The following is a 56,541-nucleotide window of genomic DNA, read 5'->3' as shown; positions in this document are numbered from 1 at the left end:
CCTGGGAAGAGTCCGAGCCAGACAGCCTGTTCGATGAAAGGCCGACCTGCAGCCAGCATGTTGCCCCATGTCGGTGCTGGTGGCGGAACACCGAGACCGAGGAAGCTCAAGGCACTTTCCGAAAGAATGGCCCAGCCGAACATCGAGGTTGCGAGAACGGTAATTGGGGCAAGGCAATTAGGCAGGATGTGTCTGAACATCGTGAAGATTTCCCCGTTGCCCATCACGCGGGACGCTTCAACGAATTCACGCTCCCGCAACGACAGGACTGCTCCCCGAACGACACGCGCCATAGATGGTGTGTAGGCGATGCCCAGAGCGAAGATGATGCCATATTGATTTGCGCCAAACACTGCGAGAAGTCCGAGTGCCAGCAGGATGCCGGGAAATGCCAGCAGTGCATTGTTTACAGCCATGATCAGGCCATCGATCCAGCCACGGGCATACCCACTGATCAGACCGATCAATGTACCAGCGACCACCGCAAAACCGACCGTAAGGCAGCCGATCCAGACACTTGCTCGTGCGCCTACCATAAGGCGGCTGAGTACATCTCGCCCGAATTCATCAGTGCCGAGGAGATGGAGTGAGCCGGGAGCAGCCAGTCTTGCCGTGAAGCTCAGCTTCATGGGATCGAAAGGCGTCCAGAAGAGGCTCAGGGCTGCGACGATGAGCAGAGCAGCGATGAGAACGCCGCCGATCAAGCCGTTAAGAGCAACGTGTTTCATTCGGCCACCACGCGCGGATCAAAGAGGGGATATAGGAGATCGACAATCAGGTTGACGACCACATAAGACATGGCGACGAAGAGAAGGCAGCCCTGAATGACAGGGTAATCGCGCTGGAAGATGCTATCGACCATCAGGCGACCGAGGCCCGGAATGGTGAACACCGTTTCGATAACGGCGATGCCGCCAAGCAGATTTCCAAGGATCAAGCCGATCATCGTCCATGTTGGACCGAAGGCATTCTTGAAAGCGTGCTTCCAGAGAACCGCCTGCTCCGAGAGTCCCTTGGCACGGGCATGGGTAATGTAGTCGAGCCGCAGCACTTCCAGCGTGGAGGCGCGGGCCATGCGGATCAGAACCCCGGCCTCATGGATGACGAGCGTCATGATGGGCAAGACCAGATACAACAGGCCGGACACGAAATTATCCGAGAGGGACACATATCCCAGCACCGGCAGCCAGCCGAGCTTCAGTCCGAAGAAAAGAAGCAAAAGCAATCCCAGCCAGAAAGTCGGGATCGAAAGCAACACTGTCGCCGTGCCGATCAGTACGAGGTCCGTGGCGCTGTTCTGCCGCCACGCCGCTATGACACCAGCTGGCACTGCGATGAGGCTTGCCAGGATAACCGCGACCACGACGATCTCGGCTGAAACCATGAAGCGCGAAACAACCAGCGGAAGCACCGGCTCCTTGTTCACGATAGACTGGCCGAAATCACCGCTCAGCACATTGCCCGCCCAGACGAGAAACTGCTGCGGCAGTGACGTATCGAGGCCAAGTTCAGTGCGCATCTCGGCAATCTGATCCGGTGTTGCCATGTCTCCCAGCATCAGAGCTGCCGGATCACCTGGGATGAAACGAATAAGAGCGAAGACTGTGATTGCGACGATCACCAATGTCGGGATCGCCATCAGCAATCGATGGAATATGAATCTTATCATCGGTTCCCCTGAACGCGATTGTCGGGACCGGATCTACAAAGTCACCGGCTGTTATGTTTGAAACTATGACGGATCAAAAAAATGAGCGCAATATTATGCATTATCTTCATAGGCTAATGCATATTTTGCAGACGCAGGTGCGCGTTGAGTTTGATCTGTGACGCGGTGCTTAATCGCTAGGGCAATGCTTTTGTGAGATTTTGATTTGGCGCTTGAGCGCGTCCATCAAGGCTTTTGCTGCCAGAGAGGCAGACGTCCCAGAGGGGGTTGCGAGCGCAAATTCCTGCGTGGTGACCGGAACGAATGGGCGCTGCACGATGGGAAGGTTTTGGTAGAGATTTGCAAAAAAGCTGCTCAATATGGCAACTCCCAAACCGTGAGCCACATAGGAGCAGGCCGAACTGTTGGTATGAGTCTCGATTTTCACGTTCTGCCTCACGGCTTCGCGCGCAAAGGTCTGATCGAGCAGCATACGTGTCGGCCTTTGCCGACCGATGAGAATGAGCGGCACCCCACGCAGGTCCCGTGCACTAATTTCCTTCATCGACGCCAGTTCGTGACCTTCGGGCAGAACGCAAACGCTGGTGCCTGATGCCACGATTTCCATATCGATCCCAGGTAATGCGGGATGTTCGTTGCGCAGAAAGCCGAAATCGATGACCTTCTGCTCAACCAGACGTGCGATGTTGGATGTCGTCTCGAAAAAAGTTTCGATCCGGACCGAAGGGTAATCACGCACGAATTCCTTCATCATCGCGGGCGCGAAATTTTCCCACATGCTGCTGGGAAGCCCTACCCGCACCAGTTCTGGCCCTTTTGCACCGCTGCGGAGATCTTCCGCCAGTCCTGAAAACCTGTTCAATCCAAGCAGGATCGTTTCGGCATCCCGCGCCAGAATACTGGCCTCAGGCGTTGGAATAAGTCTGCCCTTATCCCGATCAAAAAGCCTCAATTCCAGATCGGTCTCTAACTGCTGAAGAAGACGGCTGACGCCAGACTGGCTGAGCCCCATGCTCTTGGCGGTAGCGATGGTAGACCCTGTCGCGAGCAGGGTTTTCAGAACCTCAAGCTGTCTGAAATTGATCATGCTTTCGCCACTCCCTCTCCCGCCGATATGAAAACGCTTAAGCCCATTCCCGGATGTAGTTCAAGAACGGCAGAGCGATTTTCGGAAGCGGGGAGAGTTCGGAACTGACGATGGCGTAATCGACGGAGATGGTCGGTTCAAGCGGAACGAATGCTAGTGGCAAGGCCTGATATTCAAGCGCCAGCAATTCGCTGACGATTGCGATGCCCAGCCCTTCCGCCGCAAGAGCGCAGCCGCAACCGACGGAATGCACTTCGATTGCCGGGCGGCGGCGAAGTCCTGCGCGATAAAAGATCGCTTCCAGTTCATGACGGACGGCCCGCTCCCGATTGAGAAGTATCAGATCCTCGGTCTTCAATTGTTCAACGTTGATCTTCCCCTGACCGGCAAGCGGATGATCTTTATGGAGAATGCAAATATTGCGCGTCGGCATGACATGCTCTTCGCGAAGCCCCGGCGTTGGCGAGGGCAGGCGCGTGAAACCGAGATCGACTGCCCCTTCCGCCACCATTCGTTCTATCGCAAGATAATTTCCAGATGCTATTTCGATTCTGATAGGACCGGCTTCCGCCAGAAAGCTCTTGACTAGGCGCGGCACCAGCGTTGCGGAAAGGCTTGCAGGAAAAGCTATTCTCAGTGGGATCTCCGTTGAACGTCCCTCCTCCAGTTCCTGCGCCGTTATTTTCAGGGTCGTGAGCTTGTCCGCAATGGCGCGGATTTCCGGTCCTAGCTTCAACCCCTCACGCGTCATCGAAAGTCGGTTCTTATCCCTGTCGAACAACCGAACACCGAGGTAGATCTCCAACTGATGCAGAAGTCGGCTGGTGTTGGATTGAGAAATACCGAGATCAACGGCAGCGGCAATGGTTGAGCCTGTGGCCGCAATCGCGTCGAAGGCCTGAATATGCTTGATGCTGATCTGGACGTCGCCCGATTTTTTCATTCTCATTCTCCCGGATAACGTCACCCGTCTTTTGCATAAGATTGCGCCGATAGACCTGCCCATTCATCAATGCCGCTCCCTCTGAGATTTGCAAGGAAGCGCGTTAATGACAACCGTTCTCGAAAATATTGCCCGACAGGTCATTGCAAGAACATCCTTTTCGGCTATCGCAATAGAGCGGGCGGAAGACGCGATTGTGGATACTATCGGCTGCATGATTGCGGGCATGTATGACGCTGCACCACGGTCTGTGGCCGCAGCTTTTCGCGACGAGATCAATGAAATGGGCGCATCGCTGGTGTTTACGGGAGGCCGCGCATCGCGCTCCATCGCTGCCCTCATCAACGGCACTGCCGCCCACTGCCTCGATTTCGATGACAATTTTCATCCCGCACGCGCCCACGCATCAGCAGTCCTGGTGCCAGCGCTTCTCTCCGTCGCGACAAGCAGCGACGAGTTTTCGGGCCACATGATGGTCAGAGCATATCTTGCCGGGCTGGAAGCGCAGGCATCCATTGGCTTCGGCGTCATCCCCTCGCACTATAATCGGGGCTGGCACGGAACCTCGACAATCGGCTGCGTCGGAGCCGCCGCAGGTGTGGCCGTCCTTCTTGGACTTGACGAAGCTAAGATAGCAAACGCAATGAGCCTCGCCACAAGCATGGCTTCGGGTCCAAAAGGACAATTTGGCACCGGAGCAAAACCCTTGCACGCAGGCATCGCGGCGCGAAATGCGATCGAGGCCGCGTTACTTGCCCGATCGGGTTTGGGCGGCAGGCTCGATATCCTCGAACGATCGCAAGGCTTTCTCGATCTCTTCGGAGGCAACGAAGCGACGGGGTGGGCGGACCTCACATGGAACGAGGAGCACATCATCGAAACCCGCGGTCTGGTCACGAAACTTCATCCATGCTGCGCATCCACTCACAGAGCCATTGACGCGGCGTTGGACCTTCAAAAGAAATACGGATTTTCGCTTGATGACATCGAACGGATCGATACGAAAGTTGGAAGATCTGCATTTGACAACCTTCCCTATGACGATCCTATCGATGAAATGCAGGCGAGGTTTTCCATGCATTACTGCTTGGCTGTCGCGCTCTCGGGCGGAGGACTATCGCTCCGTGATTTCACTCCTCAAGCTGCTACGCGGCAAAGTTTCCGAGCCCACATGGCGAAGATCAGTATTACTTCTTACAGCGCAGAAGAAGAGCGCGGCGTTGAGCGCCTACCGCACCAAGTCCATATCTCGTTAATGGATGGCCGGAGGTTCTCCACCGAGCGCCTTCACGCCAACGGCTCTATAGTCGCACCTTTAAGTGGCGGGCAGAAGCTTGCAAAACTTGAAGATTGCTTGCGGTTGGCAGGACATTCCAGGGCGCTTATCACCCACTCCGAATTGAAAGCAATTTGCTCCGGAAAGAGCGTGAGGACCGTCTGCGATGATACGTTGCAACAATTTTTTAGTTTGTCTTGAAGTTAAATTATCCCCTATGTGCCAGCTTGAGGCATGAAGCGAAAATTATTCGTGCTCCCACGCCCGCTTGACTAAGCCCAAACCCAATGCGCAAGCTAGCAACCAATGTCGCTCGCGATGGAATAACAGATGGGATTTCAAGACTTTTCCAACAAGCAATTTCTGAAATTCAAGGTTTCCCAGCCAAGCCATTTTGAGCGAATTTTCAACCAAAATTCAATCAGCGCCGCAATCATGGCCCCTAGTCAAATGATCGCGCACCATAACTAGCGTATCGGTTTGCCGGTGGGCGGTTCGTGATACCTCCCGGTAGCCACATTGCTCGGCAAGGCGGAGGGATCGCTTGTTTTCAGGTGCAATGATGCACGCAGACGTACGTGGTGTAATGGATCTATCAAGCCATCGTAGCGCAGCGTTCAATGCCTCTCTGGCATAACCTTTTCCCTGCATTGCGGAGGTAAGAACCCATCCACCTTCAGGGACGCCCTTCAGTTGAGGAAGGCCGGCGCGGTGCCAATCCGCGAAACCCATCTCCCCTACGAAATCACCGGTCTTGGTCACACGAATAGTCCAATAGCCATAACCAACCAGCGCCCAGAGGCCTCTATAACGTAAAAGGCGCTGCCAAACCTCATCGTCAGTGGAAGTACGGCCTCCGATATAGCGGACGACATCGGGATCACTCCAGAGCTGAACCATGTCCTCAAAATCAGACACTTCAGGCAACCGCATCGTAAGACGATCGGTCAAAATGACATTCAGGGCTTCATTTTGCGTGGCAAGTGCGTCCATCGAACCTCAGCCGTCGTCATCTCTTACATTATCTGGTCGCGTCAAACTAAGTTGATACCGAACATATTGGAAGAGACGCTTGCACGGATCGGAACGTCAACGGCGCCTTGGTGGAATATGACCAGAGTTCCAGACAATCTGCGATCGACGGAGTGATCCGGCAGCCGCGAAGAGGAACCGAGCTGACGTCAGAGAAGTTGGCGAGCAGTTACAGTCTTTTGGCAGCTATCCGTTCGCCTGCGGAACGCATTCATGCGCTCCCCTCATCAGTGTCCCTCGTAGACGTCACATAGCGCTATCGTTGAACCACGATGCCTTATTAAGGTAGGTGTAAATTCCATAGATAGGAATACCGAGGCTTCTATGACCACCGAACGGGATAATCCTGATTTGCACGCAGCAATCAACGAATTGGTCGGCAGATTTTATGCCGCGTTCGACAACCGCAGCGGACGGGTCATGAACGTGCGAGGGCTGCGGGAAATGTTTCTTCCTGAGGCAGTCATCGTACGAGCCAATGCTGCTGAGGTTGAAACGATGAACGTGGATACGTTCATCGTACCGCGCGAGCGGATGCTCAGTGACGGCTCGCTTATCGACTTTCATGAGTGGGAGACTTCAGCGACCACTCAGGTATTGCGTGGCATAGCCTGCCGCCATTCGACCTACGCGAAGAGCGGAATCTTCTCGGGCGAACCCTACGATGGAAGCGGCGCAAAGCTCATTCAGTTGGTGCGGACTGAGAATGCTTGGCGCATTGCCGCCATTGCATGGCAAGATGACTAACATGTTCGTGCGGTGAAGCTGGTCTAAGAACGCTCGGACTGCTGAACAAACGGCTCATAATGGCTTGGTCATTCCCTCCATTAGAGATTGTCGCGTCTTCTCGTCTGCCGGGTAAAAGCATTCCAGCGTCAGTTCCGCGAGCGTAACGTCCACCGCAGTGCCGAACACGGTCGTTGTGGACAGAAACGACATCACGCCACGATTTGCTTCGCTGCGAATGGAAAGGGTCACGGCAATGCGCTCGGTAGAGCTTGGCGGGCGGCGACTAGCGGGAAAAGGAAAGCCGGAGAGTTCGGTGTGGAGCGCTTCTAGTACCGGGTCAGCAGATTGATCGATGTCTCTTCGAAGTCGTGACAAAACATGGTGACGCCATTCGGCGAGGTTCAAAATGCGAGGCGCCAGCCCCTGTGGGTGGAACGTCGCTCTCAACACATTTACGGGAGGCCTCAGCAGCCTCTCATCGATGCCGATCAGCATCTGCCGCGCGGTATCATTGGCAAGCACTAAGTTCCAGTGCCGATCGACGGCCAGCGCCGGAAAGGGCGCATGCGCTCGCAACACTGCTTCCACGGCAACCAAAGCGTTTTCCATGTCTGGAGAGGAGAATGCACGCTCTTCATAGATCGGGGCGAAGCCCGCGGTACGCAGTAGTTGATTTTGCTCTCTCAGCGGTAAGCGAAGTGCCTCCGCAAGACGCAATAGCACATGGCGGCTAGGAGACGCACGGCCGCTTTCAATGAAACTGAGATGGCGAGTAGAGACCTCCGCTTCGCCCGCGAGATCAAGCTGGCTAAGTCGGCGTCTTGCCCGCCACATTCTCAATGCCTCACCAAGGGTCGTCGATATTGCGCTCATTTGGCGGAGACTAACGGTCTGGCTCGTCGAAGTCATTACCTCGGAGGTAATCGTCTTCGTCCAGCGGCTGCGGCATTCTTGGTTCGTCATCTAATATGGAGGCGGACAATGACAAATCCCGAATTGCTGGCCAGTGAGTATCTCGCGCTCTGGAATGATCCTGACGCCACATCACGCGACCAGAGACTGGCCAACGCCTGGACACCGGGAGCTCGCTACGCCGACCCGATAATGGCAAGCGAAGGTTGGGAGGGCATCTCTACAATGATCGCAGGTGTCCGGGCCCAACTCCCTGGCCACACCTTTACACTTCGGGGCGAACCTGACGGGCATGGCTCATTTGCGCGGTTCTCCTGGACGCTCTCAGGCGAGGACGGAAGGCTGATCGCCACGGGGACCGACATCATCCGCACAACGCAGGACGGTCAAATCGAAGAGGTCATCGGGTTCCTCGACAAGGAGTTCGTATGATGCCGGCATTTGTTTCACGCGGCGACGGGCATTTTCTTCACGTCAGCGATTGGGGTGATGGTCCGCCCGTACTCTTCTTGGCTGGATGGGCTATGGACAGCCGAATTTGGGGTGAAACTAGGCTTCGTCTCAATGACGCAGGTCTCAGGACCATCGCTTACGACCGAAACGGACACGGTCGTTCTACCGATCGGGCGACCTACTCTTACGACGACTTGGCCGACGATCTCGCTGAGGTGATGAGGTCTCTCCACCTTTCGAATGTGACGCTTGTGGCGCACTCCGGCGCTGGCGGCGAAGCAATACGCTACCTTTCGCGGTACAATGGCAACCAGATCAAAAGGCTCATTCTAGTGGGTGCAACCGGGCCTAGAGTCGTTGGCGTCGGTGGAGTAACTCCGGAAATGGTGGAAAGGCTGTGCGGAGAACTCACCTCCAACCTGTCGGGCTGGATCGACGCCAACATCGACCCCTTCGCTCCCGGCGCCCATAGACGCGTCAAGGACTGGATGGGCTCAATGGCTATGGATTGCTCTCGCCGGGCTTTGGTCGCTTTCCAACAGACGATCGCGCTGAGTAACCTTTCGGCGGAAGCCCACGACTTGAAACTGCCAGTCACGATAATCCACGGCGACTGCGACGTTTCCGCGCCGCTGGAGTCCAGTGGGCGCGGGTACGCTGCCACGATACCCGGCGCGGAACTTGTCGTTTACGAAGGGGTGGCACATGGAATTATGGTCACGCACGCTTCAAGGCTTGCCAACGACATTAGCGGCCGGGTGTTGGCATGATCAAGTCGACCTTTGATCGAGCACCCGGGAGGTATCAACTATCAGCGCCCTCACGGATTCCGATCCGAAGAGTGTCACGCAGATATACTTTGCAAGGCGCCACAAAAATTACCGTCCTGTTTCCGGAGGCGCTAAGATGACCTCGCACACACAGCCTGAAACCTACGTCATCACCTTTCATGTTTTACCTGAGCAAGTTGGCCGGTTCCTCGCCCTTCTCGACCCGGTACTAGACGCAATGCGCCATGAGCAGACGTTTGTGCGATACACGCTGCACGTCGATCCGGAGCGGAGCAACGTCTTCCAGCTTCATGAAACATGGACAGATCGGGCGGACGTGCTCAAGGTTCAGCTAAATCGGCCCTATCGAGCGGCTTTCCATGAGAACATCGATGCTCTGTTGGTGGAGCCGCGACATATTGCAATATGGACCGTTGCGAGGTCTGCCTGACCATCTACTCTCGCAAGGCAGGCCTGTGGCCCCCCTCCCACGGGAGGCCTGCGCCGGGGCCCATCACTGGTGTCGCGAGATTAGAAAGCTGGGCCAGGATGTGCGTCTTAAGGCCCCTGAGCACATCAAGCCTGTAGTGAAGCGTCAGAAAAATGATGCCGTCGATGCTGAAGCGATCGCCAAGGCTGCTTCTCGACCCACCATGGAAGTATTTACCGTCCCACTACATCTTCCTTGTGGCTGATAATCCACTGATATCATCCGCAAGACGCACTTCAGGATTGAACCCAGCCTACACCCGCTCCAGCGCGACCGCGATGCCCTGCCCCACGCCGATACACATAGTGGAAAGCGAGTAACGCGCGCCGGACATGGAAAGCTCAAGCGCTGCCGTGCCGGTGATGCGGGCGCCGGACATGCCGAGTGGATGGCCGAGCGCGATGGCTCCACCATTGATGTTAACGCGCGGGTCGTCATCGGCAATGCCGAGATCCCGCAGCGTCGCTAGGCCTTGCGAGGCGAACGCTTCGTTGAGTTCGATGACGTCGATCTGCTCCTGAGCGAGGCCGAGGCGGGCAAGAAGCTTCTTGGTTGCCGGTGCGGGACCAAAGCCCATGATGCGCGGGGGAACGCCTGCCGTCGCGCCACCCAGAATGCGGGCGATGGGGGTCAGGCCGTGCTTTCTGGCAGCAGCTTCGGAAGCGATGATGAGCGCTGCCGCGCCGTCATTGACGCCGGACGCATTACCCGCTGTAACCGTGCCACCTTCGATTTTATTGACTGGCTTCAACTTGGCGAGCGCTTCCATCGATGTCGCACGCGGATGCTCGTCGCGATCAACGATTAGCGGTTCACCCTTTTTCTGCGGCACGCTCACCGGCGTGATTTCTTTAGCAAGGCGGCCATTGGCCTGGGCTTCAGCGGCCTTCGCTTGGCTTCCCAAGGCAAAGGCGTCCTGATCCTCACGGGCGATATTGAAGTCAATCGCGACATTATCGCCAGTTTCAGGCATCGAGTCGACGCCATATTGCTTCTTCATCATCGGGTTGATGAAGCGCCAGCCGATGGTGGTGTCATAGATTTCCACGTTGCGCGAAAATGCAGACTCCGCCTTTGGCAGAACGAAGGGCGCGCGGCTCATAGATTCCACGCCGCCCGCAATCATCAATTCAGCTTCGCCCGACTTGATCGACCGAGCGGCGGTAATGACAGCATCCATGCCGGAACCGCACAGGCGGTTGATCGTGGTGCCTGTAACCGAAACCGACAAACCAGCCAGCAGCAACGACATGCGCGCAACGTTGCGATTATCCTCCCCCGCCTGGTTGGCGCAGCCATAGACGACGTCATCGACGGCACCGAAATCGACGGTCGGATAACGTGCCATCAGCGCCTTGAGCGGCACTGCGCCGAGATCGTCAGCACGAATAGATGACAAGGATCCGCCGAAACGGCCGATGGGCGTGCGAATATAAGCGCAGATAAAGGCTTCGGTCATTGATTTACTCCTTACAGCGCCGGAACCACGAGGTCGTCGACATGGCCATCGATATGGAGCTTCGCGCCCGTCATGGCTTGAAGCTCATCCATAGTCATGGCTGCAAGCTTCTCTCGTAAGACGAATTTGCCATTCACAATGTCGATCACTGCATGGCTGGTATAGACGCGCGTGATGCAGCCGACGCCAGTGAGGGGAAAGGTGCAACGCTCGACCAGTTTCGGCTTGCCGTCCTTGGTGACATGCTCGGTGATGACCACCACCTGTTTTGCGCCATGGACAAGATCCATCGCGCCACCCACGGCAGGCACGCCCTTGGAGCCGACACGCCAATTGGCAAGATCACCATTTTCAGCGACCTGATAGGCCCCAAGGATCGCCACATCCAGATGCCCGCCCCGCACCATGGCGAAGCTGTCGGCGTGGTGGAAGAAGGCCGCACCGGGCTTCAGCGTGATGGCCTTTTTCCCGGCATTGATGAGATCCCAATCCTCTTCACCAGGGGGCGGCGCTTCACCGAAATTCAGGACGCCGTTCTCCGTATGGAAGATCGCCTCGCGGCCCTTGGGCTGGAACTTTGCGACCATTTCCGGGAAGCCGATGCCGAGGTTTACATAGGCGCCGTCGGCAATATCCTGAGCGGCCCGCCAGGCAATCTGGGCGTTGGAAAGCTTGATGTCGTCGCGAGTATCAATCATGGGTGCGTCACTCATGCGTATGCCACTCCTGCTCGGATCAGCGCTTCTTCCTGTTGCGGATCAGCCACTTCAACGACCCCATCGACAAAAATGCCTGGCGTGATCACCTGCTCCGGATCGATCTCTCCTGGCGTCACGATTTTCGACACCTGCGCGACGGTCCTTTTGGCCGCCATGCACATCAGCGGATTGAAATTGCGCCCGGCCAGACGGTAGGTGAGATTGCCGTGGGTGTCGCCGAGATGCCCCTTGACCAGCGCTATATCGGCCTTCAACCAGCGCTCCTGCACATATTTGCGACCGTCGAATTCGGCGATCACCTTGCCGTCAGCAAGTTCGGTACCGAAACCGGTCGGCGTGTAGAAGGCGGGAATGCCGGCACCGCCGGCGCGAATGCGCTCGGCAAGCGTACCCTGCGGCACCAGTTCCAACTCGATTTCGCCTGCGAGGTAGCGATCTTTGAAGGCCCGCGGATCGGATGAACGCGGAAAGGAGCAGATCATCTTCTTGACCATGCCAGCATCGATCATCGCCGCGATGCCGATACGGCCATTGCCGGCATTGTTGTTGATAACCGTGAGCCCCGAGGGCTTACCCGTTTCCTTGAAGCGATCGATAAGAGCGTGAATGAGCTCGATGGGCGCGCCCGAGCCACCAAAGCCGCCGATCATTAACGTTGCGCCATCTTCGATATCAGCCACAGCATCCGCCAGGCTGTGTATCCTCTTGTCCATACCGTTGTCCTCCAGCGACCTGTCATTTGGCCCGCTCAAGATTCAGGTAAATCCCAACTCGGATCGACATCAAGCCTATTTGTGCGATATAGTATATTTGTTCGATTATCGCACAATATTGAAGGAGGCGGCACATGGCTGTGAGTGGACGCGACATGATGGGTGGCCTCGCCAAAGGGCTGAGCATTATCGAAGCCTTCAGCGCCGAACGGCCGAAACTGTCTATTTCCGAGGCGGCGGAGATCGCCCAACTGGATCGTGCGACAGCAAGACGCTGTCTTTTGACGCTGGCCGAGCTCGGCTACGCCGCCTATGATGGAAAATTCTTCACGGTCACACCAAAGGTACTTCGACTTGGAACGGGGTGCCTTGCTTCAATGCCACTGCCACGCATCGTGCAGCCCTTTCTCGATCAACTGTCGGAAGACATCGGACAAAGCACATCCGTTTCAATCCTCGATGATACCGAAATCGTCTATGTCGCACGTGCCGCCCAGCGTCGCGTCATGTCGATTGCGCTGATGCCAGGGTCGCGGCTGCCCGCCTATTGCACTTCCATGGGGCGGGTCCTTCTGGCTTCCCTGTCCCTAGAAGACCGCCGCGCCTCTCTGGAGCGCTCCGACATCGTTGCACGCACGCCGATGACGCTTACCGATATCGATGCTCTCATGGCTGAAATCGAAGCGACCGCCGCTCGTGGTCATGCGATGATCGATCAGGAAGTCGAGATCGGCCTGCGCTCGCTGGCCGTGCCGCTGAAGAGCGCCCGGGGCAAGACGATCGCCGCCCTCAATGTCGGTGTCGCCGCCTCCGCAGCTTCCATGCAGGATTTGGTCGAGCGCTATCTGCCTGCGCTGGGTGCAGTACAGGCGGAGTTGAAAGGGCTTCTGGTTTAAGCGCGCCGTCACCCGTTATAAGGGCAAGCCGACGTAGTTTTCGGCAAAACTTGCCTGCGCAAGTGGTGAGCTTCGTAGATAGCTGAGTTCTGCCACCTGCATTCGTCGCTCAAAAGCCCCCGTTTCGGGGAAACGATGCGTAAGGGTGGTGAACCACCAGGAAAAGCGCTCAGCCTTCCAGACGCGCCCCAGCGCTCGCGCCGAATAGGTGTCGATCCCCGCGCCCGAGCGCTCACTGTAGAATTCCGCCAGCGCTTGACCCAACATGGCCACGTCGGAGACTGCGAGATTGAGGCCCTTCGCTCCAGTCGGCGGCACGATATGGGCAGAATCTCCGGCAAGGAACAGTCGGCCATAGCGCATCGGCTCGGCAACAAAGCTGCGCAGCGGCGCAATGCTTTTTTCGAAGGACGGCCCGCGCTGGAGCCGCGCTCCGAGATTGGGTCCAAGCCGCACGGCCAGTTCATCCCAGATACGTCCGTCCGGCCAGTCTTCCAGCCGCTCGCCCATGTCGCACTGGATATAATAGCGGCTGCGCGTCATGGAACGCATCGAGGCAAGCGCGAAGCCGCGCTCGTGACTGGCATAGACGAGTTCCTCGCTGACAGGCGGACGCTCGGTGAGAATGCCGAGCCAGCCGAACGAATAGACACGCTCGAAGATGCGCAAAACATGGCTGGGGATCGCCTGGCGGCTGACGCCATGGAACCCGTCGCAGCCGACCACGAAATCGCAGTCGACCCGGACCTCCCCGGACGGCGTGCGCAAGGTAACGAAGGGTTTTTCCGTCTCTATATCGTGGAGACCGACGTCGCTCGCTTCGAAGAGGATCGTCAGACCCCGCGCCTCGGCGGCTTCGAAAAGGTCGCGCGTCACCTCCTGCTGGCCATAGACCGTAACGCAAGCACCACCCGACGCCTGTTCGAGATCGATGCGAAAATCATCGCCGTCGGCGGACAGATGCGTGCCGGAATGGCGCAGCCCTTCCTCGCGCAAGCGCCGGTCCAACCCAAGGCGGGACAGGCAGTCCACCGTTCCCATCTCCAGCACCCCTGCCCGCACCCGTCCCTCCACATAGGCGCGTGTCTGCCGCTCGATCACCACTGTCTCGATGCCAGAGGCATGGAGGAGATGAGCAAGGATAAGTCCGGCGGGACCGGCTCCGACGATAGCGACTTGCGTGCGCATGATTTCTCCTAACTGGCTTTGCGTCGTTTGGCGGCGCTGCTGGATGCGGGGTACGGGACGGTCAGGCGGAAAGACTCTCCCGGAGCTTGTTCTTGCGGATTTTGCCGGTGCTGGTACGGGGCAGTTCCGTGACGATCCGGAAATGTTTCGGCACCTTGAAGCGGGCAAGCCGCGCCTCGCAATGGGCACGAAGTTCTCCCTCCGCGTCTTCCCATCCTGGTGACAGGATAACGAAGGCATGCCCCGCCTCGCCCCAGCGCGGGTCCGGCACACCAATAACCGCCACCTGGAGGACCGCTGGATGTTCGGCAAGGACGCTTTCGATTTCTACCGGATAGACGTTCTCACCGCCCGAAATGAACATGTCCTTTCGGCGATCGACAACGGTCACGAACCCATCGGCATCCCGAAGTCCAATGTCGCCGGTGCGCAGCCAGCCATCCGGCGTGAAGGCGGCATCGCGCTCTTCGGGTCGGTTCCAGTAACCGGGCGTGACATGCGGCCCTTTGACGATGATCTCGCCAGCGGTCCCGTCCTGCACCTCCCGGCCCTCGGCATCTACGATGCGAATGGCCGTGGCCGGTCCCGCCTGGCCAACGGCGCCCGCATGATTGGAGATCAGCGCTGGATCAAGCGGCATGCCAAGGATCGTTCCAGCCTCGGTCATTCCGTAGCCATCCACCATGGCAACGCCACGCTCCAGCCACCAACGGATATTGGCAGGCGGGTTCGGAGCGCCGCCGGTGAAAAGCGCAGCGAGCGACCAGTTCTCCGGCTGGAAACCATCGGCGTCCTTCAACGCCGTCGCCATCTGCGGGACGCAGAAGTAATGGGTGATGCCGAGCGCACGGTCCGCAAGCCGGGAATTGGTAACGACCGGATCGAAGCCGGATGAGACCAGCACCGTACCGCCCTGAACCAATGGCGGCCAGACTGAGGTTACCAGGCCGATAACATGGAAGAACGGCGATTCCGCGAGAAAGACAGACTGAGATGTCACCTGCCCCAGCACGCCGAAATTGACGCCGGTGAAGAACAGTGTCTGGGGAGTTAGAATGACGCCCTTCGGCACGCCGGACGTTCCGGAAGTGTAGAGAAGGACGCAAGGCCGGTTGGCATCATGCGGAGAGCCTCGTTCGCCTGCCGCCGCACTTTCGCAACGCGCAGTAAACGCTGCGATATCAAGCAGTCTTGCGCCGTCCGGCACCGCGAAACCTGCCGACGATCCGTCGACGAGGATCAGTGCGGGGGTACAGTCGATGAGAATAGCACCGATCTCGGCAGCCGCGAGCCGCCAGTTCAGTGGCGTGAAGATAAGGCCGGACCGCAGACAGGCCTGCTGCGCAATCACAAGATCGGCGGAGTTGCGTGCAATCGACGCGAGCCTGTCACCCGGCCCAAGGCCGAGCGTGTCGATTGCCGCTCTTGCCTGCTCGATCGCCCGGTCGAGGCCCCGATAGGTCCAGCGCCTCCCGGACGCCAGATCGACAAGGGCGAGTTTTTCCGGGCGCGCTTGCGCATGCAGGCCCACCGGATCGGGGGCTAGCCAGTTATGCATGATGTTGGTCCTCCTCCCAGTAAAACCTCTATCAGCTGTGGATTTTACTTTTGTCGTAAGAGCCGAGACCCGGTTTGTAGGTCTTCTCGTCGATAAACTGGCGAATGCCCTCCTTGCGACCTTCACTGTCGTAGGAATTGGCGGCTTCCTGAGCGCGCACAAGATAATCCTCAGCCTCGTCATAGGTCATGACGCCGACGCGGCGCACCGCATCCTTGGTCGCCTTAAGGGCTACGGGGTTCTTGGCCAGCAGAACCTTGGCAACCTCGGTCACCCGGCCCTTTAGCGAGGCAAGCGGCAGGCTTTCGTTGACGAGGCCCCAGGCAGCGGCCTTTTGACCGTCGATCGGCTCACCAAGCATGGCGTGATACATGGCCTGACGGAAGGGCATCAGCTCTACTGCTACCTTCGTTGCGCCACCACCTGGCAGAATACCCCAGTTGATCTCGGAGAGACCAAACTTAGCCTCATCCGCTGCAAAGGCCAGATCGCAGGCGAAGAGCGGACCGTAACCGCCACCGAAGCACCATCCATTGACCATCGCAATAGTCGGCTTCTGGTACCAGCGCAGACGACGCCACCAGCCATAGCTCTCGCGCTGGCTCTGGCGCACGCCAGCCAGACCCTTGGCCTCGGTTTCACGGAAATATTCCTTGAGATCCATGCCAGCCGTCCAGGCCGTGCCTTCGCCGCTAAGGACAAGAACGCCGACATCCTCGCGGAACTCCAGCTCGTCCAGCACGTCCATCATCCGGCGGTTCAGCTCGGGGCTCATCGCATTGCGCTTTTCCGGCCGGTTGAAACGGACCCAGGCGATGCCTTCGGCAATATCGACGGCGACGACGTCCGCCTTGCTGCTATTCTCGGTCATGAAATTGGTTTCCTTTTAAATGATTTGAAGGCGAGCACAGGCTCGACGTAAGATCAGATCGGGAAGCGTCCGGCTTCGGTCTCGACCGTGATCCAGCGAAGCTCGGTGAATTCCGCAATACCGGCCTTACCGCCAAAGCGCCCGTACCCCGAAGCCCCGACGCCGCCGAAAGGCATCTGCGCTTCGTCATGCACCGTGGGGCCATTAACATGGCAAATCCCAGAGCGAATCTGTCGAGCGACCTTCAGGCCGCGGGCCGCATCTCCTGTGAAGACGGCAGCCGAAAGACCGTATTCGCTGTCATTGGCAATGCGGATGGCGTCGGCCTCGTCCTTCGCCCGGATCACCGCGACGACAGGCCCGAAGCTCTCCTCGGAATAGAGGCGCATTCCAGCGCTGACATCCGCGACGACATGGGCAGGAACGAGCACGCCGTTCGGCTCGCCCGCCGCAATCACCTTTGCACCCTTGGCGACGGCGTCGTCGATCAGGCCCTTAAGCTTATCGGCGGTTTTGATATCCACAACAGCGCCAAGCGGTGCCGCACCCTGGCGCGGATCTCCAGCGGTGAGCATCCGCACTTTGGCGGCAAATTTTTCAAGGAAGGCATCCGCCACAGCATCGACGACGATAATCCGTTCCGTCGACATGCAGATCTGGCCCTGGTTGAAAAAAGCGCCAAAGGCAGCTGCCTTCACTGTCTCGTCGAGATCCGCATCGTCCAACACTACAAGCGGCGCTTTGCCGCCAAGTTCCAGAACACAGGGCTTGAGGTTTTGTGCCGCACGCATCGCGACAATTCGCCCGACGGCCGTAGAGCCGGTAAAATTGACACGTCGGATAGCCGGATGATCGATCAAGGCACCGACGACGTCTGCCGCATCCTTCGGCGCATTGGTGACAAGCTGGACGAGACCCTCGGGCAATCCGGCCTCCGCCAGGGCCTCGACGATAAGGCCATGGGTTTTAGGGCACAGTTCACTTGCTTTGAACACCACTGCATTGCCGCAAGCCAGAGGAGTGGCCAACGCCCGCACACCTAGGATGACCGGCGCATTCCAGGGCGCGATGCCAAGCACGACGCCCGCTGGTTCGCGAATGGCCATGGCAAGACAGCCCGGCTTGTCGGAAGGGATAACTTCGCCAGCAACTTGAGTGGTGAGTGACGCGGCCTCGCGCAGCATCGACGCTGCAAGCATGACGTTGAAGCGCGCCCAGGCTTCGGTCGCACCGATCTCGGCCATCATCGCAGTCACAAAGGCGTCGCCCTTTGAACTGACGGCATCAGCCGCTTTCAGAAGCGCGGCGCGGCGCGCATTCGGCCCTTGTGCGGCCCAGGCCGGCATGGCGCGAGCGGCCGCATCGACTGCAGCTATCGCCTCATCAGGCGTTTGCGCCGGCGCTTCGCTCGCCACCTCGCCGCTAATCGGATTCACGCGTCGAAACAGGTTCGATGTCGATGTCATGGTTTCTCCTCCCTAGAGCGTCCGAGGCTCCCGACCTCAAACATTGCTATGTGAAATAGCGATTGACTGCTATATCACATAGCGATACAAAACTGACAAGGGTCAATTTTACTATTTTTGAAAAGGGCGACGCGTGAAGGCGAGAATGCGGGACATTGAAGGGTTAAGAGCGCCTGTAATGGACGATCTCCTCGGTTACCATCTGCGTCGGGCCTCGATCCTCGATCTGGCGGGTTTTGCCGAGGCGCTCGGCGACGAGATCAAGCCCATTCCTTTCACGGTTCTCTGCCTGATCGATGAGACGCCTGGCATCACGGCCGCCGAGATCGGCCGGCAGGCGCGGCTGCAGCGGGCCAATCTCGCACCAATCCTCGCGCACTTCGACACTCAGGGATGGATTGAACGTCTCGCCGATGATGAGGACCAGCGCATTCAGCATCTGCACTTGAGTGAGACGGGTGCTGAGGCCGTGGCCGAATGGCGCGCGCGTGTCATGGCGCAGGAGGAACGTACATTTAGTGCGCTGACGCCAAGAGAACGCGAGGTGCTGCGCCAATTGTTGTCGCGCATCTGGAAGGGCGCGTGACGTCATCTGAACGGGCAGAAAGCACGGTTACAGTTTTAGCCATCGCCTTCGAGCGGCGGCGTTGAAGAGAGGGAGCCCTTACTCGCAGAGGATAGGCTCGGGAGGACTGCGGGAGACATCGCTGAGGCTCCGTCAGACGTAGGCCAAATGAAAGCATGATTGCCGCTGAGGCGGCCTTTGGGAGGAGAATATCATGACTAAAGCCACGCATATTCATGCGGGGACGGGAACGCGCGCACTCGTGCTTGTGTTTCTCGCCGCGATTATCGAAGGCTTCGACCTTCAGGCAGCGGGTGTTGCTGTGCCGAAACTTGTTTCCGCCTTTGGGCTCTCACCGTCACAGCTGGGCGTTTTCCTCTCATCGGCGACCTTCGGACTGGTGCTCGGCGCGCTGTGCGGCGGCGTTATCGCTGATCGCTTTGGACGGCGCAACGGGCTTGCCCTTTCGCTGATCGTCTTCGGCCTGTTTTCGATCGGCACGGCTTTCTCCGACACGTTCGAGCATTTGGTTGCGATGCGGTTTCTGACCGGCGTCGGCCTTGGGGGCGCGCTGCCTAATCTCATCGCAATTGCCGCTGAATCCGTTGCGCCTGAGCGGCGCGGCAGGGCAGTTGCGATCATGTATGCCGGCGTGCCGCTTGGTGGCGCACTCGCCAGCCTCATCGCCCTGCTTGGCCTGCATGACGACTGGGGCTCGATATTCCTGGTAGGCGGCATCTTGCCATTGCTGCTGGCCCTGCCGCTCCAACTCATGATGGGACCGTTCCGCGTGACACGCGATGCAAGGGCACCTGCCCGTCGCCGCGACGTGCTGATGGCGCCGGGTGCACTGCCACAGACGCTGCTGCTCTGGGCCGCCTTCTTCTTCGGCCTCATCGTCGTATATCTGCTTCTCAACTGGCTGCCGCAGATTCTCGTGTCACTGGGCTTTGCGCGTGAAACGGCGTCGACCGTGCAGATCGTTTTCAATATCGGCGGCGCAGCTGGCGCCATCCTTGGCGGGCGGCTGCTGGACGGCAACAGGCCTGCCTTTTCCGCAGCGCTCTGCTTTATCGGGCTGATGCTGGCGATCACGTCCCTTGCCATGTTGCCCGCGGGCAATGTCGCGGCGGCGCTGGCGGCGGGCACCTTTGTAGGCGCGACAGTCATCGGCGTGCAGGCGCTGCTCTATGGTATTGCCCCACAATGCTATCCAACCGAAGTGCGCGGCACAGGCGTCGGCCTCGCAGTTTCGGTCGGTCGGCTTGGCTCAATCGTCGGACCTCTCGTCGCTGGCTGGCTCCTGGCAAGCGGCATGGGACCGCAGCAACTTCTATACACGCTGCTGCCCATCGCGGCGATCTGCGGCACTACCACCGTGATCCTCATCCTGCACCGTAACGGGAAAACACGACAGGCAGTGTCAAGAAGCCTGGGCTAGGCTTGAACGGATCGCCGACCTTGCCGCGTAGAGGTTGGCGTGCTTAGGCAAACAGAAAAGTCTTGCCTTGATGAGGAGCGTGGTCTTGCGAGAGATTTGCTCCTCATTGGATTTGCCGCGCAACACCCTCGATAGCACTCCCACGTCCAAGCACTGTTCCATGCCGCGATACCGTTCTTTGCCACCTCCGGTGCCATACACCACCGTGTAGACCACCGCTGACAAACTGGTGCCTGTGTGTTTCCGACACAGAACGACTATAACTTCGGCAGGCCCTCCGGTCGCAACAACCGACGCTGGGCGGCAATCCGGAAAGGCGCGTTCATGGCACCATATCCGTTATAGACGCCGCGTCGCTCGATGATTTCGAAGAAGAATCCTTCACCGAAAGTGCGGCTATAAATTTGGAAGTACTCGCCGTGTTCGTCGCGGTCGTAGAGGATACTGGCCGCACGCAGTGCATCGGAGAAATCCGGTTCAAGACCGAAGCGTGCCTCGAGGTCATCGTAATAGTTTCGCGAGATCGGCAGCGCCTGAAAGCCGGTGGCCTTCAGCGCCTCGGCAGTCGCAAAGATGTCGTCGCTCGCAAATGCGATGTGCTGGATGCTGGTGCCGAAGCCTTCTGCCAGGAATTTGCCGGCAAAGGTCTTGCGATTTTCAGCACCGTTCATGGTGAGGCGGAAAAGCGGTTCCGGCTCGCTTTCGATGGCTTGGCTCCTGACCAGTCCGCCGGGATCAACGACATCGACCATCGGTGTGCGCCGGGTCGAGAAGATCGATGTGTAGAATAGAAGCCACGTCAGCATCTCGTCATAATGGGTTGTCTGGGCAAGATGGTCGATACGGGTAAGACGCGCTGTGGGCGACCCGCCCTCGTCGACCAAAGCCTCGAATTCGCTCTCCCAGATACTGCCAAGCGGCGCATTATCGTCGAGGAAGTAGATGACACCGTTGCCGACGCCCTGAATGCCGGGCACCGCGACTTCGCCGGGCTGCCGGGGCTCGGAAAAGACAGGCGCACCGAGTGCGCGCGCGCGGGCGAGCGCTTGCTCGGCATTATCGACCCTGAGGCCAAATGCATAGGCATTGGTGCCATGTACGGCATAGGAAGCGCCGGCAAAGCTATCGCCACTCTCATCCGTATTAATCAGGATACGGATATCGCCCTGGGTATAGAGATCGACGGCGCGGTTGCGGTGCCGGGCGGTGCATCTAAAGCCCAGCGTTTGCAGAAGATCGATGAGGGTCTGTTGTTCGCCGGGTGCCGAGGTGAACTCAACGAACTCCACCCCTTTCGCCTCGATACGGTCCGGCATCTCCGGCATGGAAAGACGGATATCGGGCTCGTGGCGCCGGACGCGGTCCATCAGATTTACGAGGGAACGATGCCCGTCCTCGGCCAAGGCCCGCGCTGATCCGCCACGGAACTGGTCGTTGAAGATTTCAAGGGAGAGCGGGCCGGTATAGCCGGTAGCCGCCACAGCGCGCATGAAATCGACGACTGGCAGTTCGCCCTCTCCAGGCATATTGCGGAAATGGCGGCTCCAGTAGAGCAAATCCATGTCGAAGAGTGGCGCATCGGCAAGCTGCACGATGAAGATCTTGTCGCCGGGAATAGAGCGGATCGAATTGCGATCGATCTTGCGGGACAAGGTATGGAAACTGTCCAGGATGATGCCGACATTCGGGTGATCAGTCCGCCGCACGATTTCCCATGCGTCGCGATGGTCGTTGATGTGGCGTCCCCAAGCCAGTGCTTCATAACCCACACGCATGCCATGTCGAAGAGCCATGTCCCCGAGCTCGTGGAAATCAGCTGCCGCCCGATCTATCCCGCCGAGGGAGATCGGCGATACGTTCGAGCAAATCAGCATGAGATCCGTGCCAAGTTCCTGCATGATCTCGAACTTGCGTTCCGCCCGCTCGAAGGCGCGGCTGCGGTGAGGCTCCGGCATGCCTTCGAAATCTCGAAACGGCTGGAAAAGCGTGATGTCCAGACCATGATCACGGACGATCTTTGCCACCTCGCGTGGTGAGGCATCGTAGGTCAGAAAGTCGTTCTCGAATATCTCGACGCCGTCAAAGCCAGCACGGGCAATCGCTGCCAGCTTTTCAGGAAACTCGCCGCTGATCGACACTGTCGCCATCGACGTGCGCATCATCACGCTTTGCTTGTCTGTCTGGTACTGGGCCATATTGCCTTACCTTTCGTGTTTATGTACGAGTTGGTTAATATGGAACGTGGAAAAACGCGGATGCAAAGCATCCGGGGGAAACATGACGAGCACCGCGACGACCACTGAGGGTAAAAAGGCGCGTCCGGCAAAGCGCGATCCGGAAGGCGTGCGGCGCGACATCCTGGCGGTCGCGATGGAGGAATTTTCCCAGAACGGTCTTTCCGGGGCGCGGATAGACGAAATCGCGGCACGGACGAAAACGTCCAAACGCATGATCTATTATTATTTTGGCGACAAGGAAGGCCTGTACCAGCATGTTCTGGAAGAAGCCTACAGTAAGGTGCGCGGTGGCGAAAGCGATCTGGCACTGGACCATCTTGACCCGATGGCTGCGCTCGACGCACTCTGTCGCTACACTTTCGAGCATCACCGCCGCAGTCCGGCCTTCATCCGCATGGTCATGATCGAAAATATCCATCACGGCCGGCATGTGCAGATGTCGAAGTCCATCCGAAGCCTCAACCGTCCCGCCATTGCCGCGCTCGAGGCGGTGCTGAAGCGCGGTCAGGATAGCGGTGTCTTTCGTGAAGGCATCGAGGCACTGGAGCTCCACTGGCAGATCAGTGCGCTCTCTTTCTTCAACGTCTCTAACGCTCCGACCTTCTCTTCCATCTTCGGCGAAGACCTTTTCACGCCGCAAGCGCAACAAACGCTGGCCCGCCACGTGGCTGTAATGGTCCTGCGCTATGTGGTGCGGCCCGAACATATCGACGCTATAGGGTCTGACGAGCGATAAGATGGCGAAGCGCCACGCAGTAGCCGTCGATACCGAGACCCGCGATAACGCCGTCGGCTCGCATCGATACATAGGAGTGGTGGCGAAAGACCTCCCGCTTGTGGATGTTGGAAATATGGACCTCGACCACTGGCGCCTCATATGCGTTCAACGCATCAAGGATGGCAATCGACGTGTGACTGAAAGCACCAGGATTGATGACGATGCCTGCGGCCTTGCCGCGTGCCTCGTGGATCCAGTCGATCAACTCGTATTCCCGATTGCTTTGGGCGAAGAAGAGTTCATGACCTGAGGCCATCGCTACCTCGCGACACGTTGCTTCGACATCGGCAAGACTCTCGCGACCGTAGATTTCCGGCTGGCGCTGTCCGAGCAGGTTGAGGTTCGGTCCGTTCAGAACGAAAAATAGGCTCATGCGGCCGCCTCCGCTTGAAACATCTCCGCAAAGTGTGCGCTCATCCGCCCCGCATCCGGCTCACGTCCGCAGAATAGCCTGAATGCACCGACAGCCTGGAAAATCGCCATGCCGCCGCCCGGTAATGTCTGACAACCCTTCGCCGCAGCGGTCTCGATCAGCCTGGTGATGAGGGGCATGTAGACGATATCGGCAACCCAGTGGCGCGGCATAATCAGATCGGGATCGACGGGGATGCCGGGATGGGCCGGCATGCCAACAGGTGTCGCGTGGATGAGACCATCAGCATCGCCGAGCACGGCTGCGGGCGTTTTGGCTGGCGTCGCCCGCCCCTCTCCAAAGCGGATGTTGAGTTCACGCGCAAGCCGTGCCGAACGGTCCGCGTCCTGGTCGAAAATATCCAGCCTGCCGATGCCGAGTTTCAATGCGGCATGGGCAACCGCGACACCGGCGCCACCTGCACCAATGAGAAGCGCCCGATCGCGCCAGGCATCGGGTAGACCGCGCTGAAAGCTTTCGTAAAAACCGTACCAGTCGGTATTGTGACCGATGCGCTTGCCATCTCGGAAGACGACCGTGTTGACGGCGCCCAGCATGCGGGCGTCCTCGGAAAGCTCGTCCAGATGGGAGATTACCGCCTGTTTGAATGGATGCGTAATATTGGTTCCGGCAAAGCCGCGGGCTTCCAATTCCGCGAGAAGGTCGGGCAGCGCGGTCTCCGGCACGTTGCGGACATTGATGTCCACGAGTTCGTAAGAATAGTCGAGTCCGTGTGCGCGACCCTCGCGCATGTGGAGCGCCGGCGATTTCGAAAGCTGGATGTCGGCGCCAATAAGGCCGACCTGATAGGCGGTTCGTTCTGTCATGGATATGGACCGTTTATGCGGCGTGAAAGGCGCGGCGGGTCACCCCGCCGCTTGCTTCAGTGGTGCGCCAAGATTTCGCCGAGAAAGGTGCGCGTGCGCTGGTGTTTGGGATCGCGGAAGAATTCTTCCGGCGGCCCCTCCTCGATGATCTCGCCCGACGCCATGAACACCACGCGATCCGCCACCTGACGGGCAAAGCCCATTTCGTGGGTCACGCAGATCATGGTCATCCCGTCGCGGGCAAGGCCGATCATCGTATCCAGCACTTCCTTGACCATTTCCGGGTCGAGCGCCGAGGTCGGCTCGTCGAAGAGCATCGCCTTCGGCTCCATGCACAGCGCCCTCGCGATTGCCGCACGCTGCTGCTGGCCGCCGGAGAGCTGGGCGGGATACTTGTCGGCCTGATCGAGGATGCGCACGCGAGCGAGATATTTGCGTGCGGTTTCCTCAGCATCCGCTTTTGACAACCCCTTCACCCGCATCGGCGCAAGCGTACAGTTTTCCATGATGGTCTTGTGCGGGAAAAGGTTGAAGCTCTGAAACACCATGCCCACCTCCCGACGCACGGCATCGATGGCGCGGACGGAATCGGTGAGCTTGGTGCCTTCGACGGTGATCGTCCCCTCCTGGATTTCCTCCAGATGGTTGATGCAGCGGATCAGTGTCGATTTCCCAGAGCCGGACGGGCCGCAAAGAACGATCTTCTCGCCTTTGCGAACCGTCAGATTGATATCCCTAAGTGCATGGTAGGCTCCATACCACTTTCCGACGCCCTCGAGGGCAATCAGCGGAGCCTGGACGGCGGATTGCGGCATGGAAACCTCCCTTACTCCACGGTGAAGGGGACGTCAGGCATCGATTCCGGGAACTTCGGAACCTCGCGCTTCATCCACTTGGTGTAAATCGCCTGCAACTCACCATCGGCCTTGATCTTTTCGAGGAAGGTGTTGATGGCCTTGTTCCAGTCCTTCTCTCCCGGACGGGTGCCCGCGCCATTGTAAAGGGTCGTCAGGTCGAACTTGGACTCATACTTGCCGGGGGCCGCAGCGTTCAGGCGATCACCATAAAACTGGTTGCCCCCTACGGCCTCGACCTGACCGGAGACGATCGCCTGAATATTGGCGGCATCGTCGTCGAAGCGCAGAATGCTTGCCTTGTTGCCTGCGCCCGCCGTGATGGCGGTGTCCATGGCACTCGACTTCGGTACCCCAACATTCAGTCCCTTCAGATCGTCAAAACCGGCAATCTTCTTGTCCTTGGGCCCATAGACCGACAGAACGTTGCCGGCATAGGGCTGCGAATACTGGATCGTCTTGGCGCGCTCCGGCGTCATGCCCATCGTTGCAAAAAGTACGTCCACCTTACCGGTCATGAGCGCCGGAATACGGTTGGCAACGGCGAGCGGTACGAACTCGGCTTCAAGACCGAGGCTTTTGGCGAAGGCTTTGCCAATATCCGCGTCGAGGCCATCCTGGACCCCGCTAGAATTGACGAAGCCCCAAGGCGAGTTGTCGCCCTGAATGCCAATAATAACCTTGCCCTTGGCCTTCGCCTCCTCAAGCGTGCCGGCCGCGGCATCGACCGGGGCCATGAAGGGCAGAGCGGCAGCGGCGGCTATTAGCCCAAGTACGCTGCGGCGACCGAAAGTCATGCTGGATTTCATCATATTATCCTCCTTGTAAACTGATGAATGCATGGTCACGAAAGTAGATCTCCTCCACCATCGTCCGGAAAATCGAAGCCGATTTTCGAAAAGCCGACGGGTCTTTCCACGACGCTCTATCGAGCGGCGGTCTGAAGGCGTTTCTCAACGCCGGCACCCCAAAGAGAGAGCGGCCAGCAGATCAGGAAATAGATGAGGCCAACGATGGCGAAAACGGTAAGCGGACGGAACGTCTGATTGGAGACGATCTGGCCGGCGCGCGACAATTCGACAAAGCCGACGATGGCAGCGAGCGACGTGCCCTTGATGAGCTGCACCAGGAAACCGATGGTGGCCGGCAACGAAATGCGCAATGCCTGCGGCAGGACAACATCCTTCATGATCGACCTGTAATGCAGGCCGAGCGCACGAGCCGCTTCCGTCTGCCCCTTCGGAACAGCCTGTATACCACCGCGCCAGATTTCACCAAGAAAGGCGCTGGCATGCAGTGTGAAAGCGATGGCGACAGCGATCCACGCATCGATGTTGAAGCCGAGCAGAGCTACGCCGTAATAAACCACGAAGAGCTGCATGAGGAGCGGTGTACCCTGAAAGACCGCGATATAGCCAGCCGTTGCGCGACGGATGGATGGGACTTCGGCACTGCGGGCCAATGCCACGAGAAGGCCGAAGACACCACCACCAGCAAAGCCGATCAAGGTCAATGCGATGGTCCACTTCAGGCCTTGCATGAGGAAGAATAGTTCGTTGGGGCCTATGCTTGCCATGATCGTCTCCTCACTTGACCGGGTAGCTGAAAGAGATGCGCGAGATGAGACCAAAGACGCCCATCATCAGCGAGGAAATCACGAGGTAGAGCAGCGTGATGGAAAAATATACTTCGAAGGAGCGGAAGGTATCCGCCTCGATCTTCTGCGCCACCGAGGTGAGTTCGTAAGCGGCGATCGACGTGCAAACGGAGGTCGTCAGCGTCAGCATGATGAACTGGCTGGTGAGCGAGGGGTAGACTGCCCGCAGCGCAGGCTTGAGAATGATGTGCCGGAAGATTTGCGCGCGACCGAGGCCAAGCGCGAGCCCTGCTTCCACCTGCCCCTTTGGGACGGCATCCACACCCCCGCGAATGATTTCGATCGCATAGGCGCCACCATTAAGCGCCAGCGCGACGATAGCAGTCACTGTCGGATTAAGACGCAGACCGAGCTGCGGCAGCGCGAAGAAGATAAAAAATATCTGGACCAGAAAGGGCGTATTGCGGATCAGCTCTACGAAGCCGATGACAAAGCCGCGCAACGGCTTGAAGCGTGACCGACGTGCTACGACGCCCAGAATCCCGATGACGGTCGCCAGCGACATGCCGGCAAGCGCCAGGCCTATGGTGGCGAGACACGCGACGAGCAACTCGGGAAGGCGATCGATGACCGCCGAGAAGTCGAGACTGTATGACATGGTTCCTCCACAACCTTCCGGTTAAGGCATCAGCCCGCCGTTGGGTCGTCTCCCCGTTCTCCGCACTCAGGCTTCGAACGCTCCCTTGTTCTTGCCGGACTGTGTTTCAAGAAGAGCTCTCCTAAGCCCCTCCATATCCGACCTCTGAATGTTTGTACCAGTTAGTTCATTTTAAAGTCAACGCTCAGGAAGGGTGAAAATGCAGCTTTTGCGACTGATTTTCGGAGCGACTTTATTCATATTTATCCAATTATTTCAACGCATAAGGAAACATCACGCGGCAAGCAGCGATCATGTTTCAACACCCTCTCTCGCAGGTCATTTCCTAAGTGTGATGACCGCCACATTCTTCAGGCTCTCGCCCGATCCGTCTGATGTCGCCTAGCAGTCGGCGCGCAGTCCGGAGTGCGGAGGCGGTCGCCAATACCGTGGGTGGCAGCGTCATCCACTCAAGCATCCAGGCGGCACCCGACCGTTCCTGCTCATGAACAAGCGACTGATGAAGCGCCGAAACCTGTGTTGCGTTGAAGCGCGCCAGCGTGACCAGCAGTTCTGCTGCAACGGGGTTCTGCTTGTGCGGCATGGCGGAAGACCCGCCGCCACCTGCGAGGCTTATCTCGGCCCCTACCTCGGCAAGTAAAGAGATGTCCTGGCCGATCTTTCCGAGGCTGCCGGTGACAAGCGACAGCAGCCCCCCGAACTCCGTGATCATGTCACGCTGGCTGTGCCATTGGGCCTGATCGTGAAGACCGAGGCGAACGGCGAGTGCAGCCCGCAAAGCCGGACCATCATCACCGAAGCGTTCGAGCGTTCCCGCCGCACCGCCGAACTGCAAGGCAAACCCGTCGACGGCAAAATGGGCGAGCCGGGATCGCGTCCGTTCTAGGGGTGATCGCCAGGCACCGATCCGGTCGGCAGCCTTGATCTCGATTGCAGCCTGCATCCGCGTATGCGCCATCAACAGCTTGTTGCCGTCGCGTTCCAGAAGTCCGTCGAGATCGCCGATCAGCGCATCCAACCGAGCCTGGATGATGTCGTTCGCTACTTTCAGTCTCAACACCAGGCTGGTATCGATTACATCCTGGCTAGTTGCACCGAAATGCACCTTCTCCGCAGCCACCCCACCGACTGCCGCGCGCATCTGTCGAATGAACGCAGGAACGACGACGCCATCACGCGCCATTCCATCCGCAAGCCCGGCCATATCCGGCACGAAGGTGCCAAGCGCGGCGTCGATCGTTTCCGCAATATCGACGGCGAGTATACCGCAATCTGCCTCGGCAAGTGCCAGAGCCCTCTCGAAGCGGATCATAGCGGCAATATCGGCCTCTGCAGAAAACAGCGAGGCGATCTCGGCATCGCCGAAGAGGCCGGAGAGGAAAGGATGATCAAAGGGCGAGAGGGTCATCGCGGTCATATATCGAAGAAGACGGTTTCGCCATCGCCTTGCAGGCGGATGTCGAAGCGATAGGCATTCTCGCCATCCGGCTTTGCGATCAGCGTCGGAACGCGGTCCTTGTGTTCGATGCGGGCCAGCACCGGATCAGCCACGTTTGCCGCGTCCTCCTCCGGAAAATACATTCTCGTATGTAGACCGATATTGATGCCGCGCGCGACAATCCAGAAGGTGATGTGCGGCGCCATGAAGCGTCCATCCTTGAATGGAACGCGGCCGGGCTTGATCGTTTCGAAGAGGAACTCACCGGTATCCATATCGCCAGGCGACCGGCCCCAGCCGGCGAAATGGGGGTCGGGAGCGCCGGCCGTTTCGCTCGGGCTGTTATAGAGTCCTTGAGCATCGGCCTGCCAGATTTCCACCAGCGCATCCTTCAGCGCATAGCCGCCGCCGTCGAAGACGGTGCCACGAATGGTGATGCGGGTGCCGGTGGCCTGGTCGTCATAGAGTTTTCCCGCGCCGAGATCTTGCTTGAAGACGCCGTTGATGCCAACGAAGTTCGGTGTGCAGCCAATATGGACGTAGGGTCCCGCCGTCTGGGAGGCGCTTTCCTTCAGATAATCGAGCGGCTGCACCATGTCAGTTCCCCTCCGGGCGGTTCTCGAAGAAGGTGGAGCGGCGACCACGCAACACGATGTCGAACTTGTAGGCGCGCATATCCATGGGAATGGTCGCATTCATGTCGAGCGGCGCGATCAATCGACGGATGGCATCCACGTCAGGGATCGTCTTGACAATCGGACACCGCCAGATGAGCGGATCGCCCTCGAAATACATCTGGGTAATCAACCGCTGCTGAAAACCATGACCGAAGACCGAGAAATGGATATGGGCCGGGCGCCAGTCATTCACGCCATTCGGCCATGGATAGGGACCGGGCTGAATGGTCTTGAACCAGTAATAGCCATTCTCGTCGGTGATGGTGCGACCGACACCGCCAAAATTTGGATCGACGGCGGCGAGATAGCTTTCCTTCTTGTGCCGATAGCGCCCGCCGGCATTGGCCTGCCAGAACTCTAAAAGCGCACCGGCGACACCCGCACCGCACTGATCGAGCACGCGGCCATGCACGAGAATGCGCGGCCCGATCGGCATTTCGCCGGGCTTGGCATAGTTGAGGATCAGGTCGTTATCGAGCGGGTTCAGCAACCCATGACCGAAAACCGGGCCGCTGATTTCGCTCTTGGTGCCCTCAAGCGAAATCAGCGCACGCTGTGGCGAGCGCAAAACGGAGGTCTTGTACCAGGGCGTGTAGGCTTGCGGCTGCATCTCCCGATCACGGGCAAAGAAGGGGCCGGTTTCCGGTGGTTGATTGCTCACGTCGTCTGCTCCTTCAGCGGGGAGGATGCGTTTCGGTTTGCCAGCACCTGCTTGGCAATCTTGAAGCCATGATTGGCGGCAGGCACTCCAGCATAGATCGCCACATGCATCAGCGCCTCGCGAATATCGTCCTCACTGGAACCGGTATTGGCGGTCGCCCGGACATGCATCGCCATCTCCTCATATTGCCCAAGTGCTGCAAGAAGCGCGATGGTCACGTTTGAGCGCTCTCTCTTTGTCCAGCGATCGCTGGACCAGACCGTGCCCCAGGCACTTTCGGTGATCAATGTCTGAAATGGCTGATCGAAGGATGTCGCCTGCGCGCTCGCTCGGTCCACATGGGCGTCGCCCAGCACCGCGCGGCGCGTGGCCATGCCGCGGCTGTGGCGGTCGACGGATAGTGGTTCGGTATCGCCTGGCGGAAGCGCCTTCAGGAAGTCCGAGACCGCAGCTGCGTAGGCAGTCGGCTGCTCAAGCGGCGGGATGTGTCCGTTGTTGCAGACCCTAACAAAGTAGCTGTTGGCAACGAGACCGGCCAGCGACTCTACGAGTTCAGATGGAGTCGATCCATCCTGATCGCCAGCGACGCAAAGTGTTGGGACAACGAGACGAGCAAGAGCATCGGTGTAATCGGCATCGCGGATCGCCGCGCAGGTGCCGCAGTAGCCCTCGGCCGACTGGCGAAGCAGCATGGCGCGAGCGCCCGCGTAAAGCGGATTGTCGTCGCGGCGAAATGCAGGGGTAAACCAACGCTCCATCACGGGATCGACAAGGCTCTCAAGCCCGTTTGCGCGGACGGCGTCGATACGCGCATTCCACATCTCGGCCGTGCCGATTTTCTGCGCTGTGTTTGAAAGGACCAGGGCCGCAACGCGCTCGGGATGTGTTATCGCAACCGACTGCGCGATGAGGCCACCGACCGAAAGCCCCCAGACGATGACCTCGCCGATCTTCAGATGATCGAGAAGGGCGATAAGATCGTCCGCATGAGTCTCTATCGTATAGGGCGGCGTTCCGACGCTGGAAAGGCCGTGGCCGCGCTTGTCGTGAAGCAGATAGGCATAAGCATCGCCAAGCTCGTCGATGACGGTATCCCATATACGGAAATCCGTGCCAAGCGAGTTGACGAACGCGATGACCGGTTTGCCAGCCGACAGACCCTTGGTCCGGTAGTGAATCGCGGCATCGCCGACCTGAAGAAAATTCATCTCTCACTCCTCTTATGCGGAGATTGCAAGATCGCGCTGGTTAAGTAAAATGAGATTTTCGGCATTTCTCATAACTTGGTGGTTATGGCTTCTCTCATCGATCCACGTATCAAGCTCCGGCATCTGCAAGCCTTTATCGAGGTGGCGCGACAAAAGAGCGTCATGCGAGCTGCCAACGTGCTGCATATCAGCCAGCCGGCAGTCACCAAGACGGTGCGAGAACTCGAGGATGTGTTAGGCGTCGCACTCTTCGAACGCGAAGGTCGCGGTATTCGTCCGACGCGTCTCGGCGATATCTTCCTGCGCCATGCGGGCGCCACGATGGCCGCCCTTCGCCAGGCGGTAGACGCTGTGTCACGGGAAGCGGCGCATACCGACCCGCCGGTGCGCATCGGCGCACTGCCGACGGTATCAGCGCGCATCATGCCCGAGGCCATGACGCACTTTCTCGCTGAAGCAGCGCAGGCTCCCATTAAGATTGTCACTGGAGAAAACGCTATCCTGCTTGAGCAATTGCGCCAGGGTGACCTTGATCTTGTCGTCGGTAGGCTTGCCACACCGGAGAAAATGACGGGCCTCAGCTTCGAGCACCTCTACTCGGAGCAGGTTGTCTTCGTCGTTCGTCCCGGCCATCGACTGCTGTCAGGCAAGGCCGATCTCTTCACCGAACTTTCAAATTACCCAATTTTGATGCCGACCCGCAATTCGGTGATCCGCCCGATCGTCGAACAGTTTTTGATCGCACAGGGCGTGGCGATGCCGAAGACGCAGATCGACACAGTCTCAGACTCGTTTGGACGCGCCTATGTCCGCATGAGCGACGCCATCTGGATCATTTCAGAAGGTGTAGTCGTCGACGACGTCGCAGCGGGCGCACTTGCGATTCTGCCCTTCAACACCTCCGATACTAGCGGCCCCGTAGGGCTGACAATGCGGACGGATACTGCAGTGTTTACCTCGCTCGCCCTCATGATCGAGGCAATTCGCAGGGCTGCGACTATTGGGCGGATGGCGTGATCTGAACCAAGACCGCTTGCCTGGGATCAAACCGCTAAAGTGGGATTATTTATCGGATGAGTAGTTGTTCACGGCACGTGCCGGCAACGATTGTTTAAGCACGTGTAAAGGTACCGCGAGTGCTTCGCGGGCAACGTCTTCCAGCTTCATGAAACATGCACAGATGGGGAGAACTTTCTCAACGTCTAGCTAAATCGACCCTATCGAGCGGCTTGGCATGGCAACCTAGCTACTTTGTTGGTGGAGCCGCGAAACATTGCGATATGGACCGTTGCGAGATCTGACTGACCATCTACTCTCGCCAGGCAGGCCCGTCGACGGTCGCATTCAATCAGCCGCCAAACCCTTCCGCCTGAACACATCACTAGATTTAATTTTAGCACCCAGCACGCTTAACGTTACGCCAACCATATCCGCGATATACGAGACGACGTAAGGAATCTTATAGAGACCACCCTGTAGGCTTTGACGTAAGGCAGGCAGAGCAATGCAGATCGATTTACAAACCCTTTGGTACTTGACCGTCGGAACACTGCTGGTGTCAGCGTTGCTTCTCCTTTGGGAAATGCAGGGACATCCAGGTCGCGCACGTGTGCTCGGTGTTCTCGCCGGAGCACTTTTCGCCTTCGTTCTCGGTTGCATCCTCGCAATGAACCGCAGCCACTTTCCGGCCGCGCTGGGTATGGCAGCGACCAACATCCTGATGATGTCAGGATACCTCCTGGTCCTCAACGCAGTTGCCGGTCTCGACGGTCATCGATTTTTCAGGTGGTCCGTCGCGGCGCTAAGCTTCCTAGGCATCGTCTGGGCGATCGCTGGCGCGCACTTTCCGGCTGCTTTCTGGAACCACGTCTCGTCTGTACCCATCGCGCTGACCTGCGGCCTGACAGCAAGAGTACTGCTGCGCAGCCGCACGGTACGGCAGTTGCGCTCGCGTCCAATCGCAGTATTGGTCTCGGCCTTCCATGCCGTGTTCTATTTTGGCCGAGCGTTCATTGCCCCTGTTGTGATTGAGCGCTACGGGCAGGATATTGTTTCTATCGTCGCGAAGGTGACCATGTACGAGGCCGTCTTGTACTCGGTGGCGATGCCAATGTCCCTTCTGATGATTATTCGAGAGGAGGAAAAGCTGAACCTGCTCCGCATGTCACAAACCGACCAGTTAACCGGGCTTGCAAACCGTCACGCCTTCTTCGAGCAGGCTGCTCAGATGCTACGGGAGCGGCATGGCGACCCCGTCTCACTGCTGGCCTTCGACCTCGACCACTTCAAGGCGATCAACGACAGTCATGGACATCCGACTGGAGATAAGGTTTTGCAGCTGTTCGCCAAAACTGCCCGCGAAGAAGCGGGGCCCGACGCACTTCTTGTCCGGTTGGGCGGCGAGGAATTCGCAGCACTTCTGCCACGGTGCGACCATTCCCAAGCTCTTAGTCGCGGCTCGGCGATCGCACGTCGATTCGCCGAAGCAGCCGCTCGAACAGAGGGCTTGAACATGCGGGCTACCGTCAGTGTTGGCCTTTCGGCACCGGACTGCAACGACCTTGCCGCCATGCTTGCGAGCGCTGACAGCGCGCTTTATCGAGCAAAAGCCCTTGGGCGGAATCGAGTTGAGACCGCACGGTCAAACGAGTTGCTGCCGCATCCCTCGGCCGGTTCCTTGCATCATCAGCTGCGATTGGTCTCGGTCGGGGCTTCGTGACACCATATTGTGCTCAGTGAAAAGAGCGCCTTGATGCGCCAGCTCCCTGCCCCTCATTCTGCGATGGCGTTTCAACCAATCCTCAAGCCTGGTTGCTATTTGGCGAAGTTGCGGTCGCGCCCGGTTGCCCTGAGCCTCCATTCCCAAATGTAGCTTGACCGTGGCCAGGACTAGCACCTCAACGCCTCCGCTCTCATTCAGGAGGGTCAGAGCTAAGCACAAGTAATCCTGTTGAATTGCCGAATGCGCACTTACTAAAGATTGATATTGTACTAAATTTCAATACAAGCTGCAGATTAAGTGCGCAACCCCGACCTATGCCGGGCACGTTTCAACGCAACATAACGCCAGTCGTGTTAGGAGCTCATCCATGACCACCAAAAGAAGTCCCGATGCGATCGACGTGTTTGTAGGCAGTCGTATCCGCATGCGTCGTTTGATGCTGAAGTTGAGTCAGACGCAGTTGGCAGACGAGCTCGGAGTAACGTTCCAACAGGTCCAAAAATACGAAAAGGGCACGAACCGTGTTGGCGCAAGCCGCTTGCAAAAGATCGCAAATGTTCTCGGCGTCCCACCAAGCTTCTTCTTCAATCAAGAGAGTGAAGAACCGGTCACCACTGCAGGTATCGGAGACTTTTCGGCGATGAGCTACGTTTCGCAATTTCTTCAATCCCGCGAGGGACTGGCCCTGAACCAGTCCTTTTTGAAAATTCCCGACGCAAACGTACGCCAGAAGATTGTGGCACTCGTCAAAGCTATGGCCGAGATGGATGAGATTCTTCCTGTTCCTCCTGGTGAGCGTTCATCGGAAGAAGTCAGGTTGCACATCTAAATTTTAGATCCGGTTTTTTTGGACTACCATCACCAAAATGTAGTGGGGAGCAATGACGTTCAGGCTGCTAACACTTGGTGAACTGCGGCTCGTTGACCCTGTGGGGAATGCTGTTGCCTTCTCCGAAAAGGGTTTGATCATCCTTGCCTACCTGTTTGTCCACCCGCAACGCGCTCAATCGCGGGCGGCGTTGTCTAAGCTGTTATGGGACGCAATCGAGCCAGCGCAGGCATATGCCAACATGCGCAAGTCACTCTCGAGGATAGACAGCCGGCAGCAGGAGTTGGGTCACCAATTTGTCCAAATTACTGCTTCCGATCTGAAGCTCAATCCCGAGACGATCGATTGCGACATCGCGGGTTTGCAAACCCCGCCTTACTCGGACGCGCTCACTGACCTGCGCGCGCTGGTCGAACTTTTCAGTCACGTTTTTCTCGAAAACGTTGACAGCACAGGAGCCGCACTTTCAACCTGGATTGAACAGCGAAGGGCGCAACACCTGTCCCGATTACGGGAAGCGTTGATCACTGTGATACCGATCGCAAAAACCACACAAGAAATCGCGCTCGTCAAGGAAGCGGCCCTTCGGGTATTCCAGCACGACCCGGATGACGAATTGATCGTCAGCTTGCTTGCGGAGACCTATTCCACAGAGGGAAAGGTAGAGGCCATCCGAAACATCTATGATGGCCACAAACAAAAGCTGTGGGGCAACCTTACCCTCAGCCCCGACGTCCATGCCCTGAACGTCGTCAAGAAGGTCTTCGAGAAGCAGCGCACTCTCTTCCCAATCCCGAAGAGAGGGATCGGAGACTCGCTGGCTGCAAACACACAAACAGGTCTCAAGCGACCTATTCCGAGGCTTGTACTCCTGCCACCGGCAGAGAGCATCCCGGGTAGCCAACCTCTCTTCCCTTTCGCCGACGCACTTATTGAGGACGTCACCATCGCGCTGTGTGCGTTGACTTCAGTGTCTGTGGTCGCTCCTTACACGGCCGCCCAGATCGGGCGGCATTCGGACAAGGCCAACACAATCGCGCAGCATTCCATCTCATACGTGCTGGATACCAGGCTTTCAGGCCGTGGCGCTCAACGCAGCCTCTTCGTGCAACTAGTTTACTTTGCAAACGATGAGGTCATCTGGGCGGACCGCTACGACATGGAGAAAGACAGTCTGGCCGCCCAGCGTCGTCAGATCGCCCGCCGAATTTCCACGGCGATCACCGGGGAGATAGAGCGCAACGAGCTGGCAAGGGAATATTTCGAGCAAAGCCCGGCCGCGTACCATCATTACCTTCTCGGACAGCGACATCTCAAGAGCCTTGGCCTTCCGGATATTCGCCGTGCACGCAAAGAATTTCGAGCAGCGCTCAATCACGCTCCCTATTTTGCGCCAGCATTGAGCGGTATCGCCCGAACATATTCAAGGGAATGGTTGATAACGGCGCGTGGAGACGCTCAACTCCTGAAAGAAGCCGAAAAACATGCCAACAAGGCGATCGGGGCCGGTCAGGACATGGTCGGCGGCTATAGAGAACTCGGTGTTGCTAAGATGCTCTTAGGCAGCATTGATGAAAGTGTTGAGGCCTTAGAGCTGGCCGAAACTTTGAGCCCGCATTATGCCGATGTCGCCGCCGACTACGCCGACACACTTGTCCATGCGTCCAAGCCCGGCCTGGCACTTGATAAAATCGAAAAAGCCATCGACCTCAACCCCTTGAGCCCGGATGTCTACCTTTGGACGGCAGCCGGCGCGAACTACTGCCTCGAAGAGTACGAGCAAGCCATATCCTATATTGAGCGGATGGCCGACAGGGGGCTCGCTAACCGCCTCTCCGCCGCAAGCTGGGCGATGCTTGGCGACCAGAAGCGGGCGAAGAGCTTCGTGCGCAAAGCGCGGGAAACCAATCCCGACTTCGACGTGGAGACTTGGCTGAGCGCCGTGCCATTCAAGGAGCAATGGCAGAAAGATCACTACCGTGATGGCCTGCGAAAAGCAGGGTTTTGAAGCAAATGTGCCAAGAGAAGGATTTTCAGCATGGCAAGAATCGTCGTCATCGGAGCTCCAGGAGAGTCTGGCCTGTGGGTTGCAGATCTTGATGCAGGCACTGTCAAGCCGTTTCAGCCCCCGGCAGGGAGCGCGCTTGAGGCCGCGGGTAAACTCCGGGCTAGCGGAGCTACGATCATCAAAGGCGTGGATTTCGCTGTCACTGTGAAATCAGCAGACGACGCGTTCTCTGGTCACCTGGACGGATAATCCAGCCAATGACGCGGCCTCGGGAAGAGAGTGTTGTTTAACGATCAGATGCCGAAACTTCCTGAGGCCGCCTCCTCCACTTATTCGGCCCGTCTCTGCACGCCAGAAGAGACCCTCGAACGCGTCGAAGCCTTCCTGCCACGCTACGGGATCACTCGCGTATCTCGGTTGACCGGTCTCGATAATATCGGGATTCCCGTCTGGAGCGCGGTCACGCCTAACGCTCGCTCGATCGTCATCCATCACGGCAAAGGCATCACTGATGCTGATGCTAAAGTATCTGCCACGATGGAGGCGCTTGAGCGCGCCGTCGCCGGTAGTCCGTCGATCTGCACGGTCACTACAACACAAGCCATTCTCAAACTACAAGGGCGGGTTGTTGATAACCTCATGGTGCTCATCGCTCAAGGTCAGGACGACATAGCAGACGACGAGATGCTAACATGGGTCCAGGGACGAGATGTTTTGTCCGAAGCTGAAACCTGGGTACCCTATGAAGCTGTCATTCTGGATCGTACCGCAGAGGTGATCCGGTACTGGCAATCTTCGGATGGCCTTGCATCTGGCAATACGCTCCTGGAAGCAAGCCTGCATGGGCTGCTGGAGCGCATCGAACGCGATGCGGAAACTTTATGGAACATCGCGAGCGCGCAACAGCGCCTCACGACCTGCCTTGACCCTCGCAGCTTTCTGGATCCAGTCATAGATGGACTCATTAACAAGATTGAAAACGCAGGCCTGGAACTCCGGCTGTTTGACATGACGAGCGACATCGGCATCGCCTGTTTCGTAGCGTTTCTGGGCCCCACCTCTATCGCATCAAGAAGCAACTTGCGCTTTATCGATGTGACCAAGGGAAGCGGTGCGCATCTTGATCCTGCGCGAGCGGCAATCCGGGCAGTCACGGAAGCAGTTCAATCCCGCCTGACTTATATCAGCGGCGCGAGGGATGACATGTATCCAGAAACATTCGAACGGCTCCTACCTCAAGAAATTCGCGACTATTTCAGTGCCGATCCGAAGCCCCTACCTCACCGCAAGATGATAGGCCATGGATCTCTGGAAGACATGCTGCATAGCGTGCTCGAGCATCTTAGAACTGCAGCGATCGATTCCGTCATCGTCGTTCCGCTGACACCAACGGACTTTCCCTTCTCGGTTGTCAAAGTCTTGGTGCCTGACCTCGAGAACCCACCTGGAGAGCGAAAAAGACGGTTTGGAGTGAGAGGCATATCGAAGGCGTTGTTTTCGCTATGAAGGTTGTCTTTACCGGCCCGACGCTTCCGGATGCAGTAGATCTGGTATCGACGGATGTCGAAATTCGCGGCCCGGCCAAGCACAGAGATATTGTGGCAGCCGTCACCGACGGTGCCACGGTGATCGGTTTGATCGACGGATATTTCGAAGATGTAGCCCCCATCTGGCATAAGGAAATCTTATTCGCTCTCGCTCAGGGCGTTCGCGTCTATGGCTCAAGCAGCATGGGCGCTTTGAGGGCTGCGGAATGTGCAGCATTTGGGATGACCGGGGTTGGCAAGATTTACAGCCTTTATGAAAGTGGCGAACTCGTTGACGATTCCGATGTCGCGCAAATCCATGGCCCAAGGGAGATGAACTACGTGTCCCTGTCCGAGCCCTTAGTGAACGTATTGGCAACTCTTGAAGACCTGTTGTTGCGGTACGAACTTGATCACGCGGAATATGCGGGCCTGAGGACAAGCGCCGAACGAATGTTCTTTAAAGAGCGAACTTACCGAGCAATCGTTGCCAATGCCGATCTACCAAACAACTCATCTCGAGAAAGCTTACAAATGCTCCTGCGGGAGAACGCTATCAATCAGAAGCGGCGCGATGCTTTAGAATTGCTGGACGCGATAGCGACGGCTGACGACAGGCGAGTAGAAGTATCTACGGAATGGACCTTCGCTTCGACAAGGCAGTGGCGAAAGATCTTCTAGCGACGCCGGTTGTAGTCCGATCCTGCTCGGCACTCAAAGCTGTGTCACGCCTGTGTCACGCGCAATTCCATAACTTCTAATTTATCCTTCACCTAGACACTGATTTGGAATGAGGGATTGATGATGGCACTAGACGCTCGTGAGAAAAACGCCGACCAGAACGACGATATCGCACCAGAGCTGGCTTCGATTGCACGGCTTGTGACCTATGCGCGCAACAGCGCCAAGGATCTCGACCTTGAATTCTCGACCTACTGCCTCGATTTGGCTTTAGGTTCGCTGGTCGAAGAGATCAGAAAACGTGGAGTGGATAATACTGAAGGCAACGATGATGGCGATTACACTCCTAGCGTCATCTCCGGGTCATCGCACTGACTACGAGGTCGAGTATCTGGTCGTCTTTCCCCTCAAGTCTGAACTCGCATTCTTCGGCAAAACGTGATGCTATGCGCATTCAGTAGACACTCTCCTGCTTACTTATGAGACAACCGCCAGCCGTTACATCTTTGCATGATGCGGAGAGCCCTTAGGAGAACGTCCTCGCAAGTAACGACAGCGCTCTAGAGAGAGGGCAAGAAAAACTATTTGTGAAAATGAAAACGTACCTGGCAGGAAGAAGCTTGTTGTAAGAACGACAATCATCCCGAACGGGAAGCTACCGCATTTCAGTTGTCCCACGACCAGCTTCTGCCACGCTGGCCACGGATGGAGGTGAGACATCTACGTCAAGCGGCGCTAGTCGGGTGTTGCCCCGAAACGTTAGAAACGGTCGGCCAACGCTGGGCGCTAAAAATTTAGGGTGTGGAGTAGACAGAAGCAGTCAACCCGCCACTATCTAGCACCGCTCAGAACCAAGCCGAGCTTTTGGCCTCTCATAAGGCAGGAGTACCGGAGTCTGTCGTTTTTAATACAGACGAGTACCAAGCTTCTGGAAGGTGCGTCTTTCGGCCCCGGTAACAAAATTATTCGCGGAACCAAAATCAGCGGTCGCGCGTGTACTTGATGTCTCACCGTGCTACAAACAGGCTATGGCGCTCATCACATTGGCTGTATCCGGCTACCGCTCTCTCCGCAGCCTCGTGCTCCCGCTCGAACGGTTGAATGTTGTCACGGGTGCGAATGGCAGCGGGAAGTCGAGCCTTTATCGCTCATTGCGCCTCCTAGCCGACGTGGCTCAAGGTCAAGCCATTGCATCGCTCGCCGCTGAGGGAGGCTTGCGGTCGACGATGTGGGCTGGTGGTTCAGGTTATTCAACCGCCATGCGTTCAGGACGATCGCCGATGCAGGGAAACGTCGGTCGCGGCCCCATTTCCCTTCGGCTGGGCTTTGCCTCCGAAGATTACGGCTACGCCATCGATCTAGGGCTTCCCACTCCCGGCCCTGGCGCCAGTAGGGAAGAAGCTTCTCTGTTCGGCGATGATCCGGTCGTAAAGGCAGAAGCCGTCTGGGTCGGAGAGAGATTATCGCGTCACAACGCTATCGCTCGGCGCAGCAACGCGTCGGTTCTGGTGCAGGATGGAAGCGGTCGTCTACGACCCGTCGTTTCCGACCTTGCTCCTTTCGAGACCATGATGATGCGCGCAGCCGACCCGACGAATGCGGTTGAACTGCTTGTTCTTCGTGAACGTATGCGCGCTTGGCGATTTTACGATCTCTTCCGCATCGATCGCGACGCGCCCGCACGCAGTCCGCGGATCGGGACGCGTACAGTAGCCCTTGCTTCCGATGGTTCAGATTTGGCACCCGCTGTTCAGACGGTGCGGGAAATCGGCGATGGACCAGCGTTTGACAAAGCGATTGAGGATGCCTTCCCAGGATCATCGCTTGAGATAGACGCAAGAGACGGATTGTTTCGTCTGTCGATGCAACAAAACGGACTAAATCGCCCTCTTGAGGCGTCCGAACTTTCGGATGGGACATTGCGATATATTGCCCTCGCCACCGCACTTCATACGCCGCGCCCGCCGGAATTGATGGTACTGAACGAGCCGGAGGGGAGCCTGCACCCAGATTTGCTGGCACCACTCTCGCGCATGATCGCAGCAGCCAGCGAACGCAGCCAGGTCATCATCGTGAGTCACGCTCAGGCACTTGTAGAAACTCTCTCCAAGCATGGCGCTCAGATGTTGGCGCTGGAGAAGGAGAACGGCGAAACAGTCGTCGCGAACGTAATATCTCCGGGGTGGGCTTGGCCAGAACGCTGATTTCACCAGATCGTTCACCGGACCACGGCACGTAGAAATGACGCTGAGGAGCCGCCGTCTAGGACCCTTAGAACAAAGCGTTAAGAAATACAGCCTCGGAGGAAGCTGCAAAGCCCCTTAGCGGCTCCAGCGGGTGTTTCCGCGCGGTCAGTATTCTACGCTAATGATTTAGCACCAACTCTCGCATGCCTCATCACATGATTCCGGACCGGTAATGTCCCATTGTAACTGAGAGCAATTCGCGGAGTCCTAGCTCTGCATGAGAAGGTGGCGCACATCTAGTTCATCTGAGAATTTCGTGGCGGCTGCGTTTGCGTCCGAATGTCTAAAGCAATGATTTCCGTCGCGCTTTGATGAACAATGGCTCAGGGGATCGACAGACACTGTCTGTACCGCCATCCCTGACAAACTTCATCTCAATCCTGACCTTGTCACCCTATCCCACTCAGCCGTCATTTCCCGCTACGTTGTGGTCCGATGCTTTCAGCAACAATCTCATCAACCTGCAGTTAGACTGCACATTGGCATCAAGGGAGCGAGCATGCAGAAATATCACCTTCACCTCATCTACGATGATCACTCCCTCCTTGATGAAGAAGGCCAGACGTTCCGCGATGCCGCCGCCGCTCGAGACGAGGCTTCCCTGGCTCTCATGGAGTTATGGGTACAACACGGTCACGACCGCAGCCCTCTTCCCGACGCGATCGCTGTTTCGGATACAGAGAGAAAGTGTGTGACCGTGATCCGGATAGAAGCCTTAAAGACAGTCTTTCATTTGTAACGTCATTGGCCCACTCACAACTGGGCGCGCAGGCGCATCGGGAACCGTCTAAGCACCCAAGGGTTCGCTTCAAAAAGGAGCCATTTAATGAAGCCGGCGGACAAAGTTTCTTACGGATCGACAGAAGATACGACAGCATATCAAGATCACCGCAAGCCGGGGTCGATTGTAGATTATTGGAAATCGATGTGGGCTGTCTGCATCGCGCTCGTCTTCCTCTCGCTAATAGTCGGCTGGTCGCTGCTACAGCGCCCGGGTCCGGACCCAGCCCCCGGCGGATCTGCCGCGAACGGAGAGGTCAGAACACCTTCACCAACGTCAACTAAAGAGTGATCGAACGGTTCGTAAAACCAGGACAAGGTTTTCTTGCGAAATGATCATCCAAATGGCCGACAAACTCAAATCATTGACCGCGGACGCACATGTAGGTCGTGCGTTGACGCACTTATACTGGCTGTCGATATCGCGATGTCATTGCGTAGGTAACAAGTGCAACTTACCCAGCGTGTCGTTCGCCCCGCAGCAATCTGAATGCCGGAGCTAGTACTTCAATCGGCTGTATAGTCGGTTGCCAATTTCGCACTTCAGCCAATCTACCCCCCTTCGCACTGAAAACGTCATTTCATGCTAAGAGAACAAAAGCAGACAAAAAGAGAAGCGACAAACTGCATGCGATAGTGGGAATGCTCATCATGTGCTTTCCTCCAACCGGGTGACGACTTCAACGCAATCCACCAGCGAACGGTTGCGAGACGAGTAGTCATGATAGAGGGATTGCTGGATAAAATGCTGATCACCCATGGCACGTGCAGCATTACCGCAGCACCGGACGACCTATTTCTCCATGTCGATGCGAGCGCCCGTGACAGACATAGGTAGCAAACCTATGTGTTGGCTGGGCGGGTGCGCAACCCGTCCATGATCAACCGAACGATCCTATGAGCGCGTGGACGCCAGTCGGGTCCTTCCGGTACAGAGTACACTCCGAAGAGCGCGTTGAGGACGTCTGCGGCGTCAATATCTCCTTTGACAGCTTGTGCCTCTCGAGCGTGGGCCAGGAGCTCTTCAAAGGCGCTATGCAATATTTTCGAGCCTTCTGAAAACAGAGCAGAGTTGGACGTGAACAGCAGTTTCAAGCTGTTCGCCATACCGCGCTTGGTCGCCATGTAATCGACGAACCGATACATCCATTTTTCGACAGCCATCTCGGGTTCTTCTTCTGCCATGAACGCGTGCGCTGCCGTGGCAAGAAGCTCTAACTCACGCCGGTACACGCTCTCCACCAGATGTTCGCGGGTCGGAAAATGCCGATAGAGCGTACCGATGCCTACACCCGCACGCCTGGCGATGTCTTCAAGCGACGCGGATGCTCCCTGCTCGGAAAATGCCTGAGCGGCGATCTCGATCAGTTTCTCGCGGTTTCGCCGGGCGTCTGCCCGCAAAGGCGGCTGGTCAACCTTTGGCGTTGGTTCCTCGGGCACTTAAGGGGACGCTCCATAAGAAATGACTTGACGAAAGATCGTAAGCCACTAAGTTAAACGGAGGCGCCTCCGTTTATGGACGCGCCGTTCGTCTCCTTAAATCAATTGAGAGGCGGATGTCATGCCAAAATCAGAAAAATGACGATGATGGCCGGCGGCCCTATCGTTCTTCAGGAGCTCAACCGTCCGCGGCTCATACCGATATCGCAATCCCGGAGGCACCCATGACTCAATTGGCGAATACCAACGTGAATAATGATAGTGCCCCTCATTGGTTGCCTCGCGATGGCAACATTTCCATTTCGCCTGCGCCTCAAAAGGCTTTCTCGACCGACAGAGCTTACGACATCCTGAACTTTGCCATCGAAAAGACGGCGGCAGGACGCCAAGTGGCCCTATGCACATTGGTGGAGATCCGCGGCGGTTCCTCACGTCCAATCGGCGCGCATATGGCAGTCAGCGAAGACGGACGTTATTGCGGCTATGTTTCCGGAGGGTGTACGGAGGCGGCTATTGCTGCTGAAGCCTTGCAGGCGATGAGGAGCGGTCACGATCGGTTCGTTATGCTCGGCGAAGGATCGCCCTTCTTCGATATCGTTCTTCCCTGCGGAGGCGGGATTACGGTTTCCATTCACCTCCTCAAGCACATCGAACCGCTCTGTTCCATCAACAGGCTGGTGGATAATCGCCAGCGCGCGTCCCTTTGCTATTTGCCGGGCCCTCGCCAACTTTCGCTTGGTCCCAAGGTCGCAAAAGCCGGCTGGGATGGCGGTGTATTCGTCACCTGCTACCGGCCGAGTGTGCGCATGATTTTGTCTGGGCGCTCCCTTGAGGTGGAGACGACCGCCCGAGTTGCTGAGGCTGCTGGATATGAGGTCATTTGCCTGGACGACCCCGCCATCTCCGACATCAATCACTCGCTGGTCGACGTCGACACGGCAGTGGCTCTTCTTCAGCATGATCTAGACCAGGAAATGCCGGTCCTTGAAGCCGCGCTTGCCGCATCGCCATTTTACATCGGAGCTCTTGGCAGTTCCCGCACGCATGAGAGACGGGTCGAGCGATTGCGCCAGCGCGGCCATTCGGAGGAGACAATCGGTCGGATCAAGGCGCCCATCGGCGTTTTCGGAAGAGCAAGAGACGCCCAGTCTCTAGCGCTCTCCGTCATCGCCGACATTGCCTCCTCGCGGCAAACTGATGTCGTTTGCAGCTAAGGTATTCTCAGCAAAGCTGTCTTCTGAAGAGCTTCAAAACACTGAGCCATGGCGGAAAGTCGCTGCTTCAATGATCCCGACGGCCAGCCAAGGATAAACATCACCAGACGTTCCACACATGCCGCGATGGCATTTCCGGCGCGGACTTTCAGATGAGGGAGATATCCAATGCGATTCACCATAAACGGAACGGCAGTGGAGGTAGAGGCGGATATCCGCACCTCGCTGCTTGATCTCATGCGCAACTATCTGGGGCTCACCGGCACGAAGAAGGGGTGCGATCAAGGCGCCTGTGGGGCGTGCACCGTGCTGGTCGACGGCGAACGTATCAATTCCTGCCTCGCGCTTGCCGTTCAATATCAGGGTCGCAGCATAACGACCGTTGAAGGTCTTGCCGCAAACGGCACTCTTCACCCTCTGCAACAAGCCTTCATAGAGTACGATGGCTTCCAATGCGGCTACTGCACGCCGGGCCAACTCTGTTCCGCCGTGGGTATGGCGGGCGAACTCGAGCGCAATGTCCCGAGCGTCGTCACTGCCGATCTTTCGAGCGACAGTTTGACTGTCGATGAGACCGAAATTCGCGAGCGTATGAGCGGCAACCTCTGTCGTTGCGGTGCCTATAACGGCATTGTCGAGGCCATCTCCGAGACGCTTGCTCATGAAACGAAAGTCCGGGCCGATGAGAGGGCACGCGCATGAACATCTTTTCCTACCATCAGGCGTCAGATGCTGCCTCCGCCTTCAGTCTCAAGCAGGCGGGTCCCACCGCGAAATATCTGGGCGGCGGAACCAATCTCGTCGATCTTATGCGCGAAACCGTGGAGAGACCGGAAACACTAATCGATGTCACCCATCTCTCCAGCACCATCGAGCACCGCACAGATGGCAGCCTGCTGATCGGTGCAGGCGTGAAGAATACGGCACTTGCAGCCCATGGTGCCGTGAGATCGCAGTTTCCTCTTCTGTCGCGTGCCATCTTGGCGGGCGCCAGCGCGCAAATCCGAAATGTTGCAACAGTCGGCGGAAACATCCTCCAACGCACGCGCTGTCGCTATTTCTACGACAACGCTGCCCGCTGCAACAAGCGTCAGCCCAATTCCGGCTGCGATGCGCTGGACGGTTTCAACCGATACCACGCAATCCTCGGCGCATCTGAAAGCTGCGTTGCCACACATCCGTCCGACATGTGCGTTGCATTGGTCGCACTGGACGCAACGGTTCATCTTCACGGCTCGTCGGGCACGCGGATGCTGCCATTGCGCGAGCTTCACCGCCTGCCGGGCACCACACCCGAGATCGAAACTGAACTTCATCCGGACGATCTCATCACAGCCATCGAAATCCCGGCCCTTCCGCTTGCAAGCCGCTCCGCCTACCGGAAAGTCAGGGATCGCGCGAGTTACGCTTTCGCTCTCATTTCCGTTGCCGCAGCGCTTGAGATCGACGGTACTGGTCATGTGACGGATGTGAGGCTCGCGCTTGGTGGTGTCGCACACAAGCCGTGGCGAGCACTGAAGGCGGAAGCGCGCCTTAAAGGCCAGAAAGCAGATGCGGAGACTTTTGCGGCAGCGGCCGAAGCCGAACTCGCTGACGCCATCGGCTTGCGAGACAACACGTTCAAAATTGAACTCGCCAAGCGCACGATCGTCTCGGTTTTAGAAGAATTGAAGGGAGAAAACGCATGAGCGCAGAAACCCACATGCTGCCGGAAACGGCCAAGCTCGGTCGCTGGCAACCGGCCGTAACAAACGACCCACTTTTGCGAAAGCATGGTTCACTTGGGCAATCCGTGTCACGCATTGAAGGACCAATGAAGGTACAGGGCAAGACGAAATTTGCGGCGGAGTTTCCCTATGACAACATCAGCTATGCAGCGCTGGCCTTCAGCACCATCGCACGCGGTCGCATCGTCGAACTGAACGTCAGCGCGGCGGAAGCCGCACCGGGCGTCATTCTCGTCATGACCTATAAGAACGCGCCAATGATGAAGGCGCCATCGCTGATGATGTCTTCACCCACAGCTGCAGGCGCCACCGACCTTCCGGTGATGCAGAACGACGAAATCCATTGGAATGGGCAGCCTATCGCCGTCGTCTTGGCCGAGACGCAAGAGCAGGCGGATTATGCCGCATCGCTGGTCACGGCAAAATACGATGTGTTGACGGCTGTTACGTCTTTCGATGAAGCCAAAAAGTCTCCGCGACAACTCGAAAGCCTGCTCGGCCAGCCACCTCTCGTCGAGATCGGCGATGCCGAAGCCGCACTTGCCAATGCCGACGTCAAGGTTGACCTGGTTTATAGAACGCCGCGCCACAATCACAACGCCATCGAACTGCATGCGGCAACGGTTATCTGGAGTGATGACGAACTGCGCGTACATGATGCCAGCCAGTTGCTCGACCTGACAACGGGCCAGCTTGCGGATATTTTCGATCTCGACGTCAGCAAGGTCCATGTGACTTCGCCCTATGTCGGTGGCGGCTTTGGCGGGAAATGTCTCTGGGATCATCAGATCCTGGCTTGCGCTGCAGCCAAACTGGCAAGCCGCCCGGTGCGCATCATGCTGTCTCGCGAAGGGGTCTTCAGGATCGTCGGCGGTCGCACGGTCACGGAACAGCGTGTAGCCTTGGGCGCAAGGGCAGACGGAACCCTCGATGCCTTGATCCACACGGGAACGGCGGCTATGACGCTGCATAATTCCTGCCCCGAACAATTCACCTTTCCCGCGCGCCACCTCTACGCCGCCAGAACGTTCCGCCTCGGCCAGGATGTGGCCGATTTGGATATGATGGCAAACACCTTCATGCGAGCACCAGGCGAGTCGGTCGGAACCTTCGCACTGGAATGCGCGCTCGATGAACTTGCCGAAAAACTTGGACTGGACCCGATCGAACTGCGCCGGCGTATCGAGCCGGAAACGGATCCGACGACCGGCAAGCCATTCTCTTCTCGCTATCTCATCGAAGCCTACGAGAAGGGAGCCGAAAAGTTCGGTTGGGACAAGCGCAGCCAGACGCCGCGCCAGAAGCGTGAAGGCGAATGGCTGATCGGCATGGGGTGCGCAACGGCGACCTACCCCTACCACCGGTTCCCCGGCGGCGCCGCACGCATCAAGCTGACAGCAGACGGCCACGTCACGGTTTCAACCGCCGTCCACGATATGGGGATGGGAACCGCGACGGCGCAGGTTCAACACCTTGCTGCACGGTTAGGCTTGCCGCTCGATCGTGTGACCTTCGAATATGGCGATAGCAAACTCCCAAGGAGTGTAATTGCCGGAGGCTCGACGCAAACCGCCTCCATCGGTGGCGCGGTCATCGCGGCAACTGAAGTCTTCGTTGAAGAATTGATCAAACTTGCCGGAAACGACTCTCCACTGGCTGGTCTTTCGCTCTCCGACGTTGAAACAAGAGATGGCGGTTTAGCGCATGTCAGCGACAACAACCGCTTCGAGAGTTACCGGTCCATCCTCAAACGGGCTGGGCGAGACGAACTTGTCTGCGAGGCGGAGGCACCCGCACCGGCGGAAATGGAGGCTTTTTCCATGCATTCTTACGGTGCGCAGTTTTGCGAGGTGCGCGTCAGCGCAGTCACGGGCGAAACGCGCGTCTCTCGCTTTTTGGGTTCCTTCGATGCTGGGCAAATATTGAACCACAAGATGGCGACCAGCCAATTCAAAGGCGGGATCATCATGGGTATCGGTCTGGCTCTCACTGAAGAAACCAACTTTGACGAGCGAACGGGACGCATCGTCAATGCGTCCCTAGCGGACTACCACGTCCCGGTGCAGATGGACGTCCCTACAATAGAAGTCATTTACACAAACAAGCCCGATCCTCAGGCTCCTATGGGGGCACGTGGCATTGGAGAAATCGGAATTACCGGAGTTGGTGGGGCAATTGCGAATGCTGTCTACAATGCCACAGGCGTGCGCGTCCGCGACCTCCCCATCACCTTAGACAAGCTTATGGCCGGCCCTGATTAAACTTGACGACCGCGAGTGCAACAAAAGTGACGGCTTGCTTCTTCAGAAAGATCGCGGTCGTTCCGTAACGCTTAACGCTAAGGTAAGCGTCGGGATCACCGTCACTTCTTATATCAGCGCTCCTCGTGACGCGTGCCGCCAATGAATGTCTCGATCTGATTTCTGGAGAGTCCTTGAGAGAACGTGCAGACACTTTAACACGAGATTATCAAAAGGCTAACCAAGCTTAAATCGACCGCAGCAGGGAATACGCGTTCAATTAGCGTTACCTGTTGCGGCGGTAGATGTTATTGTTGGCGCCGCTATCAGCCCAGTCTCGACCGTTTTCGCGCCGCCAGTCGCAAATACCAGCATAGGGGTGGGAGACGTCATTTTCACCGTTGCCACACGATCTATTGTTGACGCCTACATAGAACGCACGGTCTTGATAGCCACGACCATCTACGCAGCCGCTAAGAACGATTACGGATACCACGCCGATCGCTATGCTCAATGTCTTCATGAACCGAACTCCGATAAGACAGGACTAACCACCTTTGCTGGAGCCGGTTCCATTGTTCGTCGGTCGTGGCACGCCGAAAGATTGATGCGCCGCCATCCTTCCGCAAATGCATGCCTACTCAAGGTGCTTCCGCACTGCGCTCCCCCCCCGAGGAGATAGCGCACAATCGACTTGTCGGATTGCGAGCAGAGATTGCTAATGTTCAAAGGGGTGCTCCCCAAGTGGCCATCACGCAGTCGGATGCCATAGACGGTCAGAAAAGAAACGCTGTCTGTTTATAGTCATGATCGCAGCATTCTTCATGGGGAGATCGACACTTTTGATATGTGAGAAGCCAGACTTTTGCAGATTTCTCAGTTGCCGGTGATGGTTACTGCTCGGTTCCTGCACTATGCGCTCTGTGCGCGGATCATCGAGAAACATGTAATGTAGAAGCGAAGGCAACCAGGCTGTAAACCAATCGCGGCCACGGCATGCTTCGTCACCCACGATTACGTGGCAACCGCGGTCATAGTCGTCCGCATCGCAAAAGCTGCCGACAATATCTTCCTTAGCCCAGTAGACCTCGAAATAGGAAAATGCTCTGCCATCGAAGCGGCCTATCAGCGGCATGATATGCGCGTCGGCGAACATGCCCTCCAGGTAACGCTTGTGTCTGTCTTCATCGCCGGCTTCGTGCCAGAACTCGTCCACACGGGGGCTATTCATCCAGCGATGCACCTCTGGCAGGTCGTCGAAGGTCGCCACATCCAGAGAGACAACACCACCGAGCCAGGGAATGTAACGGGCGTAAACCGTTCCCACCGGTTTCGGCGCACGCAGGGGGTGCGACACCCGTCCGTCATGAACATTGTGACGAGGGAAAACACCGCGAGCAGGCGCACTCCAGAGACCGGAGGTCTGCCAGACCATATCTGCGGACACGACAGGATGGAGGGAGGTGGATACCACCTGCATGTAAAGCCCGTGGGCCGCCAGCTCGTCTGCCAGCTCCGGCCAGCGATTGCCCGATAGGGTTAAGGATCGAACGGTTGGTAAGCTGGCGAACAGATACTCGAACGCTGCCGCTGCGAGCCGCCAGCGACCCGCCAACCGGGTCGCCAGATCGGCAACTTCAATTTTCCCACCGGCACCGTCAGCGGAAAAATCGAAAACCGCCGTGTCCCCGTCAGCATCGGAAACCAAAAGCTGCATGTCTTGGCGGTGAACCTCGACCGGGCCGCTTTCATGGAGATTAAAGGCGCGATAAAGGTCAGGCGCGGACTTTCCGGCTAGTCGGTACGGTGCGGCAGCAGCGAAAATTTCCTTCCGCATATCGCCCTGTTGATCCATCAGAACACTTTCGTCAGCGACACGGCGAATGTTCGTCCGCGTCCCTTGTAATCGAACACGGCATCATTTGCCAAAGCCCCGTAAAGAGCCTTCGCGCGTGCGCCCCATATCGTTGTGTAATCCTTGTCGAACAGGTTCATCACCCCGAACCGAAGCGTGGTGTCCTGCGCCTCGAACCGGTAGGCACCGGTCAGATCAAACAGCGTGTAACCATCGATCTCGCGGCTACTGTCGTCGCTGAGATTGAAAACATGTTGCCCGGCGAGCTTGACGTTGAAGTTATCCTTCGTCCAGCCGACATATCCCCCGAGCTTGGACACACTGGCCGTGCCAACGCTTTCCTGTTTCCAACTTCCATCTGACTTGATCTCGGACTTCACCCAATGAGCCGAAGTGCCGACATCAAAACCATAATCCAGCTTGGCACTGGCGCTGGCTTCGATGCCATAGACGCGTCGCTCACGATTGACGACATCGACTGCAAGGGTTGTGTTGTTAAACACGATGGACCGGTCGGAGAGCGAGTAATAGCCCGCAGTCTCGAAGCTGTATGTATCATCGTTGAAGCGGTAACCGACTTCAAACGAGTTTGTCATGATCGCCTGAAGTGCGGAGTCGGCAACATTAACGCTGTCCAGCAGCACATAACGTCCACCGACTAGGCTATAGCGCCCGACCCCATAATATTTTGCCGGGTCGGGAAGTTCGAAGCCTTGACTGAAATTGGCGTAGACTTGCTGGGTGTCAGTCAGCTCGTAGGTGGCCCCTGCATTGAAGAGGGCCGCATCGTAGCTGACGTCCCCGCCGGGGATGGTGTCGATAGAGGACCCAACGCCATTCAGAACCGCGACCTGCTGCGCTGCACCGGCGAAACTCGAAACTTCGGTTGTAACATATTGATACCGCACACCACCGTTGACCGTCAGCCGGTCCGTCGCCTCGTAGGATCCTTGAATGAATCCGGCCAAGGTCGAGACATCGATTTCGGGGTACAGGCCGGTAATGCCAATCGTCTTGAAGTCCATTGCGCCTGTTGTCGAGACAGTCAGGAGATCGAAGACATTCTGCTTTGAACTAAGGGAATCCCGGTCTGCATCAATCCCATAGGTGATCTTCAGCCCATCCAGTGGCTCCGAGATCATTGAGGCTTTCAGGCTGTAATAATCAGTGTCTTGGGAGCTACCGCCAAAATAGAGGAAGGGCGAGGTGACGGGGAACGGGTGGAAGCGAATCTCTTCCCTGCGGAAGCTGCCCTGCAGAAGGAGCTCCTGTCCCAGAAAATCATCGTCGGTGTAGGTCGCGTTGACCATGGTGCGGCGCGTACGTGGGTTGAAATCCGACCGGTAGCCATCCCGCGTTTCGAGCAGACCTGGGTTGCGGATACCCGCAAGGCCAGCGCCAAGATAAAGCCCGAAGGGCGAATCCTGCGCACTGTCATAAAATTGGCCCGTAAGCTCCAGGCGCCTGTTGGCGTCAATCTGCAGGCCGATGCTTCCCATGAAATCAACACGCTTGTTGAAGGCTGTCGAGGTCTGAGTGATATCAGGAGTGAGCATCGTGCCGGAGCCGTCGTAATAAGCGCCGGTCTGGTTTCCGGCAATGGCGAAACGCGCGTCCCAGTTTTCACTGTTATAGGTCACCGCGCCCGCGCCGTTGCGGTCAATATCGCGGGTGTGGCCAAAGCCGCTGCCAAGTCCAGCCGTCACCTCGCCATGCAGACCTTCAGGCGCATCCCTGCCCTTCTTCGTGATGATGTTGATGACACCGCCTGTAGCATTACCACCGTAGATCGCTGTCGCGCCGGACAAGACCTCGACGCGCTCGATATTGAACGGATCGATGGAATCAAACTGGCGGCTGAGCCCGCGCGCCGAGTTCATCGAAACACCATCGATGAGAACAAGCGCGGTGCGTCCCCGCAAGTTCTGGCCGTAAGATGTGCGGGCGCCCTCGCTGGCCGGATCGAAACTGGGAATCTTCTCCGCGAGAATTTGCTGCAGCGACTTGCCGGAGCGGGCTTCCGCTTCGATAGCCTCCGCATCAACGACATAGATCGTTCGCGCTGTTCGGGATATCTCCTGAGGTATACGGCTGCCGGTTATCACAATTGGCTCCAACACCGTTGGACCACTGCCGGACTGAGCGTTCTGTGACGCATCCTGTGCCTGCGCTGCGCTATAGCCGCCCCCTATTGCGACAACGATAGCCACAAGACTAACGCCAGCATTCCATTTTCCAATCATGTCGCCCCCAATGCGCAATAATCTGCCGGTTCGCCCAACCGGATAAATACAAGACTATTTTTATCATGTTTTATGCGTTATGAGGCGACCGGGCTTGGATGATGACGAACCCGATTTGGATAGATGCGAACATCAACAGAAAAGGGAGGTTTGATTTTTCATGGAAGTGATCCGACCCCTGAAACTTGGGACCCTGTCCTTGGCCGATTCAGAAAGCAGGCTGATGTGCCGAACGATCCTTCTGGATATGCTGGGAGAAGCAACGATTAATGTTGAGGAGGGTGATCTTTCTGGCGTCACCGGTCTCGTCTGGAAACATCAAGACTTGTCACTCGCCACCGTCTACATGCCGAGGACACCTCTGCGACTGACCGCACACGGGGTCGGTACGCCTGATATCGTGATGCTGAGGGCCGCTGACGGGCCACTACTCGTTCATCATCGAAAGCAGAGCTTCGAGATGGCGCCGCGCGACGTTATCCTTTTACCCTCCGATACGATGTCAGAAATCGTTCTGCCGGTGGGCGGGCGTCTCGACTGCGCCCACCTGCCACACACGGCCATCACCCTTGCGAGAAAGTCCGTCGAGCAGATTTTGTTACACCCCTTTTCGGCGGAGTGCCTGCCATTACAACTCCTCACAAACTACGCAGGTTACCTTCTGCGGCAGGAACAACAGGACAAGGAGCACGCCAGCATGATGGTCGCGCACTTCTACGCCTTGCTGCCCGTTCTGGCGCAATATGTCGCGAATGGCGCCACTTCAGCGCTCCCGCAAGGTCGTCTTGAATCGATCAAGGCAATGATCGAGGAAAACCTGGCCGATGGCTCGTTTTCCATCGCAGATGTGGCACAGACTGAAGGGATCACACCGCGAGCAATCCAGAAGCTTTTCAGCCGGGCGGGAACCACATTCTCACGCTACGTTCTGGAGCGGCGGCTGATGCTGGCCAAGAACCTCATTCTTGCCGACCAGGCCACAACGCCGATCAGCCAGATCGTTTATAGCGTCGGCTTCAACGATCTGTCCTATTTCAACCGCACATTCCGCAGCCGCTACGGTATACGCCCCACGGATTTGCGCCGAATGTCGGCGCAAATCCAATGATCATTGCCGATCCAAGGATCGGTGGAGGTCACGCGGCTTCTCAGGCCGCGTCTTTCTTCCGGTCGAAGCAAACGAGAGGATTGTCGACCATGCCTTGGAAATCCGGCACCGGCCGCTCGTCATCGTCAGCATAACCGTGCGTGAATAGGCGCACGCGGTTTAGGCAAAGCCGGGGATACTCGTCAGCGAAGAGATCGAAGATCGCAAACCGCTCTGCCATGGCGGGGAACCGCGCCTGATAGCGTCGAATGCTTTCCCCTGCCAAAGTCCAGAATACGGTCTCAGACACGCCCGACCGCTTGTCCAACAGCACTGACATGTAACGGAAAACGCAGATGAAAAGAGTCGTCTGGATGAAGTGCATCAGGAAGTCTGCAGGCAGGCGCAGCAGCACACCTTGAACCTCCGTCGGCAAGCTTTCGCTCTCCGGGAAATTGAGGTCGCAGACGATCACATCGTCGATGAAGTCGCGCAGAGCCAACCGCACCGGTAAACCATGCTTCAGGATCACGGTCGCATTCTGCCCGTGGGCGGAAAACGCCAGACCGTGACGGGCGAGAAGGTGATAGACGGGAGGCAGGACGGCATCGAAGAACCGAGCCAGCCAGCCTTCTACGCTGACACCTGCTTTTTCCGCCAGCGCCTGCAACACGGGCTTGCCATCGCTACCGGCATGCATGAATGCGGCAAGCGGCATGCCAGTTTCACCGGGCTTCAGATGTCCTGCGAGGCTATCGCGCCACAGGCATCCAAGCATCTCGTTGAACTGATAGGGCGCGCCGGGAACCTTGGAGAACTGTGGATGTACATAGTGCATGCCTGCACGCTCTCCCAGAAGGGCCAGGTCGCACTCTTTCGAGAGGAAGGTGTCATTCCTTAAAAGGTCGTCCAGCCAGCTCGTGAACGGTGCTGCCGTGAGCGCGCGCTTCCCGGGAATACCGCGATACACTGCGGTATTGAGGATCGTCATGCACAGTTTCAGCGTCGACTTTGCCGGGTTGCTGACATTGGAGAGGGTGCGGACAGATTGCTGTGGAAGATACAGGTCTTCGCCCTCTCCCAGGAATACGATATGCCCGGAAGAAATGTCTGCGGCAAAGTGCGGCACAATCATTTGGTCCCACTGCCAAGGATGGACTGGCATGATGTGGTGTGTTTCGGCTGAGAAGCCGGCGGCAGAGAGCTTGCCGACAAACGACGGATAACGCCGCTCACCGAGAGCCTCGGCGACCAGTTGCGCATTTGTAAGTCCCGCTTCGCCAACGAACGTTGCCCGCTCGCGACTGACCCCGATCCAGACAATTTTCAACGCCGATTGGCTTTCCGGGGTGTAGGCAAGATAATCCGTGTAACCAAGGCCAATACGCCCTTTGCTCACCGTGACCCAAGGGTGCCCGGTCATCTCCCCTTCCATCTGGATATCGTCGAGTTCAGCGAGCTCCGCACCAGTCTTGCGTGCTCTCGCGGCGGTGTGAGCATCTGAGACAAGGGTGTTGCCAAGCTCCCGGATGAAGTGGGCGACTGTCATCGGTTTGACGCCAAGCTCGGGCAGTATTTCCGCGCAGAAGGCTAGCGGATCGTGAACCGGCGTGCTGACGTGGTCAGCGTGCCTTACGATACTCTCCGGCTCGACAGAGAGATTGTCGAACACGTATCTCCGAGCCCTGAAACTGTAGGACGCGGCAGAAAAGTCGATGCGGTAATGGTCCGGCTTCTCCAGCGTTATCGGGAAAACACGTTCATAGGCGAACTCCTCGATCACCTTGGCCAGCAGCCGGAGGGACGTCTCTTTCCAAAGGGCTGGCGCAAAGGCGGCTTCATAAAGATTTTCAAACGGCGCGGGCATAGAAATCTCCTGCGAATGTTGAGGAAGGGACGCGGTCCTGCGGAATCCCGAAATCCTGGAAGGCGGATCGCGCATTGACCCGGTAATGTTCTGTTTCGAGCAATTGATTGATGATGACAGCGTTACGGAAAGCACCGAGACCGAGGTCTGGCGCACCGACACCGTGTTGGAAGGTTTCGGCATTTTGCACGAAGATTGCGCCCGCGCCGCCGTCGCGACGTCTGGCGCGGAAGTCCGCGTCAACGATTAAGTCGCCATGCTCGCACGTTTCCAGTATTTGTTCCTTCAAGGTGTCGAGCCATTGTGGCCACGCATGGCGATAGCCCGTAGCCGAGACGACCGCGTCGGCCTCAACGATGCTTTCCTCACCAGAGAGATTGTGCCGCAGGCCGATGTTCAGTCCGCCAGCAAATCCAGCAGATTGGACATCGGTGACATCGCAGTTGGGTGCCAGTGTCAGGCCCGGATCACGACCGCCGATCGAGCGCTCAT

54 protein-coding genes and 3 pseudogenes (2 of these 57 only partly in view) are annotated in these 56,541 nt (G+C 57.5%); 26 read left to right on the top strand and 31 right to left on the bottom strand.

Annotated elements, in window-relative coordinates; genetic code table 11:
- The 4 genes from WKI41_RS02810 to WKI41_RS02795 form a co-directional block, all read right to left on the bottom strand.
- Positions 1–728 carry the 5' portion of an ABC transporter permease subunit gene (locus WKI41_RS02810; RefSeq protein WP_112521885.1) on the bottom strand. Its footprint begins 91 nt before the window's first position, so the window shows 728 of its 819 coding nt (coding positions 1–728); its start codon is at positions 726–728; the stop codon falls past the left edge of the window.
- A complete protein-coding gene (locus WKI41_RS02805) occupies positions 725–1,669 on the bottom strand; it encodes an ABC transporter permease (protein WP_340191986.1) in 945 nt (314 codons plus the stop codon). The genes WKI41_RS02810 and WKI41_RS02805 overlap by 4 nt, the downstream gene beginning before the upstream one ends.
- 169 nt (positions 1,670–1,838) lie before the next feature.
- On the bottom strand, positions 1,839–2,753 hold the full coding sequence (locus WKI41_RS02800) for a LysR family transcriptional regulator (RefSeq protein ID WP_340192305.1): 915 nt from the start codon (positions 2,751–2,753) through the stop codon (positions 1,839–1,841).
- A gap of 40 nt (positions 2,754–2,793) precedes the next feature.
- Entirely contained in the window at positions 2,794–3,699 is a 906-nt protein-coding gene (locus WKI41_RS02795) for a LysR family transcriptional regulator (protein WP_340191985.1), read from the bottom strand.
- 106 nt (positions 3,700–3,805) lie between these two features.
- Here WKI41_RS02795 and WKI41_RS02790 point away from each other — a divergent pair, with 106 nt between their 5' ends.
- Entirely contained in the window at positions 3,806–5,176 is a 1,371-nt protein-coding gene (locus WKI41_RS02790) for an MmgE/PrpD family protein (RefSeq protein ID WP_340191984.1), read from the top strand.
- Between the two features lie 216 nt (positions 5,177–5,392).
- Here WKI41_RS02790 and WKI41_RS02785 read toward each other — a convergent pair whose 3' ends face one another.
- Complete coding sequence (locus WKI41_RS02785; RefSeq protein WP_340191983.1) at positions 5,393–5,968, bottom strand: GNAT family N-acetyltransferase; 576 nt, start codon at positions 5,966–5,968, stop codon at positions 5,393–5,395.
- A 363-nt stretch (positions 5,969–6,331) separates the two neighbouring features.
- Here WKI41_RS02785 and WKI41_RS02780 point away from each other — a divergent pair, with 363 nt between their 5' ends.
- A complete protein-coding gene (locus WKI41_RS02780) occupies positions 6,332–6,754 on the top strand; it encodes a hypothetical protein (protein WP_340191982.1) in 423 nt (140 codons plus the stop codon).
- 54 nt (positions 6,755–6,808) lie between these two features.
- Here the strand turns inward: WKI41_RS02780 and WKI41_RS02775 are convergent, their stop codons facing one another.
- On the bottom strand, positions 6,809–7,609 hold the full coding sequence (locus tag WKI41_RS02775) for a helix-turn-helix domain-containing protein (protein WP_340191981.1): 801 nt from the start codon (positions 7,607–7,609) through the stop codon (positions 6,809–6,811).
- A 108-nt stretch (positions 7,610–7,717) separates the two neighbouring features.
- Between WKI41_RS02775 and WKI41_RS02770 the strand changes: the two genes are divergently transcribed.
- From WKI41_RS02770 to WKI41_RS02755, 4 genes and pseudogenes are all read left to right on the top strand, one after another.
- Complete coding sequence (locus WKI41_RS02770) at positions 7,718–8,080, top strand: nuclear transport factor 2 family protein (RefSeq protein WP_111846535.1); 363 nt, start codon at positions 7,718–7,720, stop codon at positions 8,078–8,080.
- On the top strand, positions 8,080–8,871 hold the full coding sequence (locus tag WKI41_RS02765; protein ID WP_340191980.1) for an alpha/beta fold hydrolase: 792 nt from the start codon (positions 8,080–8,082) through the stop codon (positions 8,869–8,871). The genes WKI41_RS02770 and WKI41_RS02765 overlap by 1 nt, the downstream gene beginning before the upstream one ends.
- Positions 8,872–9,007: 136 nt before the next feature.
- Positions 9,008–9,322 carry a putative quinol monooxygenase gene (locus WKI41_RS02760; RefSeq protein ID WP_062424485.1) on the top strand — a complete coding sequence of 105 codons (315 nt, stop codon included), beginning with the start codon at positions 9,008–9,010 and terminating at the stop codon, positions 9,320–9,322.
- A gap of 40 nt (positions 9,323–9,362) precedes the next feature.
- Positions 9,363–9,527: pseudogene (locus WKI41_RS02755) on the top strand (IS110 family transposase); the annotation flags it as partial.
- An 87-nt stretch (positions 9,528–9,614) separates the two neighbouring features.
- On the opposite strand, the gene pcaF reads toward WKI41_RS02755, so the two are convergent.
- The 3 genes from pcaF to WKI41_RS02740 are packed head-to-tail and all read right to left on the bottom strand — an operon-like array spanning position 9,615 to position 12,252.
- Entirely contained in the window at positions 9,615–10,820 is a 1,206-nt protein-coding gene (gene pcaF / locus WKI41_RS02750) for a 3-oxoadipyl-CoA thiolase (RefSeq protein WP_340191979.1), read from the bottom strand.
- A gap of 11 nt (positions 10,821–10,831) precedes the next feature.
- The gene (locus WKI41_RS02745) at positions 10,832–11,533 is read right to left on the bottom strand and encodes a 3-oxoacid CoA-transferase subunit B (protein WP_425340970.1); all 702 of its coding nucleotides are present in this window, start codon (positions 11,531–11,533) and stop codon (positions 10,832–10,834) included.
- Positions 11,530–12,252 (bottom strand): 3-oxoacid CoA-transferase subunit A, encoded by a 723-nt coding sequence (locus tag WKI41_RS02740; protein ID WP_340191978.1) that lies wholly within the window; start codon positions 12,250–12,252, stop codon positions 11,530–11,532. Before WKI41_RS02740 ends, WKI41_RS02745 begins: the two co-directional genes overlap by 4 nt.
- Positions 12,253–12,386: 134 nt before the next feature.
- On the opposite strand from WKI41_RS02740, the gene WKI41_RS02735 reads away from it, so the two are divergent.
- Complete coding sequence (locus WKI41_RS02735) at positions 12,387–13,148, top strand: IclR family transcriptional regulator domain-containing protein (RefSeq protein WP_113272622.1); 762 nt, start codon at positions 12,387–12,389, stop codon at positions 13,146–13,148.
- A 15-nt stretch (positions 13,149–13,163) separates the two neighbouring features.
- On the opposite strand, the gene pobA is transcribed toward WKI41_RS02735, so the two are convergent.
- From pobA to WKI41_RS02715, 4 genes are all read right to left on the bottom strand, one after another.
- Positions 13,164–14,336 (bottom strand): 4-hydroxybenzoate 3-monooxygenase, encoded by a 1,173-nt coding sequence (gene pobA, locus WKI41_RS02730; RefSeq protein WP_340191977.1) that lies wholly within the window; start codon positions 14,334–14,336, stop codon positions 13,164–13,166.
- A gap of 61 nt (positions 14,337–14,397) precedes the next feature.
- Entirely contained in the window at positions 14,398–15,894 is a 1,497-nt protein-coding gene (locus tag WKI41_RS02725) for an AMP-binding protein (protein WP_340191976.1), read from the bottom strand.
- 31 nt (positions 15,895–15,925) lie between these two features.
- Positions 15,926–16,765 carry a p-hydroxycinnamoyl CoA hydratase/lyase gene (locus tag WKI41_RS02720; protein WP_112358077.1) on the bottom strand — a complete coding sequence of 280 codons (840 nt, stop codon included), beginning with the start codon at positions 16,763–16,765 and terminating at the stop codon, positions 15,926–15,928.
- 53 nt (positions 16,766–16,818) lie between these two features.
- Entirely contained in the window at positions 16,819–18,231 is a 1,413-nt protein-coding gene (locus WKI41_RS02715; RefSeq protein WP_340191975.1) for an aldehyde dehydrogenase, read from the bottom strand.
- A gap of 178 nt (positions 18,232–18,409) precedes the next feature.
- Between WKI41_RS02715 and WKI41_RS02710 the strand changes: the two genes are divergently transcribed.
- Entirely contained in the window at positions 18,410–18,817 is a 408-nt protein-coding gene (locus WKI41_RS02710; RefSeq protein ID WP_062424477.1) for a MarR family winged helix-turn-helix transcriptional regulator, read from the top strand.
- Positions 18,818–19,010: 193 nt separating this feature from the next.
- Positions 19,011–20,237, top strand: a complete 1,227-nt coding sequence (locus tag WKI41_RS02705) for an MFS transporter (protein WP_340191974.1) — start codon at positions 19,011–19,013, stop codon at positions 20,235–20,237.
- A 257-nt stretch (positions 20,238–20,494) separates the two neighbouring features.
- On the opposite strand, the gene WKI41_RS02700 is transcribed toward WKI41_RS02705, so the two are convergent.
- Positions 20,495–22,396: a bifunctional sugar phosphate isomerase/epimerase/4-hydroxyphenylpyruvate dioxygenase family protein gene (locus tag WKI41_RS02700; RefSeq protein ID WP_340192303.1), complete on the bottom strand. Its 1,902-nt coding sequence runs from the start codon at positions 22,394–22,396 to the stop codon at positions 20,495–20,497.
- 118 nt (positions 22,397–22,514) lie between these two features.
- On the opposite strand from WKI41_RS02700, the gene WKI41_RS02695 reads away from it, so the two are divergent.
- The gene (locus WKI41_RS02695; protein WP_062424475.1) at positions 22,515–23,210 is read left to right on the top strand and encodes a TetR family transcriptional regulator; all 696 of its coding nucleotides are present in this window, start codon (positions 22,515–22,517) and stop codon (positions 23,208–23,210) included.
- On the opposite strand, the gene aroQ is transcribed toward WKI41_RS02695, so the two are convergent.
- The 11 genes and pseudogenes from aroQ to pcaD all read right to left on the bottom strand — a co-directional run.
- Positions 23,188–23,625 carry a type II 3-dehydroquinate dehydratase gene (aroQ, locus tag WKI41_RS02690; RefSeq protein WP_340191973.1) on the bottom strand — a complete coding sequence of 146 codons (438 nt, stop codon included), beginning with the start codon at positions 23,623–23,625 and terminating at the stop codon, positions 23,188–23,190. The two genes, WKI41_RS02695 and aroQ, sit on opposite strands and share 23 nt — an antisense overlap.
- Positions 23,622–24,491 (bottom strand): shikimate dehydrogenase, encoded by an 870-nt coding sequence (locus WKI41_RS02685; RefSeq protein ID WP_340191972.1) that lies wholly within the window; start codon positions 24,489–24,491, stop codon positions 23,622–23,624. The genes aroQ and WKI41_RS02685 overlap by 4 nt, the downstream gene beginning before the upstream one ends.
- A gap of 56 nt (positions 24,492–24,547) precedes the next feature.
- Positions 24,548–25,306, bottom strand: coding sequence for an amino acid ABC transporter ATP-binding protein (locus WKI41_RS02680; protein WP_062424472.1), 759 nt, complete (start codon positions 25,304–25,306; stop codon positions 24,548–24,550).
- Positions 25,307–25,317: 11 nt separating this feature from the next.
- The gene (locus tag WKI41_RS02675) at positions 25,318–26,157 is read right to left on the bottom strand and encodes a transporter substrate-binding domain-containing protein (RefSeq protein WP_082546353.1); all 840 of its coding nucleotides are present in this window, start codon (positions 26,155–26,157) and stop codon (positions 25,318–25,320) included.
- A gap of 113 nt (positions 26,158–26,270) precedes the next feature.
- Positions 26,271–26,921 carry an ABC transporter permease subunit gene (locus tag WKI41_RS02670; RefSeq protein WP_340191971.1) on the bottom strand — a complete coding sequence of 217 codons (651 nt, stop codon included), beginning with the start codon at positions 26,919–26,921 and terminating at the stop codon, positions 26,271–26,273.
- A gap of 10 nt (positions 26,922–26,931) precedes the next feature.
- Entirely contained in the window at positions 26,932–27,600 is a 669-nt protein-coding gene (locus WKI41_RS02665) for an amino acid ABC transporter permease (RefSeq protein WP_062424470.1), read from the bottom strand.
- 325 nt (positions 27,601–27,925) lie between these two features.
- Positions 27,926–29,008 carry a 3-carboxy-cis,cis-muconate cycloisomerase gene (locus WKI41_RS02660; protein WP_062424641.1) on the bottom strand — a complete coding sequence of 361 codons (1,083 nt, stop codon included), beginning with the start codon at positions 29,006–29,008 and terminating at the stop codon, positions 27,926–27,928.
- Between the two features lie 5 nt (positions 29,009–29,013).
- On the bottom strand, positions 29,014–29,634 hold the full coding sequence (pcaG, locus tag WKI41_RS02655) for a protocatechuate 3,4-dioxygenase subunit alpha (RefSeq protein ID WP_062424469.1): 621 nt from the start codon (positions 29,632–29,634) through the stop codon (positions 29,014–29,016).
- Position 29,635: 1 nt separating this feature from the next.
- Entirely contained in the window at positions 29,636–30,376 is a 741-nt protein-coding gene (pcaH, locus tag WKI41_RS02650; RefSeq protein WP_340191970.1) for a protocatechuate 3,4-dioxygenase subunit beta, read from the bottom strand.
- A complete protein-coding gene (gene pcaC, locus WKI41_RS02645; protein ID WP_313557188.1) occupies positions 30,373–30,810 on the bottom strand; it encodes a 4-carboxymuconolactone decarboxylase in 438 nt (145 codons plus the stop codon). The genes pcaH and pcaC overlap by 4 nt, the downstream gene beginning before the upstream one ends.
- Positions 30,796–31,584, bottom strand: a pseudogene (gene pcaD / locus WKI41_RS02640) (3-oxoadipate enol-lactonase); the annotation flags it as partial. The gene pcaC and the pseudogene pcaD, both read right to left, overlap by 15 nt.
- 84 nt (positions 31,585–31,668) lie before the next feature.
- Here pcaD and pcaQ point away from each other — a divergent pair.
- From pcaQ to WKI41_RS02590, 11 genes and pseudogenes are all read left to right on the top strand, one after another.
- A complete protein-coding gene (gene pcaQ, locus WKI41_RS02635; protein WP_340191969.1) occupies positions 31,669–32,601 on the top strand; it encodes a pca operon transcription factor PcaQ in 933 nt (310 codons plus the stop codon).
- Between the two features lie 649 nt (positions 32,602–33,250).
- Positions 33,251–34,303, top strand: a complete 1,053-nt coding sequence (locus WKI41_RS02630) for a diguanylate cyclase (protein WP_340191968.1) — start codon at positions 33,251–33,253, stop codon at positions 34,301–34,303.
- Between the two features lie 370 nt (positions 34,304–34,673).
- Entirely contained in the window at positions 34,674–35,135 is a 462-nt protein-coding gene (locus tag WKI41_RS02625) for a helix-turn-helix domain-containing protein (RefSeq protein WP_340191967.1), read from the top strand.
- A 52-nt stretch (positions 35,136–35,187) separates the two neighbouring features.
- A complete protein-coding gene (locus tag WKI41_RS02620; RefSeq protein ID WP_340191966.1) occupies positions 35,188–37,143 on the top strand; it encodes a hypothetical protein in 1,956 nt (651 codons plus the stop codon).
- A 30-nt stretch (positions 37,144–37,173) separates the two neighbouring features.
- Complete coding sequence (locus tag WKI41_RS02615) at positions 37,174–37,392, top strand: hypothetical protein (RefSeq protein ID WP_340191965.1); 219 nt, start codon at positions 37,174–37,176, stop codon at positions 37,390–37,392.
- Between the two features lie 48 nt (positions 37,393–37,440).
- Complete coding sequence (locus tag WKI41_RS02610; protein ID WP_340192302.1) at positions 37,441–38,649, top strand: YcaO-like family protein; 1,209 nt, start codon at positions 37,441–37,443, stop codon at positions 38,647–38,649.
- Entirely contained in the window at positions 38,646–39,350 is a 705-nt protein-coding gene (locus WKI41_RS02605; RefSeq protein ID WP_340191964.1) for a TfuA-like protein, read from the top strand. Before WKI41_RS02610 ends, WKI41_RS02605 begins: the two co-directional genes overlap by 4 nt.
- Before the next feature lie 120 nt (positions 39,351–39,470).
- Positions 39,471–39,725 carry a hypothetical protein gene (locus tag WKI41_RS02600; RefSeq protein WP_340191963.1) on the top strand — a complete coding sequence of 85 codons (255 nt, stop codon included), beginning with the start codon at positions 39,471–39,473 and terminating at the stop codon, positions 39,723–39,725.
- Between the two features lie 653 nt (positions 39,726–40,378).
- Positions 40,379–40,543, top strand: a pseudogene (locus tag WKI41_RS21705) (AAA family ATPase); the annotation flags it as partial.
- 87 nt (positions 40,544–40,630) lie between these two features.
- Positions 40,631–41,554, top strand: coding sequence for an AAA family ATPase (locus WKI41_RS02595; protein WP_425340984.1), 924 nt, complete (start codon positions 40,631–40,633; stop codon positions 41,552–41,554).
- A gap of 541 nt (positions 41,555–42,095) precedes the next feature.
- Complete coding sequence (locus WKI41_RS02590) at positions 42,096–42,335, top strand: DUF6894 family protein (RefSeq protein WP_340191961.1); 240 nt, start codon at positions 42,096–42,098, stop codon at positions 42,333–42,335.
- A gap of 884 nt (positions 42,336–43,219) precedes the next feature.
- Here WKI41_RS02590 and WKI41_RS02585 read toward each other — a convergent pair.
- Positions 43,220–43,816: a TetR/AcrR family transcriptional regulator gene (locus tag WKI41_RS02585; RefSeq protein WP_340191960.1), complete on the bottom strand. Its 597-nt coding sequence runs from the start codon at positions 43,814–43,816 to the stop codon at positions 43,220–43,222.
- Positions 43,817–44,040: 224 nt separating this feature from the next.
- Between WKI41_RS02585 and WKI41_RS02580 the strand changes: the two genes are divergently transcribed.
- From WKI41_RS02580 to WKI41_RS02565, 4 genes are all read left to right on the top strand, one after another.
- Complete coding sequence (locus WKI41_RS02580) at positions 44,041–45,030, top strand: XdhC family protein (RefSeq protein ID WP_340191959.1); 990 nt, start codon at positions 44,041–44,043, stop codon at positions 45,028–45,030.
- A gap of 168 nt (positions 45,031–45,198) precedes the next feature.
- A complete protein-coding gene (locus WKI41_RS02575) occupies positions 45,199–45,732 on the top strand; it encodes a 2Fe-2S iron-sulfur cluster-binding protein (protein WP_340191958.1) in 534 nt (177 codons plus the stop codon).
- Positions 45,729–46,718, top strand: coding sequence for an FAD binding domain-containing protein (locus WKI41_RS02570; RefSeq protein WP_340191957.1), 990 nt, complete (start codon positions 45,729–45,731; stop codon positions 46,716–46,718). The genes WKI41_RS02575 and WKI41_RS02570 overlap by 4 nt, the downstream gene beginning before the upstream one ends.
- The gene (locus tag WKI41_RS02565; protein ID WP_425340969.1) at positions 46,715–49,018 is read left to right on the top strand and encodes a xanthine dehydrogenase family protein molybdopterin-binding subunit; all 2,304 of its coding nucleotides are present in this window, start codon (positions 46,715–46,717) and stop codon (positions 49,016–49,018) included. The genes WKI41_RS02570 and WKI41_RS02565 overlap by 4 nt, the downstream gene beginning before the upstream one ends.
- A 265-nt stretch (positions 49,019–49,283) precedes the next feature.
- Here WKI41_RS02565 and WKI41_RS02560 read toward each other — a convergent pair whose 3' ends face one another.
- From WKI41_RS02560 to WKI41_RS02550, 3 genes are all read right to left on the bottom strand, one after another.
- Complete coding sequence (locus WKI41_RS02560; RefSeq protein ID WP_340191956.1) at positions 49,284–49,520, bottom strand: hypothetical protein; 237 nt, start codon at positions 49,518–49,520, stop codon at positions 49,284–49,286.
- A gap of 228 nt (positions 49,521–49,748) precedes the next feature.
- Positions 49,749–50,852, bottom strand: a complete 1,104-nt coding sequence (locus WKI41_RS02555) for a GNAT family N-acetyltransferase (protein WP_340191955.1) — start codon at positions 50,850–50,852, stop codon at positions 49,749–49,751.
- A complete protein-coding gene (locus tag WKI41_RS02550) occupies positions 50,852–53,095 on the bottom strand; it encodes a TonB-dependent siderophore receptor (protein WP_340191954.1) in 2,244 nt (747 codons plus the stop codon). The genes WKI41_RS02555 and WKI41_RS02550 overlap by 1 nt, the downstream gene beginning before the upstream one ends.
- Before the next feature lie 199 nt (positions 53,096–53,294).
- On the opposite strand from WKI41_RS02550, the gene WKI41_RS02545 reads away from it, so the two are divergent.
- The gene (locus tag WKI41_RS02545; protein ID WP_340191953.1) at positions 53,295–54,203 is read left to right on the top strand and encodes a helix-turn-helix transcriptional regulator; all 909 of its coding nucleotides are present in this window, start codon (positions 53,295–53,297) and stop codon (positions 54,201–54,203) included.
- A 40-nt stretch (positions 54,204–54,243) separates the two neighbouring features.
- Here the strand turns inward: WKI41_RS02545 and WKI41_RS02540 are convergent, their stop codons facing one another.
- Together WKI41_RS02540 and basC are read right to left on the bottom strand one after the other, a co-directional pair.
- Positions 54,244–56,049, bottom strand: a complete 1,806-nt coding sequence (locus WKI41_RS02540) for an IucA/IucC family protein (RefSeq protein WP_340191952.1) — start codon at positions 56,047–56,049, stop codon at positions 54,244–54,246.
- Positions 56,033–56,541 carry the 3' portion of a putative histamine N-monooxygenase gene (basC, locus tag WKI41_RS02535; RefSeq protein ID WP_340191951.1) on the bottom strand. 856 nt of this gene lie beyond the right edge of the window, so only the last 509 of its 1,365 coding nucleotides appear in the window; its start codon lies off the right edge, out of view; its stop codon occupies positions 56,033–56,035. Before basC ends, WKI41_RS02540 begins: the two co-directional genes overlap by 17 nt.

Source organism: Agrobacterium larrymoorei (assembly GCF_037722385.1).
Lineage (GTDB): Bacteria > Pseudomonadota > Alphaproteobacteria > Rhizobiales > Rhizobiaceae > Agrobacterium > Agrobacterium larrymoorei_C.
Note: the sequence above shows the minus strand (reverse complement) of the source record. Positions and strands in the feature narration are given on the sequence as shown.

What these genes read in the sequence shown, in the direction of transcription:
- WKI41_RS02805 (WP_340191986.1), bottom strand. Translation starts at nt 1,669, where the DNA reads ATGATAAGATTCATATTCCATCGATTGCTGATGGCGATCCCGACATTG.
- WKI41_RS02795 (WP_340191985.1), bottom strand. Translation starts at nt 3,699, where the DNA reads ATGAAAAAATCGGGCGACGTCCAGATCAGCATCAAGCATATTCAGGCC.
- WKI41_RS02790 (WP_340191984.1), top strand. Translation starts at nt 3,806, where the DNA reads ATGACAACCGTTCTCGAAAATATTGCCCGACAGGTCATTGCAAGAACA.
- WKI41_RS02785 (WP_340191983.1), bottom strand. Translation starts at nt 5,968, where the DNA reads ATGGACGCACTTGCCACGCAAAATGAAGCCCTGAATGTCATTTTGACC.
- WKI41_RS02780 (WP_340191982.1), top strand. Translation starts at nt 6,332, where the DNA reads ATGACCACCGAACGGGATAATCCTGATTTGCACGCAGCAATCAACGAA.
- WKI41_RS02775 (WP_340191981.1), bottom strand. Translation starts at nt 7,609, where the DNA reads ATGAGCGCAATATCGACGACCCTTGGTGAGGCATTGAGAATGTGGCGG.
- WKI41_RS02770 (WP_111846535.1), top strand. Translation starts at nt 7,718, where the DNA reads ATGACAAATCCCGAATTGCTGGCCAGTGAGTATCTCGCGCTCTGGAAT.
- WKI41_RS02765 (WP_340191980.1), top strand. Translation starts at nt 8,080, where the DNA reads ATGCCGGCATTTGTTTCACGCGGCGACGGGCATTTTCTTCACGTCAGC.
- WKI41_RS02760 (WP_062424485.1), top strand. Translation starts at nt 9,008, where the DNA reads ATGACCTCGCACACACAGCCTGAAACCTACGTCATCACCTTTCATGTT.
- pcaF (WP_340191979.1), bottom strand. Translation starts at nt 10,820, where the DNA reads ATGACCGAAGCCTTTATCTGCGCTTATATTCGCACGCCCATCGGCCGT.
- WKI41_RS02745 (WP_425340970.1), bottom strand. Translation starts at nt 11,533, where the DNA reads ATGAGTGACGCACCCATGATTGATACTCGCGACGACATCAAGCTTTCC.
- WKI41_RS02740 (WP_340191978.1), bottom strand. Translation starts at nt 12,252, where the DNA reads ATGGACAAGAGGATACACAGCCTGGCGGATGCTGTGGCTGATATCGAA.
- WKI41_RS02735 (WP_113272622.1), top strand. Translation starts at nt 12,387, where the DNA reads ATGGCTGTGAGTGGACGCGACATGATGGGTGGCCTCGCCAAAGGGCTG.
- pobA (WP_340191977.1), bottom strand. Translation starts at nt 14,336, where the DNA reads ATGCGCACGCAAGTCGCTATCGTCGGAGCCGGTCCCGCCGGACTTATC.
- WKI41_RS02725 (WP_340191976.1), bottom strand. Translation starts at nt 15,894, where the DNA reads ATGCATAACTGGCTAGCCCCCGATCCGGTGGGCCTGCATGCGCAAGCG.
- WKI41_RS02720 (WP_112358077.1), bottom strand. Translation starts at nt 16,765, where the DNA reads ATGACCGAGAATAGCAGCAAGGCGGACGTCGTCGCCGTCGATATTGCC.
- WKI41_RS02715 (WP_340191975.1), bottom strand. Translation starts at nt 18,231, where the DNA reads ATGACATCGACATCGAACCTGTTTCGACGCGTGAATCCGATTAGCGGC.
- WKI41_RS02710 (WP_062424477.1), top strand. Translation starts at nt 18,410, where the DNA reads ATGGACGATCTCCTCGGTTACCATCTGCGTCGGGCCTCGATCCTCGAT.
- WKI41_RS02705 (WP_340191974.1), top strand. Translation starts at nt 19,011, where the DNA reads ATGACTAAAGCCACGCATATTCATGCGGGGACGGGAACGCGCGCACTC.
- WKI41_RS02700 (WP_340192303.1), bottom strand. Translation starts at nt 22,396, where the DNA reads ATGCGCACGTCGATGGCGACAGTGTCGATCAGCGGCGAGTTTCCTGAA.
- WKI41_RS02695 (WP_062424475.1), top strand. Translation starts at nt 22,515, where the DNA reads ATGACGAGCACCGCGACGACCACTGAGGGTAAAAAGGCGCGTCCGGCA.
- aroQ (WP_340191973.1), bottom strand. Translation starts at nt 23,625, where the DNA reads ATGAGCCTATTTTTCGTTCTGAACGGACCGAACCTCAACCTGCTCGGA.
- WKI41_RS02685 (WP_340191972.1), bottom strand. Translation starts at nt 24,491, where the DNA reads ATGACAGAACGAACCGCCTATCAGGTCGGCCTTATTGGCGCCGACATC.
- WKI41_RS02680 (WP_062424472.1), bottom strand. Translation starts at nt 25,306, where the DNA reads ATGCCGCAATCCGCCGTCCAGGCTCCGCTGATTGCCCTCGAGGGCGTC.
- WKI41_RS02675 (WP_082546353.1), bottom strand. Translation starts at nt 26,157, where the DNA reads ATGATGAAATCCAGCATGACTTTCGGTCGCCGCAGCGTACTTGGGCTA.
- WKI41_RS02670 (WP_340191971.1), bottom strand. Translation starts at nt 26,921, where the DNA reads ATGGCAAGCATAGGCCCCAACGAACTATTCTTCCTCATGCAAGGCCTG.
- WKI41_RS02665 (WP_062424470.1), bottom strand. Translation starts at nt 27,600, where the DNA reads ATGTCATACAGTCTCGACTTCTCGGCGGTCATCGATCGCCTTCCCGAG.
- WKI41_RS02660 (WP_062424641.1), bottom strand. Translation starts at nt 29,008, where the DNA reads ATGACCCTCTCGCCCTTTGATCATCCTTTCCTCTCCGGCCTCTTCGGC.
- pcaG (WP_062424469.1), bottom strand. Translation starts at nt 29,634, where the DNA reads ATGGTGCAGCCGCTCGATTATCTGAAGGAAAGCGCCTCCCAGACGGCG.
- pcaQ (WP_340191969.1), top strand. Translation starts at nt 31,669, where the DNA reads ATGGCTTCTCTCATCGATCCACGTATCAAGCTCCGGCATCTGCAAGCC.
- WKI41_RS02630 (WP_340191968.1), top strand. Translation starts at nt 33,251, where the DNA reads ATGAACCGCAGCCACTTTCCGGCCGCGCTGGGTATGGCAGCGACCAAC.
- WKI41_RS02625 (WP_340191967.1), top strand. Translation starts at nt 34,674, where the DNA reads ATGACCACCAAAAGAAGTCCCGATGCGATCGACGTGTTTGTAGGCAGT.
- WKI41_RS02620 (WP_340191966.1), top strand. Translation starts at nt 35,188, where the DNA reads ATGACGTTCAGGCTGCTAACACTTGGTGAACTGCGGCTCGTTGACCCT.
- WKI41_RS02615 (WP_340191965.1), top strand. Translation starts at nt 37,174, where the DNA reads ATGGCAAGAATCGTCGTCATCGGAGCTCCAGGAGAGTCTGGCCTGTGG.
- WKI41_RS02610 (WP_340192302.1), top strand. Translation starts at nt 37,441, where the DNA reads ATGCCGAAACTTCCTGAGGCCGCCTCCTCCACTTATTCGGCCCGTCTC.
- WKI41_RS02605 (WP_340191964.1), top strand. Translation starts at nt 38,646, where the DNA reads ATGAAGGTTGTCTTTACCGGCCCGACGCTTCCGGATGCAGTAGATCTG.
- WKI41_RS02600 (WP_340191963.1), top strand. Translation starts at nt 39,471, where the DNA reads ATGATGGCACTAGACGCTCGTGAGAAAAACGCCGACCAGAACGACGAT.
- WKI41_RS02595 (WP_425340984.1), top strand. Translation starts at nt 40,631, where the DNA reads ATGCAGGGAAACGTCGGTCGCGGCCCCATTTCCCTTCGGCTGGGCTTT.
- WKI41_RS02590 (WP_340191961.1), top strand. Translation starts at nt 42,096, where the DNA reads ATGCAGAAATATCACCTTCACCTCATCTACGATGATCACTCCCTCCTT.
- WKI41_RS02580 (WP_340191959.1), top strand. Translation starts at nt 44,041, where the DNA reads ATGACTCAATTGGCGAATACCAACGTGAATAATGATAGTGCCCCTCAT.
- WKI41_RS02575 (WP_340191958.1), top strand. Translation starts at nt 45,199, where the DNA reads ATGCGATTCACCATAAACGGAACGGCAGTGGAGGTAGAGGCGGATATC.
- WKI41_RS02570 (WP_340191957.1), top strand. Translation starts at nt 45,729, where the DNA reads ATGAACATCTTTTCCTACCATCAGGCGTCAGATGCTGCCTCCGCCTTC.
- WKI41_RS02565 (WP_425340969.1), top strand. Translation starts at nt 46,715, where the DNA reads ATGAGCGCAGAAACCCACATGCTGCCGGAAACGGCCAAGCTCGGTCGC.
- WKI41_RS02560 (WP_340191956.1), bottom strand. Translation starts at nt 49,520, where the DNA reads ATGAAGACATTGAGCATAGCGATCGGCGTGGTATCCGTAATCGTTCTT.
- WKI41_RS02555 (WP_340191955.1), bottom strand. Translation starts at nt 50,852, where the DNA reads ATGGATCAACAGGGCGATATGCGGAAGGAAATTTTCGCTGCTGCCGCA.
- WKI41_RS02550 (WP_340191954.1), bottom strand. Translation starts at nt 53,095, where the DNA reads ATGATTGGAAAATGGAATGCTGGCGTTAGTCTTGTGGCTATCGTTGTC.
- WKI41_RS02540 (WP_340191952.1), bottom strand. Translation starts at nt 56,049, where the DNA reads ATGCCCGCGCCGTTTGAAAATCTTTATGAAGCCGCCTTTGCGCCAGCC.